We start from the raw sequence: 56539 nt of genomic DNA, 5'->3' as shown, positions 1-56539 counted from the left end.
GCCATTTGAGCGGCAAATGGTGTTGATTTACGACTTCCACGAAAACCTAAAGCACCTGCTGATGACCAGGCAATTGCATTACCTTGAGTATCGGTAATCATAACTAAGGTATTGTTAAATGTCGAATGAATATGTGCAACACCTGAAGCAATATTCTTTTTAGTCCGACGTTTACGACTTGACTTCTTGTTTACCATAAAAACAGATGACCTCCTTTATCTTTATTTTCTTCTGCCTACTCCAGCAGTTGCCTTTCCCTTACGAGTACGGGCATTATTCTTTGTGTTTTGACCACGAACAGGCAAACCACGGCGATGACGCATACCACGATATGAGCCAATTTCTTGGAGTCGCTTAATATTCATGCTAACTTCACGTCGTAAGTCACCTTCAATCTTAAGGTCACTAACAATCGCACGAATTTTATCCTCTTGATCGGGAGTTAAATCGCGGACACGAACATCTTCAGAAACACCTGCTTGTGCAAGAATCTTTTCTGAAGTGCTTGTACCAATACCAAAAATATAAGTTAATCCGATAACAATTCGCTTGTCACGGGGTAAATCGATTCCGGCAATACGAGCCATTTAGTACACACCTCCTGTTTTAAGTTCTACTTTCCTTGGCGTTGTTTGTGCTTAGGGTTTGCTGAGCAAATCACCATCACACGGCCTTTTCTTTTGATTACTTTACAATGTTCACACATTGGTTTTACTGATGGTCTTACTTTCATTTTTAAACCTCCTCAAAAAATGATGAAGACAATAACTACTTAAATCGATAAGTAATTCTTCCCTTTGTTAAGTCATAGGGCGACATTTCAACAGTAACCTTATCTCCAGGAAGAATCCGAATATAATGCATTCGGATTTTACCGGAAACATGAGCTAAAATCTCATGTCCATTTTCAAGTTCAACTCGAAACATTGCATTTGGCAAAGTTTCGACAACTTTTCCTTCTACTTCAATAACATTATCCTTAGCCACTAATTAACACCTCCAAAATTAAATTAGATTGAATTAAAATATAAACGAGCTTGACAAACCTTTGATAGTTTAACACATCCATTATATTTCATCAATCCAATAGACTCAACACTTAATCTATGGAGAGTTTACAGTGTGCTCAAGATTTTATCAACATCCTGCCAAACTTTATCAATATCTTGATCACCATTAACATTAAATAGCAAGTCCCGATCTTTGTAATAAGAAATCAGTGGCGTATTCATTTTAACATTAACTTTCAAGCGATTCTTAACAGCCTCGGGCTTATCATCATCCCGTTGATAGAATTCGTGGTGACCGCAAATATCACAAGTTCCATTAACTTTAGGCATATGGTACAACTTATTATAAGTCGCACCACAGTTCTTACAAATAAAACGTGCAGTTAGTCGATTAGTTAAAATTTCTGGGTCAACATCGATGTTGATAACAGCAGACAAAGGTTTCCCCAACTCGTCTGCCATATCTGCCAATGCATCCGCCTGTTCTAGAGTTCGAGGATATCCATCTAGTAAAAAGCCCGGCTGAGTATCATTATGAGAAAGTCGTTCTTTAACAATCCCATTAGTAACTTCATCAGGAACTAAATTACCTTTGTCAGTAAACGACTTAGCCTTTAAGCCCAGTGGCGTTCCATTTGAAATTGCTTCGCGAAACATATCCCCAGTTGAAATATGTGGGATCTGGTACTTGTCAACAATAAATTGAGCCTGAGTGCCCTTACCAGCACCAGGCAATCCCATTAAAATTAAATTTAATGCCATCAATTTTCCCTCCTTGTTCGATGTTTAATCGTCTTATTCACCATTAGTTGGACGAGAACCCTTAATGAAACCGACATACTCACGTTTCATCATTAATCCCCGAATCTGGCGAATAGTTTCGATTGCAACACCAACAACGATTAGAAGACTTGTACCACCTAATCCAATGGATTCATCTAAGTTCCAAATATTTTGAGCAACCAGTGGGATTAAAGCAACGACACCTAAGAAAATGGCACCCACAGTACTTAATCTCATTAGTAAGTTTGAAACGTAGCTTTGCGTTTCATGCCCCGGCCAAACGCCAGGAATATAACTCCCTTGCTTTTGCAAGTTCTCTGATAACTTTTCAGGGTTAACTTGAACAAATGCATAAAAGAAAGTAAACATGACAATCAAAATTGTGTAAAAAGCAGCTCCAGTGGTTGTCTGCATGTTAAACACGTTGTTTAACACTTGATACCACGTTGTTGTGGAATAATTATTCGTAAAAGCCATTAAAATTGTTTGAGGAGTCGCAATAAATGAACTCGCAAAGATAACTGGGATAACACCAGCAACATTAACCTTTAAAGGCAAATAACTACTGTCCGGTGAACCAGCAACTCTTCGCGTGTATTGAATTGGAATCCGACGTTCAGCTTGTTGCACCCAAGTAACGAACGTAATAATGGCAAGAACGATAATCACAAGTGCAATCGAGAAGAGAATTGGTTGCCATAGATCAGAACCAGTTACGCCAACAAAGTATTGTTGCCATAGTGATTGTAATCCAGTAGGGATTCGAGCAATGATACCCGCAAAGATAATCATTGAAATTCCATTACCAATTCCTCTTTCAGTGATCATGTCACCCATCCAAGTTGTTAACATCGTACCACCAGTCAGGATAATACCAATGACAATAAAGGTTTTAACACTTGGGTTGGTAACCAAATTCAGACTACTTAATTGGTTGAATCCGGCTGTAATTCCAACTGACTGGAAGAAGGCAAGAACAACTGTTAAATAACGAGTATGTTGATTCAACTTCCGCCGGCCAACTTCCCCTTGTTTTCCCCACTCAACATATTTAGGAACAATATCCATCTGAAGCAATTGGATAATAATTTGAGCAGTGATGTATGGAGATACTCCCATAGCAAAAATCGAATAGTTAGTCAGACCACCACCACTAAAGGTATTCAGGATGCTGACCAATCCTGATGATGCAACGGACGTTAACGCCTTTGCATTTACACCAGGAACGGTTATGAATGATCCCAACCGGAAGATAATCAAAACAAATAATGTAAATAAAATCTTGTTTCGAATTTCCTTAACCTTAAATGCACCAGTTAGAGTCGAGAGCATTAAACCACCTCGATTTTACCGCCAGCATTTTCAATTACAGATTGTGCAGTTTTTGAAAACTTATTAGCCTTTACGGTTAATTTCTTAGTAAGTCCACCGTCTCCAAGAACCTTAATACCAGATTTAGCGTTTTTAACAATTCCGCGATCCTGAAGTAACTCCGGAGTTACTTCAGTGCCTTCGTCGAAAACATCAAGTTTAGCAACGTTAACAACCGCATATTCTTTACGGTTAATATTGTTAAATCCACGTTTTGGAGTACGACGATACAATGGCATTTGGCCACCTTCAAAACCTACGCGTGTCTTACCACGAGCCTTTTGACCCTTTTGACCACGGCCGGCAGTCTTTCCTTTTCCAGCAGAACGACCACGACCTTTACGTGTACGTAATGAACGAGAACCTTCTGCAGCTTTCAATTCATTCAATTTCATGAAATTGGCACCTCCTTACGAATTATTAGTCTTTAACTTGTTCAACTTCAATTAAATGAGCGATTTTGAACAGAGCTCCGCGAATTGATTCGTTGTCCGGTTTAACAACCGTACTATTAATCCGACCCAAGCCGAGTGCCTTCACAATTTTTCGTTGATTTGGGAGGCGATGAGCTACGCTACGTTTTAAAGTAATTTTTAATTGAGCCAATTAAAACACCCTCCTTATTCAGCTAAATGTTGGGTTGATACACCACGTAAAGCTGAAATTTCTTCAGCACTCTTCAATGCGACCAAGCCTTCAAATGTTGCTCGGATAACGTTGACAGGAGTATTTGAACCCAATCGCTTACTTGTAACATCGTCGATACCGGCAAGTTCCATCACGGAACGAACGGCACCACCAGCTGCTACTCCAGAACCTTCTTCAGCAGGCTTTAACATGATACGCCCACCACCATAAGTTCCAACAACTTCATGAGGAATTGTTGTACCAACAATCGGAACCTCAATCAAATTCTTACGAGCTGCTTCAACAGCCTTACGAATTGCTTCAGGAACTTCTTGTGCTTTACCAGTTCCAAAGCCAACATGGCCGTGTTTGTCTCCAACAACGACTAAAGCAGCAAAACGAAGACGACGTCCACCTTTAACAACTTTAGTGATCCGGTTGATAGAAACGACATTGTCTTCAAGCTCTAATTTATCAGGATCAATAAACTTCTTCATGTGCGGTTATTCCTCCTTTTATTAAAATTCTAATCCGTTTTCGCGAGCAGCATCAGCAAGAGCTTGAACACGACCGTGGTATAAATATCCACCACGATCAAAAACAACTTTTTTGATGTTCTTTTTGCTTGCACGTTCAGCTACTAATTTGCCAACACCAGCTGCTTTTTCAGTTTTGTTACCATCACTGATTGCAGAATCAAGTGTTGAGGCACTAACAAGCGTTACACCCTCTACGTCATCAATAACTTGAGCATAGATGTTTTTGTTAGAACGAAAAACGTTCAAGCGTGGGCACTCGGCAGTACCAGAAATTTTATTACGGACACGGTTATGACGACGTTTCCGACTCTTATTTTTATCTGGTTTAGAAATCACAATAGTCACCTCAATAATTTTTTAAGCTGGTATTTTACTTACCAGTCTTACCTTCCTTACGGATAATATGTTCATTTTCGTAACGAATACCTTTACCTTTATATGGTTCAGGTGAACGAACGGCACGAACAGATGCAGCAAAGTCACCAACATGTTGTTTGCTGATACCACTAATATGAATAGTCGTATTGTCAGGTACTTCAACAGTTAGATCTTCAGGAACTGTCATGTCAACAGGGTTAGAATAACCAACACTAAGTGTCAAAGTTTTCCCTTTGAGTGCAGCACGATATCCAACACCAACAAGTTTCAAGGTTTTCTTGAAACCATCAGTGACACCCTCAACCATGTTGTTAAAGTTTGCTCGCATAGTACCATGCAAAGCACGAACTTTGTTGTTATAATCAACAACTGGTTCAAAGTTCACTTCGTTATCTTTAACGTTCATTTTAATTTCGGATACAAATTCGCGGGTTAATGAACCCTTTGAACCTTTAACAGTTACTTTATTACCATCAGTTGATACTTCAACGCCCTTAGGCAAAACAACCGTTTTATAACCAATTCGACTCACGGATCACACCTCCAATTTTTTGAAATATTACCAAACGTAAGCTAATACTTCGCCGCCAATTTTTTGGGCGCGAGCTTGTTTGTCAGTAATTACACCGTTTGATGTAGAAATAATAGCAATTCCAAGTCCATTAAGAACCTTTGGAACGGCATCGGCTTTAACGTAAGAACGCAAGCCTGGTTTTGAAATTCGTTTCAAACCAGTAATGACACGTTGCTTATCCTTGCCATACTTCAGGAATACACGGATAACGCCTTGTTTGTCATCTTCGATGTATTCAACATCACGGACAAAGCCTTCACGCTTAAGAATCTCAGCAATGTCACGTTTGATTTTTGATGCAGGAACTTCAACTGTTTCATGGTAAACCATGTTAGCATTGCGAATGCGAGTTAAAAAGTCTGCAATGGGATCAGTCATAGACATCAGCGAACAACCTCCTTCTTAATAATTTTTACCAACTAGCTTTCTTCATACCAGGAATTTGACCCTTGTGGGCAAGTTCACGGATGCAAAGACGGCACAAGTGGAATTTCTTGTAAACTGAACGAGGTCGCCCACAACGCTCACAACGTGTATAGTTTTGTGTTGAGAACTTTGCAGGGCGTTCACTTTTTACGATCAATGATTTTTTAGCCAATGTGAAACCTCCTCAATTATTTAGCAAATGGCATACCGAATTGAGCCAACAATTCATGTGATTCTTCATCGGTATTAGCAGTAGTTACGATTACAATATCAAGACCTCTAACACGGTTGACATTATCATAATCAATTTCAGGGAAAATCAATTGTTCGCGGACACCTAAAGTGTAGTTGCCTCGGCCATCAAAAGCTCTAGAACTAACACCATGGAAATCACGAACACGTGGTAATGAAACATTAATTAACTTATCCAAAAAATCATACATTCTATCGCCACGAAGAGTTACCTTGGCACCAATTGACATACCTTCACGTAGTCTAAAACCGGCAATTGATTTCTTAGCTTTAGTTACTAAAGGTTTTTGACCAGAAATCAAGGCTAATTCTGAAACTGCTTCATCAAGGTTTTTAGCGTTAGTAACTGCATCACCAACACCCATGTTTAAAACAATTTTATCGATTTTTGGAGCTTGCATAACTGACTTATAACTGAATTTTTCCACCATGTGTGGCACAATTTCGCTGTCAAATTGTTCATGTAAACGACTTGTCATTTAAAAGTTATCCTCCCTTCCTATATTTGAATTAATCAATCGCTTTTTGCGATTTCTTTGAGTAACGAATTTTCTTGCCATCTTGAACCTTAATTCCAACACGAGTTGGCTCGTTGGTAGATGGATCAATAAGCATGACATTTGAAACGTGGATTGGTGCTTCAGCATCAATAATTCCACCATTTGGATTTGTTGATGAAGCCTTGGTATGTTTCTTTACTTTGTTCACACCTTCAACAATCACACGATCTTTAGAAGCGATAGTCTTAGTAACTGTCCCTTCTTTTCCCTTGTCCTTACCACTAATAACACGAACTTTGTCACCAGTTTTAATGAACATGTTGGCACCTCCTTATATCCTGGTTGTTTTAAAGTACTTCTGGGGCTAATGAAACAATCTTCATGAAGTTGTTATCACGTAATTCTCGAGCAACCGGACCAAAGATACGAGTGCCTTGAGGACTCTTATCATCACGAACTAAAACTGCTGCATTCTCGTCAAAACGAATATAAGAACCGTCTGTACGACGAGTAACAGATTTGGTACGCACGATAACAGCCTTAACGACATCACCTTTTTTGACAACGCCACCTGGTGTTGCTTGTTTGACCGTAGCAACAATAGTGTCACCAATTCCAGCATATCTTCTAGTTGAGCCACCCAAAACCTTAATAGTTAACAATTCCCGTGCACCTGAGTTGTCGGCAACTTTTAATCGACTTTCTTGTTGAATCACAGGTATATCCTCCCTTCATCGTCAAATAAAATACGATAATTATGATAATTAAGTAAGTTAAATAATAACCGCTTTTTCAACAATATCAATCAGACGGAAACGTTTTGTCTTTGATAGTGGACGTGTTTCCATAATCCGTACGATATCGCCAACTTTTGCTTCGTTGTTTTCATCCTGAGTAGTGAATTTCTTTGAATAACGAACACGCTTACCGTATGTTGCATGTTTCTTGTGAGTTGAAACTAAAACAGTAATTGTTTTGTTATTCTTGTCAGAAACAACACGTCCCTGATAAACCTTACGCTGGTTACGTTCTTCAGCCATTAATTATACCTCCCTTATCGTGTTTTACTTGTTTAACTCTTGTTGACGAAGAGCAGTCTTAATCCGTGCAATATTTTTACGAACTTGCTTTAATCGCGCGGTGTTTTCCAATTGGCCAGTGGCTAGTTGGAAACGAAGATTGAACAATTCATCTTTATAATCTTTTTCTTTATCAATCATTTGAGCAGTGGTTAATTCATTAATTTCTTTAGCCTTCATTTGATTCGCCACCTACTTCCTCACGTTTTACGATCTTTGTACGAACGGGAAGTTTATTAGAGGCAAGACGCAATGCTTCAGTAGCTACTTCTTCAGAAACGCCACCAATTTCAAATAAAATCTTGCCACGTTTAACTGGTGATACCCAGCCAGCTGGTGTACCTTTACCATTACCCATTCGAACTCCGACACCTTTTTCAGTATATGATTTGTGTGGGAAGATTTTAATCCAAACTCTTCCGCCACGCTTCATATAACGAGTCATCGCTACACGACATGCTTCGATTTGACGGTTTGTGATCCAATGTGAATCGAGTGATTGCAAACCGTAATCACCGAAGGTTACAGTTGTACCACCCTTGGCACTCCCACGAAGTTTGCCACGATGCTCACGACGGTGCTTTACACGCTTAGGTACTAACATGCTTATTTGCCTCCTTTGTCAGCTTCACTGTTCTTTGGCTTTTCAGGAAGAATTTCACCACGGTAGATCCAAGTCTTTACACCAATTGAACCATAAGTGGTAAAGGCTTCAACCCATGAGTAGTCAATATCAGCTCTCAAAGTATGCAAAGGAACAGTTCCGTCTGAATATGATTCAACTCGAGCCATATCAGCACCGTTCAACCGACCAGCAACTTGAGTTTTAATACCCTTTGCACCAGCACGCATTGTACGTTGCATAGCTTGACGCATTGCACGACGGAAAGCCACACGGCCTTCTAGTTGACGAGCAATGTTTTCGCCAACAAGTTTTGCATCAAGATCAGGCTTCTTAATTTCAATAATGTTAATATGAACCCGTTTGCCTGTAAGATTATTTAATTCCTTACGAAGGCTTTCAACTTCAGATCCACCTTTACCAATAACCATACCAGGCTTGGCAGTATGAATCGAAATATTAACGCGGTTTGCGGCACGTTCAATTTCTACAGTTGAAACGGATGCATTAGCAAGACGCTTTTCAATGTACTTACGAATTTGTAAATCTTCACGTAAATATGCAGCGTAATCTTTGCCAGCATACCATTTAGCTTCCCAGTCGCGAATGATTCCAACTCGTAAACCGTTAGGATTTATTTTATTACCCACGCGTTATCCCTCCTCTTTTTCCGACACAACAATTGTGATGTGACTAGTTCGTTTGTTAATTGGTGAAGCTGAGCCCTTAGCTCTTGGACGAAAACGTTTTAAAGTTGCGCCTTCGTTAACATAAGCTTCGCTAACAACTAAATTCTCTGAATCTAAGTCAAAATTATTTTCTGCATTTGCAACAGCAGATTTAAGCACCTTAGAAACTACCGGAGAAGCACCGCGGGGTGTGAAATCCAGGATGGCGGCAGCTTCGGCAACACTCTTACCTCTGATAAGATCGATTACAAGACGGACCTTACGAGCGGCAATACGAACAGTTTTGGCAGTTGCTTTTGCTGATGTAACTTGTTCAGCCATTTGTTATCCTCCTTGTTTAAACAGTCTTCTTATCGTCAGTACCATGACCATGGAAAGTACGAGTTGGAACAAATTCCCCGAGCTTGTGGCCTACCATATCTTCTTGAATAAAGACTGGTACGTGTTTACGTCCATCATAAACAGCAAAAGTATATCCAATAAAACTTGGGAAAATAGTTGATCGTCGTGACCATGTCTTAATTACAGACTTTTTTTCTTGGTCTTTTTGGGCATCAACCTTTTTAAGTAAATATTCATCGGCAAATGGTCCCTTTTTCAAACTACGACTCATTTTGAAACCTCCTCTTCATATGCAAAAATAATTGCATATGTTTTTTACATCTTCGATCCTTTACGACGACGAACAATAAATTTATTTGAACGTGCTTTCTTAGAACGAGTCTTCTTACCAACTGTCTTCTTACCCCATGGTGATAATGGTGATGGGAGACCAACTGGTGCTTTACCTTCACCACCACCATGAGGGTGATCGTTAGGGTTCATTACAGATCCACGAACGTGTGGACGTTGTCCCTTGTATCGAGTACGACCAGCTTTACCAACGTTAACCAATTCGTGCTCTTCGTTTCCAACAGCACCGATTGTGGCACGGTTTGTTGCCAAAATCATTCGAACTTCACCTGATGACAGACGAACTAATGCATATTTACCATCACGTCCTAATAACTGTGCAGAAGCGCCGGCAGATCTTGCCAACTGACCACCCTTACCAGGTTTTAATTCGATATTATGGATGATTGAACCAACCGGAATATTCGCAAGTGGTAATGCGTTACCAACTTTAATATCAGCTTCAGTACCTGATTCAACCTTGTCCCCAACTTTTAATCCCTTTGGAGCAATAATGTATGATTTGATACCATCTACATAAACTAATAAAGCGATATTAGCAGTTCGGTTTGGATCATATTCGATTGCTTTAACAATTGCTGGAACATTATCTTTATTACGTTTAAAATCAATAACACGGTATTGGTTCTTGTTACCACCACCACGGTGACGAACAGTCATATGACCGTAATTATTACGACCGGCCGTTTTGCTCTTTGACTCAAGCAATGACTTTTCAGGCTTACTCTTGGTAATTGCACTGTAGTCTAAGCTAGTCATATTACGTCGACCATTGCTGGTTGGCTTATATGTTTTTATAGCCACAACGTTTACCTCCTATTATTAAGGTTATTCTTCGCTAAATAACTGAATTTCCTTTGAATCCTGCGTTAAGGTAACGATTGCCTTGCGACGCTTCTTTGTGTATCCGGCATAACGTCCTTGACGCTTTAATTTTCCACGTACGTTCATGATGTTAACACGCACAACCTTAACATCGAAGATATCTTCGACAGCCTTTTTAACTTGTGTTTTAGTAGCTCGTAAATCAACATCGAAAGTGTATGTTTTATTATCCATCTTACTTGTTGACTCTTCAGTAATTACTGGACGTAAAATGACATCACGTGATTCCATTATGCGAGCACCTCCTCTACTTGAGAAAGAGCAGCCTTTGTAATGACAACTTTATCATGATCCGCTACATCTAATGTATTAATTCCATCAGCTGATACAACCTTCACATTTTCAAGGTTATGTGCAGAAAGTGATGCTTTCTCGTTACCATCTTCTAAAACGATTAAAGTTTTAGTTGAAACATTCAATTTTTCTAGTAATGCTGCGAATTCTTTAGTCTTTGGTGTTTCAAATACTAATGAATCTACAACTACTAATTTTTCATCTGCAACTTTTTCAGAAAGAACAGACTTAAGAGCTAAGCGAGATACTTTCTTTGGCAAATGATAAGCATAAGAACGGGGTGTTGGTCCAAAAACAATTCCACCGCCACGCCATTGTGGTGAACGAATAGAGCCTTGACGAGCTCTACCAGTACCCTTTTGACGCCATGGCTTCTTTCCGCCACCGCGAACTGCAGAACGATTCTTAACTGAATGAGTTCCTTGTCGTCTTGAAGCACGTTGCATAACAACTGCATCAAAAACAACATTATTATTAGGCTCAATACCAAAAATGTCATCATTTAATGAAACAGTGCCGTTTTGGCTGCCATCTTGTTTATATAATGCTACGTCAGTCATCTATAGTTGCCTCCCTTCTATTTGTTTGCACCGCGAACAGCTGTGCGAATCGTAATAAATGATTTGTTTGCACCTGGAACGTTACCTTTAATCAAGATAACATTGTTATCATTATCAGTACTTACAACTTCAAGGTTCTGAATTGTAACAGTTTTGTTACCCATGCGCCCTGGTAGTTTCATACCTGGAACAACACGGTTAATGATTACACCAAGTGAACCTGGACGACGGTGATAGCGAGAACCATGAGTTTCTGGTCCGCGTGATTGACCATCTTTATGAATGTTTCCTTGGTATCCATGACCCTTTGTAGTTCCAGTAACATCAACGATGTCTCCTGGTTTAAAGATATCTGCTTTAACTTCTTCAGCTACCTTATAATCTCCCAGCTCAACATCTTTGATTTCCTTAATGAAGCGCTTAGGAGTAGTATTTGCTTTTTTTGCATGACCTTGTTCTGGCTTGTTTGTAAGCACAGCACGCTTGTCTGCATAGCCTAATTGAACAGCGTCGTAACCGTCATTTTCAGCGGTCTTGATTTGCATAATAACATTAGGTGTCACCTCAACGACTGTTACAGGCACCAACTCGCCGTTTTCAGTGAAGACTTGCGTCATTCCAACCTTTTTTCCTAAGATTCCTTTTCTGGTCATGAGTACACCTCCAATATTCTGTATTTAATTAAAGTTTGATTTCAATGTCAACACCACTAGGCAAATCGAGTTTCATTAATGAATCGACTGTCTTTGGGGTTGGATTTAAAATATCGATTAATCGTTTATGAGTCAAAATTTCAAATTGCTCACGCGCATCTTTAAATTTATGCGGTGAAGCAAGCACAGTATAAATTGTGCGTTCAGTTGGCAATGGAATTGGGCCAGAAATAGTAGCCCCAGTTCTTTGTGCCGTTGCAACAATCTTATCTGCAGATTGATCTAGGATACGATGCTCGTATGCCTTTAAACGAATACGAATTTTTTGTTTTGCCATTGTATTCCCTCCTTCGTCTATTTTAAAAATAAGACTAACTCCGTGAAAATTACCGCCAAACCCATGGCAAAGCATCCGGGTGTGTCGCAACCTTTCACATCAAAGCTCACCTATACTGATTTTTTGGACACATTTATCCCTAAAAACAGTACTCAACTAGTGTACTAAAAAAAGCGTCTCAAAACAAGCCCTAAGGACAAGAAATTAATTTTGTAATATTTTTGTTACGAACAACTTAATTGTGACTGAAGCTAAATGCTTAGTTTACACACACCATTTGCATTGTCATCAATTATTAAATCTTAAACATCCTCTCACCTCCAATGTAATCGAGTCTTATTCAGTAAAATAGAACAAAAAAGAGATTGGCGAAATGCCAATCTCCTAAGAAATAAATTAATTATTTATTATCGGCAGTATTGCCGCCGTTCTTTTTGATAATCTCTTCTTGAATACTCTTTGGTACAGCAGAATAATGATCGAATGTCATTGTAAAGGTACCACGGCCTTGAGAAGCTGAACGAAGTGTTGTAGCGTAACCAAACATTTCTGCTAATGGTACAAATGAATGAATAACTTCAGCACCACTTCTGCTTTCCATGCCATCAACACGTCCTCGACGAGCTGTAACTTGTCCCATAATGTCACCCATGTACTCTTCAGGAACGTTGATATCAACCTTCATGATTGGTTCAAGAATGACAGGAGCGGCAGTCTTGGCAGCATTTCTCAATGCCAACGATGCAGCAACCTTAAATGCGGCTTCACTAGAATCGACTTCATGATAACTACCATCATATAGCTTAGCTTTCAAATCAACTAATGGGTATCCTGCAAGAACACCATTAGCTAATGATTCTTTCAAGCCTTGTTCAACGGCTGGAATGAATTCACGAGGAACAACACCACCAACAATGGCATCCTCAAATTCAAATCCCTTACCTTCTTCATTTGGTGTGAATTCAATCCAAACATCACCATATTGTCCTTTACCACCAGACTGACGGATAAATTTACCCTGTGCAGAGGTTTGTTTAGTAAAGGCTTCACGGTAAGAAACTTGTGGAGCACCAACGGTTGCATCAACGTTAAATTCACGTCTCATACGGTCAATGATGATATCCAAATGTAACTCACCCATACCAGCAATCAAAGTTTCACCTGTTTCAGGGTTTGTTTCAGCCTTAAAAGTAGGATCTTCTTCTGAAAGCTTTTGTAAAGCCATATTCATTTTATCTTGATCAGCCTTTGTTTTAGGCTCAACAGCAACTTGAATAACTGGATCAGGAAATTCCATAGATTCAAGATGAAGTGGATGATCAACATCAGTTAGAGAATCACCAGTAGTCGTGTTCTTTAAACCAATAGCAGCAGCAATGTCACCTGAGAACACTTCTGGAATTTCCTGACGGTGATTTGAATGCATTTGAAGCAAACGACCAACACGTTCACGCTTGTCCTTAGTGGCATTTAAAATATAAGAACCTGATTCTAGAGTTCCTGAATATACTCGAATATAAGTTAAACGACCAACAAACGGATCGGTAGCAACCTTAAATGCTAAAGCAGCAAAACTTGCATCATCATTTGCTTTTAACTCAACCTTATCACCAGTATCAGGATCGATTGCATTATATGGCTTAACATCAAGTGGTGATGGCAAGTAGTCAATGGTTGCATCCATTAACATTTGAACACCCTTATTCTTAAATGCTGAACCTGCCAATACAGGGAAGAGTTCAAGATTCAATGTTGCTTTACGGATTGCAGCCTTAAGCTCAGGAATAGAAATCTCTTCGCCTTCGAGATACTTATCCATAATATCGTCATCAACATCAGCTACAGTTTCAACTAATTGTTCTCGACGTTTGTTAGCTTCTTCTTTATACTCATCCGGAACATCAACAGTATCCCATTCAGTACCTAGCTTATCTTCATCGTAAAGATCAGCTTTCATTTCGATAAGGTCAATAACCCCTTCGAATTGATCTTCAGCACCAATTGGCATTTGAATAGCGAGTGGTTTTGCATTCAAACGATCAGCAATAGATTGTACTGAGAAGTCAAAGTTGGCACCGATTTTATCCATCTTGTTAACAAAAACAATCCGTGGAACATCGTAATCGGATGCTTGACGCCAAACAGTTTCAGTTTGAGGTTCAACACCAGCTTGAGCATCAAGAACAGCGATTGCACCATCAAGAACACGCAAGGAACGTTCAACTTCAACAGTGAAGTCAACGTGTCCTGGGGTATCAATAATGTTGATTCGGTGATCTTTCCACTGAGCAGTAGTTGCAGCAGAAGTAATGGTAATACCACGTTCTTGTTCTTGTGGCATCCAGTCCATTTGTGAAGCACCATCATGGGTTTCACCAATCTTGTGAATCTTACCGGTATAATACAAGATACGTTCAGTAGTCGTTGTCTTACCAGCATCGATATGGGCCATAATTCCGATATTACGAGTTTTTTCTAGCGGAAATTCTCGTTTGTTAGCCATTGTGTTACTCCTTCCAATTCGCATAAAAAGTGGCCATAAGCCACTTTTTAATTGAAGCTTAAAACAAATGTTATATTACCAACGATAATGTGCAAAAGCACGGTTGGCTTCGGCCATTCTGTGTGTATCTTCACGCTTTTTAACGGCTGCACCAGTATTATTGGCAGCATCCATAATTTCACGTGCGAGACGCTCAGTCATTGTGTGTTCACCACGCAAACGTGCGTAATTAACCAACCAACGCAAGCCCAACGTTGTTCGACGATCAGGACGAACTTCGATTGGAACTTGATAGTTTGAGCCACCAACACGGCGAGCCTTAACTTCAAGAACAGGCATAACGTTCTTCATTGCTTCTTCAAACACATCAACTGGTTCATTTCCAGTCTCTTCTTTAATAACATCAAATGCACCATATAAGATTTCTGATGCAGTCCCTCGCTTACCGTCTAACATTAAGCGGTTAATTAAACGAGTTACCAATTTTGAGTTATACATAGGATCAGGAAGTACTTCCCGTTTTTGGACATTTCCTTTTCTAGGCATTTCGTTATCCTCCTCATTTTTCTAAAAACGAAAATTAAGATTTTATAGTTTTAATTATTCTTTAGGTTTCTTGGTACCGTATTTAGAGCGACCTTGACGACGATCGGTAACACCAGCTGTATCAAGAGCACCACGAATAACGTGATAACGAACACCAGGCAAATCCTTAACACGACCACCACGAATTAAAACAACACTATGCTCTTGCAAGTTGTGACCGATACCAGGAATATATGCAGTAACTTCGATTAAGTTTGATAAACGAACACGGGCATATTTACGTAAAGCTGAATTAGGCTTCTTTGGTGTCATGGTACCAACACGGGTTGCAACACCTCTCTTTTGAGGAGCAGGTACGACAACTTGCTTCTTCTTGTAACTATTGTACGCGTAATTTAAAGCTGGTGACTTTGATTTTGAACTTCTAGAATGACGTCCTTTACGGACCAATTGATTAATTGTAGGCATCTAAAAGGTCTCCTTTCATAATTTGTTTTAAGTCCACACATCCAGGCGGTTCTTTTTTATGTAAAAAGAAATGTGTTCCGCCAAACACTTTTTGTCTTAAACAGTCAGCATGTCTGAGATTTCAGGAATCTGTCACAAAAAGCACCTTGTCTAATTTATCATGCCTTGCAATTTGTGTCAATCATTCAAGATAAAAATATTATTTTTTCGTATATATTCTTTAGAGGTAAAAAACTATGATAATATTTTTTCAATTTTTCTTAGGAACAAGTTTGGCATCGTTTATTCATTTAGCTGTTACTCGTCAACTTCGATGTGAATCAATTACATTTCCCCGTTCCCACTGTGATAACTGTAATCAAGTACTTGCACCTTATGATTTGATCCCAATCATTAGTTACATCTGCTTGATGGGAAAATGTCGTTATTGTCAAAAGTCAATTCCATTCTTCTCTGTACTTTTTGAATTGTTATTAGGATCCTGTTTAGCTGTTACGCCAGTTACGTTCACAACTATTCCTTACATTTTGTTATTATTGATGTTAATTTATCTTAGCCTTTTTGACTATAAAAGCAAGCAAATACCAATTCCCGGAATTTTAATTTTAGCAGGCATCTGCTTATTAAATTGCCAACATTCCTTTTTTCAAGTGGTAATTGCAGCCTTATTATACGGACTATGCTTATGGTTAAATTACTATCAAACACTTATCGGCAATGGTGACATTGATATTTTATTCTGTTTATGGTTATGTCTTTCAATCGGTCATCTTTTATGGATTTTGTGCATTTCTTGTATTACAGCTTTAATTTACTTAATTATTGCACCTTGGCCAAAGGATAATAAGATTCCATTTATTCCCTTTATCACATTTGGTTATTTCATTACATTGCATTACGCGAATGCCCTTCTATCTTTAATTGCATCTCCCTAAATATCAGCAAATGTGAAGCCCATTAAACCTATGTATAAAAAAGGTATCACCCCATGATAGGATGATACCCTTTTAACTTACCGAAACTTATTTAGATGTTTTTGTCGGATTACTTTTCTTAGTATCTTCAGCTTTCATTTTTTCTTCAAGCTCACTGATTGAGTAAACTCCATCAGTTGAAGAACCGCCAATTTCTTCCGGCTTAATTCCACGGTAGTCTGGCATACCAGTACCGGCCGGAATCAACTTACCAATAATAACGTTCTCTTTCAAACCAACTAATGGATCGTTCTTACCACGAATAGCTGCATCCGTTAGAACACGAGTTGTTTCCTGGAATGAAGCAGCTGACAAGAAACTGTTTGTTTCAAGAGCAGCTTTAGTAATTCCAAGGAGAACAGGACGAGCAGTCGCTGGAATACCGCCTGAAATAACAGTACCCGCATTACTACTTCCAAAGTCGTTAATATCCATTAAAGTACCTGGAAGAACGTCTGTATCACCCGGATCCATGATTCGAACCTTACGAAGCATTTGACGAATCATAATCTCCACGTGCTTATCAGCAACCTCCACACCCTGCATACGGTAAACTTTTTGTACTTCATGCAAGAGGTAGTTTTCTGTTGAAAGAACATCCCGAACCTTTAAAAGTTCCTTAGGATCAACAGAGCCTTCGTTCAATGCAGATCCACGGTGGATAAAGTCACCTTCAGCAACTTTCATCCTAGCTGTAATTGGAACCGTGTAAGTTCTGGTATCGGCTTCACCTTTAACAGTAACTTCCTTAGTTCTTTCAGCAGGATTTTCTTCAATAGATTCAATCGTACCAGTAACTTCACTGATCTCAGCTTTACCTTTTGGATTCCGGGCTTCAAAAATTTCTTGAACTCGGGGAAGTCCTTGAGTAATATCGGCGTTACCAGCAACACCACCAGTATGGAAGTTCCGCATTGTTAACTGGGTACCTGGTTCACCAATTGATTGAGCGGCAACAGTACCAACAGCTTCACCAACTTCAACTTCATCACCAGTGGCCATGTTACGACCATAGCACTTTTCACAAACACCATGAACGGTATTACAAGTAAATGCGGAACGGATCGTAATTTCTTTGATTCCTAATTGATCAATCTTTTGAGCTTGATCTTCAGTAATCATTGTTTCAGCTGGAACAATAACGTCACCGGTTTTAGGATTCTTAACTGTCTTTAATGCATAACGACCAACAATTCGATCATAAAGTGGTTCGATCATTTCGTTACCCTCGGTAATTGCACTGATAGTTAGGCCGCGGTCAGTCCCACAGTCTTTTTCACGAACAATAACATCTTGGGCAACATCAACAAGTCGACGGGTTAAATAACCTGAGTTGGCAGTCTTAAGAGCAGTATCAGTCATACCTTTACGAGCACCATGGGTAGAAATGAACATTTCCAAAACGGAAAGTCCCTCACGGAAGTTTGAGGTAATTGGTAATTCCATGATTTCACCGTTAGGAGCGGCCATCAGGCCACGCATTCCGGCAAGCTGGGTAAAGTTTGAAATGTTACCACGAGCACCGGAATCACTCATCATATAAATAGGGTTTTGAGGATCCTGAGCTTCCATCAAGCGTTTTTGAATGTCGTCTTTAGCATCATTCCAAATGCCAATTACTCGTTCATAACGCTCATGGTCAGTAATTAAACCACGACGGAATTGCTTAGTAACCATCTCCACTTTTTTATGAGCTTCATCGATGATTTCTTGCTTATCAGGAAGTTCGGTAATATCAGAAATACCAACTGTCAATCCTGATTTAGTTGATTCATCATAACCAAGGTCTTTCATCCGATCCAGGAAGAAAGATGTCTCGGTTACCTTATAAATTTTATAGACTTGGGCAATAATATCACTCAAGAAGCCTTTTTTAAATGGTGGAACAAGTTCTGCGTTTTGAAGATGTTCATGAATGTCTTCACCCGGTTCAAGGAAGTACTTATCATCAACAAATCCATTAATGTTTGTGTCTGTAGGTTCGTTAATATAAGGGAAATCCTTTGGTAAAATTCGATTAAAAATAACTTTTCCAACAGATGTGACAAGGATCTTGCCTAATTGTTCTTTGGTGAATGACTTTTCAGGATATGCAGAAGCCTTGATCCCAATTCGTGTATGCCAATGAACAATCCCATTTCGGAAAGCCAAGCCGACTTCATCAGGTGAATTAAAAATCATCCCTTCGCCTTCACGACCCTGCTCTTCCATCGTCAAATAATAGTTTCCAATAACCATATCCTGTGATGGCGTTACAACTGGTTTTCCATCCTTAGGTGCAAGAATATGACCAGCAGCAAGCATTAAAAGACGCGATTCAGCCTGAGCCTCGTCTGATAAAGGAACGTGAATAGCCATTTGGTCACCGTCAAAATCGGCGTTATATGCTTCACATACCAGTGGATGAAGTCGCATTGACTTACCACTAACCAAAACCGGCTCGAAAGCTTGAATTCCCAAACGGTGAAGTGTAGGAGCACGGTTCAACAGAACTGGATGCTCTTTAATAACATCTTCAAGAACACTGAAAACATCATCGTCTTGTCGTTCGATTTTACGTTTGGCATTCTTAATGTTGGACGCCAACTTTCGACCAACCAATTCTTTCATGATAAATGGCTTGAATAATTCCATAGCCATTGGAACTGGAAGACCCATTTGGTTCATTTTTAAACTTGGACCAACATCAATAACTGAACGGCCAGAATAATCAACACGTTTGCCAAGTAAGTTTTGACGGAAACGACCTTGCTTACCTTTAAGCATATGTGACAATGACTTAAGTGGACGGTTACCAGGACCGGCAACCGGACGACCGCGACGACCATTATCAATCAACGCATCAACAGCTTCTTGAAGCATCCGTTTTTCATTTTGAACAATAATGCCGGGTGCATTCAAGTCAAGCAATCTCTTTAAACGATTGTTACGATTAATAACACGACGATATAAATCATTCAAATCGGAAGTTGCAAAACGGCCACCTTCAAGTTGAACCATCGGTCGTAAATCAGGTGGAATGACCGGAATAGTATCAAGTACCATCCATGATAACTTATTACCGGATTGAACAAATGCTTCCAAAATATCCAAACGGCGAACGGCTCGTGTCCGCTTTTGACCGGTAGCATTCTTTAATTCATCTTTTAATTCTGTAACTTCCTTTGCAACATCAACATCATTTAACAATGTTTTAATTGCTTCGGCACCAATTTGAGCCTCGAACCGAGGACCGTATTCAGTCTTCTTATCACGGTACTCACGTTCTGAGAGTAATTGTTTCTTCTCCAACGGTGTGTTGCCGGAATCGGTAACAACGTATGAAGCGAAGTAAATAATTTCTTCCAACGCGCGGGGACTCATATCAAGAACAAGGCCCATACGACTTGGGATTCCCTTAAAATACCAAATATGGGTAACCGGAGCTGCCAGTTCGATGTGCCCCATTCGCTCACGACGAACTTTGGAACGAGTAACTTCAACGCCACATCGATCACAAACAATTCCCTTGTAGCGAATTCGCTTGTACTTACCGCAAGCACATTCCCAGTCTTTTGTTGGACCGAAAATTCGTTCATCGAACAAACCGTCTTTTTCCGGTTTCAACGTTCGGTAGTTGATGGTTTCAGGTTTTTTTACTTCACCATATGACCAACTACGAATTTTATCGGGAGAGGCTAGCCCAATTTGCATACTTTCGAATTTATTAACATCGACCACTAGTTTGACCTCCCATGATTAGTCATTACTATTATTTACATTGGTTGGTTTGGTTGGCTGATCAGTAACTTCCCTTTTTTCAGAAGCGGATTCAGCTTTTTGTTGATCTTTTTTATCGGACATCTTGCTCAAAGCATCAACATTGACAACATCATCGTCATCATCAAGATCTCGAAGTTCAATTTCCTTATGGCTACTGTCAAGAACCTTCATATCAAGGCCAAGTGATTGTAATTCCTTAACAAGAACTCGGAATGACTCAGGAACACCCGGCTTTGGAATTGGTTCACCTTTGACAATTGCTTCATAAGTTTTAACACGACCAACAACATCATCAGACTTGTAAGTCAAAATTTCTTGCAAGGTATATGCGGCACCATAGGCTTCAAGTGCCCAAACTTCCATTTCACCAAAACGCTGACCACCAAATTGTGCTTTACCACCAAGTGGTTGTTGCGTTACGAGTGAGTAAGGTCCAATTGAACGTGCATGGATCTTATCATCAACCATGTGGGCAAGCTTCAGGTAGTGCATAACACCAACTGCAATTGGCTTATCAAACGGTTCACCTGTACGACCATCATAAAGAATGTATTTTCCATCCTTAGGCATACCGGCTTCTTTAACAGCATTCCAGATATCTTTATCAGAAGCACCATCAAAAACAGGAGTTGCAACGTGAATACCAAGCTTTCGAGCTGCCATGCCCAAATGAAGTTCCAAAACTTGACCAATGTTCATACGTGATGGCACACCCATTGGACTCAACATAATATCAACTGGGGTTCCATCTGGTAAGAATGGCATATCTTCTTCAGGGATAACAACAGAAACGGTACCTTTGTTACCATGACGGCCGGACATCTTATCACCCACTTGAATTTTACGTTTCTGGGCGATATAGACACGAACCATGCGATTGACACCTGGTGACAATTCATCCCCGTTTTCACGAGTAAAGACCTTAACATCTTGAACAATACCGCCGCCACCATGAGGTACTCTCAATGAAGTATCACGAACTTCACGCGATTTTTCACCGAAAATGGCATGAAGCAAACGTTCTTCGGCTGATAATTCAGTAACCCCCTTAGGTGTCACTTTACCAACTAAGATATCGCCATCGTGAACTTCGGCACCGATTCGAATTGTGCCACCTTCATCAAGGTCCTTCAAAGCATCTTCACCAACATTAGGAATTTCGCGAGTCATTTCCTCGGGTCCTAATTTGGTATCACGGGTTTCTGATTCATATTCTTCAATATGAATAGACGTATAGACATCGTCTTTAACCAAACGTTCACTAATTGCGATTGCATCTTCAAAGTTATAACCTTGCCAAGTCATAAAGGCAACGATTGGGTTTTGACCAAGTGCTAATTCTCCGCCCTCCATTGATGGTCCATCAGCTAGTACTTCATCAGGATCCACATGGTCGCCAACTCTGACAATTGGTCGTTGGTTGTAATTTTTACCACCGTTTGAACGACGAAATTTCATTAATTTATACTTATCAAGCGTGCCATCATCGCGACGAATACGAACTTCACGCGCATCTACATACTCAACTGTTCCGGCAAACTTGCAAATAAGTGCAACGCCAGAGTCATGGGCAGCCTTATATTCGATACCGGTACCAACAAGTGGTGCGTGTGGATCAACTAATGGAACAGCCTGACGCTGCATGTTTGCGCCCATCAATGCACGATTAGAATCATCGTTTTCCAAGAAGGGAATACATGCCGTTGCAACGGCAACAACTTGTTTAGGTGAAACGTCCATGTAGTCAACTTTGTCGATGCTGATTTCGATATTATTTGACTTATGGCGAGCCATAACCACATTATTAACAAAGGACCCGTCGTCATTCAACGGTGAGTTGGCCTGTGCAATAACAAAATTATCTTCTTCGTCAGCCGTCAAATAATCAATTCGATCAGTAACTTTATGGCTTGTCCAATCCACACGCCGATACGGTGTTTCAATAAAACCATATTTATTAATCCGAGCATAACTGGATAAGCTGTTGATCAATCCAATGTTAGGACCTTCAGGAGTTTCAATCGGACACATACGGCCGTAATGGGTATAGTGGACGTCTCGAACTTCATACCCGGCACGATCACGAGTCAAGCCACCAGGTCCAAGAGCAGATAAACGACGCTTATGGGTTAACTCACCAAGCGGGTTAGTTTGGTCCATGAATTGCGACAATTGTGATGATCCAAAGAATTCTTTGATTGAAGCAACTACTGGACGAATATTAATCAATTGTTGTGGTGTCACAGTTGACGTATCCTGAATCGACATTCTTTCACGAACAACACGTTCCATTCGTGACAAGCCAATTCGGAATTGGTTTTGCAGTAACTCACCAACTGAACGAATTCGTCGATTACCCAAGTGATCAATATCATCAATTGAACCAATGCCCTCTTGAAGATTAAAGAAGTAGTTCATCGAAGCGATAATGTCGGCTGGTGTAATGTGCTTGAATGCCAGTGGAATATTGTCATTGCCAATTAACGGCACAACCTTTTCAGGATCGTTTGCTGAGTACACCTTAATGATTTGAACCGTCATTGGTTCAGTCACAACAGCTTCGTCAGAAGGATTAAAGGTATAGGCTTTAAATTCTTTTTGATCCAAATATGGTGACAATTTTTTCATAACGTCTTTGGTAACAACAGTGTCCTTTTGGACAATAACTTCACCAGTTTCCGGATCAGCAAGTGTTTCAGCCAATGTCAATCCCAAAAGACGATTCTTCAAACTAAGTTTCTTGTTGGTTTTATAACGACCAACAGGCGCCATATCATAACGCTTTGGATCAAAGAAGCGTGCTGTCAGTAAACTTCTTGATGATTCAGCAGTTTTAGGCTCACCTGGCCGCAAACGTTCGTAAATATCTTTCAGTGACTCTTCAACACGTGAATCGTCAGTATCCTTATGGACATCTTTTTCAAGCGTTAATTCAAGACTATCGTTGTCCCCCAAAATGTCAGTGATTTCACCATCACTACCAAATCCGAAAGCTCTTATCAATTCAGTAAGCGGAATCTTTCTAGTTCGGTCAATTCGAACATATGAAATGTTCTTTGAGTCAGTTTCAAATTCAAGCCAGGCACCTCTATTAGGGATAACCGTGGTTCCATATGAAATACGACCATTTTTATCAGTGTCTTCATGATAATAAACACTGGGTGAACGAACCAATTGTGAAACAATAACTCGTTCAGCGCCGTTAATGATAAAAGTACCTTGATCAGTCATTAATGGGAAATCGCCAAAGAATACATCTTGTGTCTTGATTTCATCAGTCTCGTGATTGGTTAATTTCAATGTGATATGAAGTGGTGCTGAATAATTTGCTTCATGTTCACGTGCTTCGTCAACAGTGTACTTTGGTTCTAATAGCTGATAATCCACAAACTCTAATGAAAGCTTTCCTTGAAAATCATCGATTGGCATAATACCGTCGAAGGTCTCACGAAGGCCGTCTTTTAAAAACCAGTTGTAAGAATTAGTCTGGATTTCAATAAGGTTTGGGAGATCAAGCACTTCTTTAATCCGTGCGTAACTTCGTCGGGTACGGTGTTTTCCATATTTAACTAAGTGTCCTGCCAAGTTTTTCACCTCTCCAAAAATTCCGGAACCGAAATGTTACATTTTGATTACAATTGCCCTTTTTAGCTGATTTTTGGCAAAAAAAATCCAAAAACAAGCTCGACTTGCTTTTGGTTTTTTATGCAGGCCAATCCGGACAATAGATCGCATCGACCATTTCGATTCACAACAAATACAATTAAGACTATACCAACTAAATTGATAATTGTCAAATAAAAGTCTCGAGAATCATATTCTATTTTTTATTATTAACCAGTGCCTGTCGATCAGGCTTCTTCACAGAAATTGTAATCTGATTGTTTCGACCACCAACAGTAACCGAATCACCTGGAACAATTTCTTTCGACAATAATTTTGCACTTAAATTATCCTCAAGCTCAGTTTGAATAGCTCGACGAATTGGACGTGCACCATATTGAGGATCAAACCCAACTTTTGAAATAATCCCAATCGCAGTTTTGGTAACTTTAATATCAATTCCCTGATCATGGATTCGTTTAATAACCGGTTTAGTCATTAACTTAACGATCTGGTCAAGTTCTGCCTTGGTCAATGAGTGGAAGACAACAACTTCATCAATTCGGTTCAAGAATTCTGGACGGAATCGTTGCTTAAGAGCAGCATTAATCGTGTTCTTCATTGCACTGTAATCTTCCTTGGTATCTTCTTGGCCAAAACCAACGGTCTTCTTATCACGAAGTGTCGTAGCACCCAAGTTGGAAGTCATGATAATAACCGTATTTCTAAAATCAATCTTTCGACCTTTGGAATCCGTCAAATAGCCATCATCAAGCACTTGCAAAAGCAAGTTGAAAACATCCGGATGTGCCTTTTCAACTTCATCAAACAGAACAACCGAATAAGGTTTTTGTCGAACTTTTTCAGTTAATTGGCCGCCTTCATCGTAGCCAACGTATCCCGGTGCAGATCCAATCAAACGACTGGTTGAGTACTTTTCCATATACTCACTCATGTCAACCCGAATCATATCGTCCTCAGAGCCGAAGACCGCCTCAGCAACCGCCTTTGCAAGCTCTGTTTTACCTACACCTGTAGGCCCCAAGAACATAAATGAACCAATTGGGCGATTTGGATCTTTCAGTCCGCTTCGTGCTCGACGAATCGAACGTGAAACGGCTGAAATAGCTTCTTCTTGGCCAACAACTCGTTGATGAAGAACAGCTTCCAAATTAACTAACCGATCTGCTTCGGTTTTACTCAAACGAGTAACTGGAATGCCAGTCCATTCGGCAACAATTTGAGCCACATCCTGACTGGTTTCTTTAACCGGATAATGAGCCTCAGATGATTCTTCCGGCTCCTCATCTTGCTTAGTTAGCTCATCTTGTAATTTATTAGCCTGTTTTCGAATCTTCGAAGCTTTCTCGTAGTCTTGGGCAACAAGTGACTCATTCAGTTGAGCAAGGAGATCTGAAAGTTTCTTATGATCGTCGACAACATCTGAATTTTGCAGATGGTCAATTCGTACCTTGGCAGCAGCTTCATCCATTAAATCAATGGCTTTGTCTGGAAGGAAGCGATCACTGATATAACGATTGGAAAGATTAACAGCTGTTTCAATAGCATCGTCAGTAATTTCAACATGATGATGTTGTTCGTATTTAGGACGCAGGCCCTTTAAAATCTGAACGGTCTCATCTGCCGTTGGTTCATCAACCGTAACTTTGGCAAATCGACGTTCCAATGCTGCATCCGATTCAATATATTTTTGATATTCATCAAGAGTAGTGGCACCGATTAATTGAAGCTCGCCACGTGCTAACGCTGGTTTCAAAATATTGGAAGCGTCAATAGCGCCTTCTGCACCACCGGCACCAATCAACGTATGCAATTCATCAATAAACAGAATGATATTTCCGTCTTGATAAATCTCCTCGATGACTTTCTTAAGCCGATCTTCAAACTCACCACGATATTTGGTCCCGGCAACCAGTGAACCCATGTCAAGCATCATTAAACGCTTATTAACCATGTCCCCCGGCACATCACCGTTTACAATTCGCTCTGCAAGTCCTTCTGCAATTGCAGTTTTACCAACCCCAGGCTCACCAATTAGAACCGGATTATTTTTAGTTCGTCGCGCAAGGATTTGAACAACCCGCTTAACTTCCAAATCACGGCCAATGGTTGGGTCCAAACGATTCTCACGTGCCATTTCAGTTAAATCACGAGCTAGTGAATCAATAGTTGGTGTTTTACTGTCTTTTTGTTTGGATGGACGGGCGCCCCGTTGCTTTGATGACATATTAGATGCCATTGAGCCGCCACTAATCCCCATCTTTCTTAAAGTTACCTTACGAATTTGTGATAAATCAAGGCCTAAGTTAATCAAAATTCTTGAAGAAAGAATCGTTTCATCTGTTAATAATGAAAGTAAAATGTGCTCTGTTCCAACTTTGGGAACGCCATTTTTCTTCGCAAATTCTCCGGCTTGTGCCAATACTTCCTTAGCCTTAGGAGAGTATGGTAAATAATCGTTACGGCTAAGATCCTTCAGATTACCATACCCGGCAAAGCGTTCTACTTCTTCTGTAATGTCTTCCGCAGTCACTGAGAACTGTTGAAGAGCCTTATATGCGATCCCATTAGTTTCAATCAATAGACCTAGTAACAGGTGCTCAGTACCGATAGCTTGATGCTTAAATTTTTTTGCCTGTTCCTGAGCAATGGTTAAAACGTTCTTAGCGCTTGGAGTGAATAAATTATTCATAGATACCCTCGCTTTCTATCGTTCGTAACGCAAACGATTCAATATTGATACCATAATGTTTGCTCTCATGATATCAGTTAAATCACTATTGTTAAGGTCAATTGCATCTTTGTCAATCGCCGCTAAAATAATGCTCACTTCACGACGACTAATTAAGTCATTATTATATAACGTTTGGACGATGGTTTCACTATCTCTTTTCGACAATTTGTTACCAATTGCGTCAATCAAAGAGTTCAACACGTCAATATCATCTAATAAATGAACCTTCTCTATTCTAATGTAGCCGCCACCACCCCTTTTACTTTCAACAATATACCCATTTTGAATTGTAAAACGCGTGTTAATAACATAATTAATTTGCGACGGAACAACGTCAAATAATCCAGCAATTTCCGATCGGCGAATTTTCACTTGTTCGTTGTCGGCAAGTATTTCCTTCAAGTAACGTTCAATTAAATCAGAAATGTTTTCGTCGGCCATGCTCTCACCCAATTCTTTGACTAATATTGACTTTAATTATACGAAGAAAGTGAGAAAATGCAAAGAAAAGGATTCAACACCCTTTAATTCATATTGTTGACCCTTAATCATTGTGAAAAAAACGGTTATCTTTTGTATCCTGCAACAGCAAGAATCTCAATTCCAAGTCTTCCGGCATGCTTCAAAACTCGGAACATATTTATATAATATCATAGAAGAAAAATCAATCATAAAGCCCTCAACGGCAAAATATCAAAAAATAGAGACAAAAAAATCGGGAAAACAAGATTTGAACTTGCGACCCCTACGTCCCGAACGTAGTGCTCTACCAAGCTGAGCTATTTCCCGATAATCAAGTATATTTAATTAACAATAACAATATATCACATATAACTGCTATGAGACAAAAAATCGGGAAGACAGGATTCGAACCTGCGACCCCCTGGTCCCAAACCAGGTGCTCTACCAAGCTGAGCTACTTCCCGAGACTGCCAGTTGTTAAATTCATGGCAATAAAAAATGCACCCAGTAGGAGTCGAACCTACAACCTTCTGATTCGTAGTCAGACACTCTATCCAGTTGCGCTATGGGTGCAAAATAACTATTAAGTTTAAGTATCTCGATACTTCCCGATATTAGGACTACCGAGGAAGCGGAAGACGGGATTCGAACCCGCGACCCCCACCATGGCAAGGTGATGTTCTACCACTGAACTACTTCCGCAAAATGCCGACTAGACGATTCGAACGCCCGACCTCTTCATTACTAGTGAAGCGCTCTAACCAACTGAGCTAAGTCGGCATATATAATGGTTCTATGCGGGCGAAGGGATTCGAACCCCCACGTCATAAGACACTAGAACCTAAATCTAGCGCGTCTGCCAGTTCCGCCACGCCCGCATTGTAAAAAACTGGCAATGAGCCGTGGCAGTCTCGAACTGCCGACCCTCTGATTAAAAGTCAGATGCTCTACCAACTGAGCTAACGGCTCAATGGAGGATACAGGGATCGAACCTGTGACCTCCTGCTTGTAAGGCAGATGCTCTCCCAGCTGAGCTAATCCTCCATGAAATCATTCATGAATCCATATGTTGTTGGTAGTTACAACATCAAAACAACTATTAAATTTTACCATTATTACTAACTCGAAGTCAAGAAGTAATTTTAATTTAGTTAGTTGTCTGAGCCGGTATCGAAAGTGTTTAACGAATTTCCGACAAGAGATATTATAGCGTATTCTGTCCGTCTTTACCAGAACATTTTTTAATTTTCTTGAATTTTTTATGAATCCTGCATTTTTTCAAAGATAACAAATCCAGATCCCTTTTACCGCATAGGCTTAAAGATATAGGTACTGATTACCAAATTGCTTAAAGTACGTCCTCGTTTCTGTCTTTTCTTTGGATAAAAAAAGAGATTGGAACAAGTCAAAGTTCCAATCTCAACTTATCTCTCCGACGAATCCGATTAAATCGTTTTCGTGTTTCAAGAATTAGGGGGATAACGATTAAACTAACTGCAGTGAGAGGGGGATCTCGAAGCAATTAATTTGTAGCCCAAGTCATTAACCAGTCGGTTCCTAATTTGGGTTACATAATTATATACGTTAGAAAAATTCAGCTATCTTTTTTAATTTTAACTTTTTTGCATTTTTTTAACGTTGTTTTTCAATTTTAGTTTTGCCATGCATGTATGGTCGCAAAACTTCTGGAATCGTAACTGATCCATCTTCATTTTGATAATTTTCCAAGATAGCTGCAACGGTCCGCCCAACAGCCAATCCCGAACCATTTAACGTATGAACATAATGAAGCTTTCCATCTTCGTCACGATATTGAATATGAGCTCTGCGGGCCTGGAAATCGGTTGTATTAGAGCAACTCGAAATCTCACGATACTTATCCTGAGCAGGGAACCAGACTTCTAAATCATGAGTCATCGCCGCCGTGAAGCTCATATCGCTGGTTGTCAATGTGATGACATGGTAGGCAAGCCCAAGCTTCTTCAAATTATCTTCAGCCTGATGAGTAATTTGCTCCAACGCATCCCAAGAATCTTCCGGTTTAGTAAATTTCACCATTTCAACCTTATTAAATTGATGTAATCGGATCAATCCTTTTGTATCCCGACCAGCGCTACCGGCCTCTGAACGAAAAGCTGGTGACAAGGCAGTAAATGATACCGGCAATTTTTCTTCAGGAATAATTTCATTTCTATAATAGTTAACAAGCGGTACTTCAGCAGTTGGAATCATCGTCAGATCAGTACCGGTGATTTCGTAACCGGCTTTACTTTCCAGGAACTTTGGAAATTGTCCGGTTCCATACATCGAGGCACCGTTTACCATATACGGGGGAATCACCTCTTGGTAACTGGCTTCGGTATTTTGATCCAAATAAAAGTTATAAACGGCGCGCTCAAGCAATGCACCATCACCCATATAATAAACAAACCGACTACCGGAAACTTTTGCTGCCCGCTCGAAATCTAAGATCCCCAAATTCTCTCCAATATCCCAATGATGTTTTGGCTTAAATCCGAAGGAAGGCGTCTCACCAACTCTTCGTAATTCCACTGACCCATCTTCTGTTAAGGACACAGGCACATCATCCGCGGGAATATTAGGTAAGTGGGCTGCCAAATCATTTTCATCAATCTCAATTTGGTGCAGCTGCTCATCCAAATCCTTAATTGTTTGACCAGTTTTTTTCATTTCGGCAATGGCTTCAGAAGCATCTTCCTTGTTTCGTTTTAATTGAGAAATTTTATCTGAAACATCATTTCGAGTCGCTTTCAATGATTCGGATTTTACAATCAAATCACGTCTTTTGGCGTCAAATCCCAGTAGTTCATCAATTGTTTCAGCCTTGATTCCTCTGGTTGCAAGTTTTTCCTTAGTGTAATCGGGATCTTTTCGAATCTTTTTAATATCAAGCATAGGTAAATTGTTCCTCCTCATAGGTTTTCAGTATCATCAAGTTGTTTTGAAATCAACAGCCAACACAATTAGTTTCAATGCCGACAAAAAAAAGAATCCTTCGTCACTGGGACGAAGGATTCTTTTCGCGGTACCACCCAAGTTCTCGACATTTTTGTCAAGCTCTCAAAGTATGGTAACGGCATACAACCGTGCGGCATTACCCGCCCATTAACTTGTGCTGGAATATTCGATAACAATTCACACCAACCATTGTCTCTCTGTAATCTACTTAATAGGCACAAAACGTTTTAATCTGTCTCGATTATAACGAATTTTTTTCCAAATCACAAGCAGTCAAATTGCTAATTGGTTTATTTTCTGATCGATCAAATCAAAGACAGCATGTCTATCAGTGTCCTTTTCAACAAAGTCAAATCGATCACCATTAATTTGAATTTTAGCTGATTTGTCATAATTTTCATACCATTGCTGATAGCGTTGATTAAGATCCTTGTAATACTGATATAAACTAGGATCGTTATCAATTTGTTCAAACGGTCGACCACGTTTCTTAATACGCGCCAACATCGTCTCAAACGATATGTTGATGTGAATCAGCAGATCGGGATTCTTACTATGGGAAGTATGTGGCAACTCCTGCATCATATTTTGCAGCAAAGAATCGTAAATATTAACTTCTGTTTCAGTTGCCCGACCAAGATCAGCATTTAAATGAAATAGCAATGAATCTTCAAAAATAGAGCGGTCCAAAACGCTTTCTTCATTTTTCCACGCCTTTTTGATATCGGCCATTCGGCGATTCAAAAAATCAATTTGCAATAGGAACGCATATTTTTTCGGGTCTTTATAAAAAAGCGGCAAAATCTGATTATGATCAACTGATTCATAATAGGCCGGCGTTCCGAGATGTTTTGACAGCATATGAGTCAGTGACGTTTTCCCAGCACCGATCGTTCCAGCTAAAACAAGCATGTTTAAATCCCCTTATTCATTTTTATAGCAGCACAATATATTGTACTAGTTCTGAATAGTGGGTGCAACATCTAGTACCGATTATTTTAAATCAGAAATATCAATTACCTGAATGTTATCTTTACCGCCATATGCTTCAAACCATGGCGTTGCATTTTCCGAAAGAATCTTGGTTAGATCGGTAACATTCCGAGTTCCTTTACGTTTCAGCCACTCAACCAAACCATCTTCTCCATCGCGGACAAACAGATCGACGCCCTCAATCCAAGTTGCGCGCCCACTCAATACACCATTAAATTGGGCACTTGCACTCCCTGCAAGTCTAAGTTCACGCTGGAAGATATCTGTTGGAACACCGGCACTCAGGAAAATAAACGGTCGGGTTGCTTCATCACTTAATTGTTTGAGGTATCCCTTTGCTTGATCCTCAGTATAAGCCGACTTACCGGCACTCGCATCCCAACCCTCGATGTACGTTGGGTTGAATGGTACTTCCATTTTTAAAACATCGATATGATATTTATCCTGGGTAAATTCTTTCATAGCCCGAAGAACAAAATCCGGCTTTTCTTTGGCAAATTCCAATGATTTACTATCGTATCGATCATCATAAGTCACAATCTCAAAAAATGTCGGCGTTTCGGCAGCCAGTCCTTCAGTACCATACCGTTCTGCGAAGGCTTTCTTTTGGTCGTTAATTTCATCAGGATCATCCGGATTAAAATAAAGTAATACTTTTAACGCGTCCGCACCTTTGGAAACCATAATCTGGGCCGATTGATCAGGAATCAAGCTTGGTAGTCGGCCGGGCTCGTTGGCATCATAGCCGGTCTTTTCATAAGACATAATCAAGCCAGTGTCTGGATCTTTCGCTTCAATACCCTTGAAGCCCATTTGCTCATCCAGTAAAACGGCAGAACTCAACGGACTTAAAATGCGGGAAACGACTTTTTTAAAATCATAAACCATCTTCATACTGAAAAGCTTTCCGTATTTTTCCGAAGCTGTTTTCATCATTTTGACTAACGATCCACGTTGATCTAACGCCAATGCATCAATTTTCCCTTCATCATTAGTTAATTTCAACATTCTTTGATATTTGCCCTTTGAAAGGAGCTTTTTTGCCATAAATATCACCTCATATTTTTAATATACCAATTGTTAAATTCTATTTAGTTATTATACTCTACCGCAATTGTTCTGTACAATAAAAATAATTGGACTACCCCAATATGGGATAGTCCAATTATTGAAAATGAGATTAATTATCATTTAGTTTTGAAAGATCTTCCTCTTCGTGAGATGGGGAAATATCAACCTTTTCAAGTGGGATGATTTTCGTATGCTTTTTCAGCTTATAGCCAAAATATAAAACCAGTACCAGTGGCACACTAATATACGTCACTAAAATTTGTGTCCAATCAAAATGCATAAACGCACTTGGATTTTGTCCCACTATAACCAAAATACATAAAATCAAACAAAGAATTGGGCCGAACGGGAACAATTTGGCATGGTACTTCAATTCCTTCAAATCGTGCCCCTGCTTAACAAAAGCCCTTCTAAATCGATAATGCGAAATAGCGATTCCAAACCAGGCAATAAATCCGGTCAATCCGGACGCGGCTACCAGCCACATGTAAATCTTCGGTCCGGCAATACTTGAAATAAATGTCAGAAGCGATACAACCGTTGTTGCGATCAAAGCATAGTAAGGGATGCCGTTTGCAGCAGTCTTACCAAATCGCTTAGGCGCATAGCCACTATTTGAAAGGGAGTACAACATTCGTGTTGATGCATACATTCCCGAATTGGCTGAAGAAATAACCGAGGTTAAAATAACAGCATTCATAATACTGGCTGCCGCGGCTAAACCGGCTCGTTGAAAGACTAACGTAAACGGACTAATGGCGATATCTGTCGTACTGGATCCCAACAGTGAGTGACTCGTATACGGAATAATTGCCGCAATCACGAAAATAGTCAATATATAGAATAAAATAATTCGCCAAAAGACTTCATTAATCGCCTTTGGGACACTGTGTTGCGGATCTTGAGATTCACCGGCTGTAATACCAACCAGCTCCGTTCCTTGAAATGAAAATCCAGCGACAACAAAGACACTCAAAATAGCAGGAAACCCACCAACAAAGGGAGCTTGTTTGATAGAAAAATTTCTTAACCCAATAAAATGGCCACCCATAATGCCAAAAATTGTTAAACAACCAACACCCAAGAAAATAATGATGGTCACAACTTTAATCAGGGACATCCAAAATTCCGTTTCGCCAAACGCCCTAACCGACATTGCATTAATCGATAAAATAATGACTAACGCAATTGCACTCCAAATCCATTGAGGAATATTAGGAAGCCAAAATGCCATTACCAGTGCAGCCGTGCTGATATCAACGGCAACGGTAATCGCCCAGTTAAACCAATAATTCCACCCCATCGCAAACCCCAAAGCAGGATCTACATACTTAGCTGAATAGGCAGCAAACGATCCGGAAATCGGCATGTTGGTTGCCATTTCACCTAAGCTGGTCATTAAGAAATAAACCATCATCCCCATAAAGAAGTACGCTGTTAACGCCCCCAAAGGACCCGCTTGAGAAATGGCAGACCCACTGGCAACAAATAATCCGGTACCAATACAGCCACCAAGGGCAATCATTGACACATGACGCGCCTTAAGGCCCCTTTTAACCTGGCCATTGCCGTCGTTTCCATTTTCATCCATTATCTAAAACCTCATCTCTAAATTTTTGATCCGAATCAGACTACAAAAAAAGTCCCTTTCAAAAATATATTGAAAGAGACGGTAAGTGTTTTTCAACATCTTGATAGCTCCCCGTGGCGGTCAAACCACGACAGTCCTTAATTTGTTAAATTAAGTCCCAACAGACAGTCAGAAAAGTAACTGTCCATTTCGGCACTCATCCCTTTTTACTTCAGTCCCAACTTCTTTTCAAGTTCCTGAAATATACTCTTAATGAATGCGCCTCTACTCGAATACATTGATTTGTCTGATTATTTACTTTTTAACACTAAGAATTGTAACTCAATTCATGACATATGACAACAAACGTGGTTTTATCATGTCAGCTTCAACTCATAAATCACCTTTTGACGGCCAACAATCGGATCACGTATCTCCGTTACAAATGCGAACTTTAGACGCTTTAAAAGGGCCATTGAGCGCTTGTTATCAACAAATACCTCGGCAACAATCGACTTAATCAAAGGGTGTCCCCGAAGATTAGCTATGAGGCCGGCAATTGCTTCGCTCATATAACCCTGTCCCCAACAGGTCGGCGTCAGGAAATAACTCATTTCCAAATGATGATCATCCGGACGGCCGCCTTTCCCGATTCGTTTAAATAATAAAATTGCGCCAATTAATTGAGATCCCTTAAAAATGCCGTACGATCCAGGTGCTCGCAGCTGCCGCTTTAAGGCACTTTGAATCATCTGGGGGTTATTGATCAAGTTAAAGCCCGCACCGCTTTCAACTTCCGGCTGGGACGTTAAATCAGCATATTGGGGATAATCATCCAGGCCAAGATGCCGAATAACCAGCCGCTGTGTATAAATCGTCAATTTTAAAACCTCTCAAAACTGTTCTCCGTTAAGTATCAGCAACGGCCCTAATGAAAAACAAATCACATAGAATCAACTTAAACCTTTGTATTCACGACAAAGCGGAATCGGGCAACCTGTGGGGCAAATTTAACATAAAACATTTCTGAAATTAACAACCAGCTATACGCAACTAACGCGGCTCCCAGTGTATCCGTGGGATAATGCGCATTCAGATAAACCCTGGAAAACATCACTAGAATAAGTACAATACACATCAGAATTCGTAAAATGCAACGTATCGATGCATACTTAATCAACGGGATCACAGAAATCCACAAAACAGCCATAATCAGGAAAAAGCCAAGTACATGGCCGCTGGGATAACTGTACCCATTGTCTACGCCAAGATGAAGCGGCGGCCGATGGCGCTTAACAAGGTGCTTCACCACAAAACCAATGATATCCCCACCGCCAAGCGTAAAGATTGCCCATAACGCTGGGATTTTGTATTTAAATCCCCACAAGAAAAAAGCGATGACAAACACCCACAATATATCCATCTTTGGACTTGCCAAAAACGATATCAGCAAATATATTTTCTCTAAAAGCTCACTTGGCGCTTTTCCTTGGATTGCAGTAGTAAAAATTGAATCCAAAAATTGCAAATAGTCGAAATTAAATGCCACCGAAATTGATAATAACAGGGTAATAATGATACTAACCAGCAGCTTAAAAGCCCGGTTCACATCCCTATCGATCATCATGTAACCTTCGTTCCCAAACATCTTCAACAATCCTCTCTACGAAATAAATCTCAGTTTTGAGTATATCACATTCATTAACGCGTTTTTTTATTCAAATTAAATTTTCCAATCTCTTAAAGTCTGATAAAATAATCAAAAAATAGACTGATCAGTTTCTTTAATAAACGATACAAGAAAGTAATCAGTCTACTCTTTATTCAATCGTAACGTCCCCACCTTCGGAAGACAGATGATATGAAACAGCTTTCTTCTTATCCATATTCCACGAATGATTGGATTGACCAAACAATTCAACGTCTCCGCCTTCAGCACTCACAGCGACTCGCGATTGTTGCCGGTTAAGAACCTGACCGTCTATATCACCACCCGCCGACTTTGCAGATAACCGCTTCAAAATTCGATTATTTCTGAATGAAAAATCACCGCCCTGAACATTTATAGAAACGTCCTTGAACTGATTATTTGAAATCGAAATATCGCCACCGGCTGAGGATAGATAGCTGTGGTTGTCAACAAAGCGACAGTTCTGATAATCGACATCACCGCCCAATGTGTCCTGAGAGACAGACGGTGCACTTACTCTGGTAAGCGTTGAATCACCACCTGATCCTTTCAAGTTCAAGTCTGACGCAATTTTGACATCCTGCATGTCAAGATCGGCCTGCCCTGACAATTGAAAATCTTTAAGTGATAAATCCCTTACGAAAAGCTCATCATTATTTCGACCACTAATACGTGTTAGTTTTACTTTTCGCGGAAGTGTAATTATTGTACGCCCCTGATCATCATCTTCGGAATCAATATTAAACCCAACTCGCCAAATATGATGCCGGTTAGGCGAATCAACCGTTAAAATATCGCCATTTTTTTGAACCTTCGTTCCAGTTGTATACGACACTTGCGTTTTGGAAACATCACCACTTCTGATTTCAATGGCATTATCAGCTGTAAATTCAATTTGTTTAACATTAGCGCCAAAGGTCTTTTGATAAGTCTTCGAGTTGTTTCTTTGACTCTCAACTTTAAAACCGCTGTCCCAATATACCGTTTGAAGGCCTGAGTGGCCCAAAGCAACCACGGCGAGAATCAATCCAACAATCATCGTAACCAACCCAATAATGACCGGTTTTTTCATTTTTGTTGTCCCCTTCCGTGTTTTTCTGCTCGATTTTTCTTGACAATCTTGCTATACATCCACTTCGAGAAGACCGTGATGCCATGAATAACACCGTCTACCAGCCCTCGAAAAGCCGGTATCAGCATAATAATCGCGCCTGCAGCAATTAATCCAACGCCAAGGTAGAAAATACCAACCCAAAAGTTGTTACTGACAACACCTAATCCGGTTACCAGAGAAACCAGGCCGCCAAAAATAACGCCAAAGCCAACACCGAAGATAGCCGCTAATATACCAACGGCAACCGCAATTGCGGCAATAAATAAACCAACCGCCCCAAACGCTAGCGGGATGGTAATCGGTGTCGACAAAACTGCCAGCACAATCAGCCAAATTGTTTTAACATCATCTTTGGGTTTATTAGCACGACTTCCTGATTGAGAAGCTGTATTCAAATTTTTAATGGAATAATCCGCCAATACCTTACGTGCCAACTGCCGTGGAGTGCCTAGTTCTCTGACACAGTCAGTATATGTAACAAACTGGCCATCTTGTAAGTACTCTGTATAGAAATCCAACACATCGCTTTGTTCTTGAGCTCCCAGCTGCGTTAGCATTGCTTTTAGTTCTTCAATATAATCATTCATGACCCGCTTCATCTCCTAACATTTTATCAATCCCGATTTTAAAGTCCCGCCATTCAGACTGGATCACACTAAATTGTCGTTTACCTTCCGCAGTAATTTGGTAATAACGCCGATTACGTCCCTGGTAGGGTTCATCATAAGTAGTCAACAGTTGGTTCTTTTTTAATCTTCGAAGAACCGGATACATCGTTGATTCTGAAACGGAAACTGACTCTTGAACTTTCTGTGTTAAGGCATAACCATAGTAATCATCATGCATCAACAGTCCAAGCACACATCCATCTAAAAGTTCCGAACTTAATTGGATTGCCATATCGTCACCTCCACAATACTATATGTCATATAATATGATTTCATAAATATAGTAATTGATATGAACTGCTTTGTCAATCAGCCAGTTTAAAAAAAGCGACTAATAGAAATTTTCCCATACCGTTTATCGTCATTTTCGTCAATTAACAAAAAACGAGGTTGGACAAGTTTCGCTTGTCTCAACCTCGCTTTAATTAAATTTTTGATTTTCGTGACCGTTTCAACTTCTTTAAATCACGTTCAACTTTTATCCTGATCTTGTTAACCAGCTCCGCAACAATAAATCCAAGCGCAATTGACCCAGCAATCCAAATCACTTCTGATAGATAGCTGAACGCCGCTTGATAATTCCCCATTGCAAAACTTTTAATTGTATTATAAGCCTGACCGCCGGGTACTAATGGTACCAATCCGGGAACATCAAATAAAATACTTGGCATTTTCTTCCAACGGGCAATGATGACCGATGTCACACCGATGCAGAGACCGCCAAAAAAGTTGGACGATCCCAGGCCGCCCCATGTATTGATGATCACGTAATAAACCAACCAGCCCAGCAGCGCATTGAAGCCTGCGATATTTAGTGCTTTATGTGGGAGATTCACGATCAGACCAAAACCGATTCCTGACAGGTAAACGCAAATACATTTTATGATAAAAAACTCAATTGGATTCATTTCATCAACCTCATCACATAAAATGCAGTGCAATCGCCACGCCAAAGCCCAAAGCACAGGCGCTGATCAATGCTTCAATGCCACGGGCAGGACCACTAATCAGATTACCGGACAAAGCATCTCTCACAGCATTAGTCAGTGGAATCCCCGGTACCAGGGGCATCATCGCACCAACGATAATATCATCCGCCTGATGTCCAAAGCCGAGCTGTACAGACATAATCGCCAAGGCTGCAACAACCGCAGCCGCCAAAAACTCACTTAAAAACCGAATCTGAACATAAATATTCAAAAAGTAAAGAACAGCCCAGCCGGCCATTCCGACCAAACAAGTAATCCAGAAATCAGCAATATTATTTCGAAAAACGACGGTTAACGCACCACTGACAATCCCGGCACCGATTTCCTGAACCCACAAGGGAAAAGTCCCGACCACATCATCAATGTGAATGAGTTGATCGTAAAAGTCGGAAATATCAATTTGCTTGGCTTCAAAAAGCCGGGACAATTCATTAACCTTGGCAACTTTTTCCAAATCAAAGGATCGCTTGTCAATCGAGCCAACCTGCGCACCAACGTCTGATACGCCACCGGACATAATAATTCCTGTGACGGTCACATACACTCGAGCCTTTGCCAAACCGGCATTTCGGGCAATTCTTAAAATCGTATTATTCACCCTGGTCATTTCTGATCCGGATTCAATCATAATGGTTCCGGCAAGAATACAAGTATCCAATACCAGCTGATCATGTTGCCTTTTTTGTTCATATTTACGTTGTTCTTCGTCCATTAGCTTACACACCCCAGAAATCACCGGATTTAAAACTGACAATCTTACGCCACTAATTTGATTTATCAGGTGCGCTGCCATAACTGTCAGAAACGCATAAACCAATCACATCATCATTTCACAAATACGTAATGCGCCGTCTTGTACCCAATTGTCAATTGTTTCTTATCCGTCAAATTTTGTGCAACAACGGATCCCTCAAACGGGTCGTGCGAAATAATTTTTAAACGATCGCCAAGATCCAATTTAATATCTCCCAGTAACGTCAGCAAATCGTGATTATCAATAAAACGATTGACAACCACTTCTTCACCATCTTTGGCATCCATTAGCAGTTTATCATGATCCTTCTCATAATGACCATCTTTATCGGGAATAATACCGCCGTGAGGACATCTCTTTGGATGTCCCAAAAAGTCATCCAAATGATCAATCATTTTATCGCTGGTAACATGTTCCAGTTGTTCAGCCTCACGATGCACATCGGGAAGGTCAAAATGCAACACATTAATTAAAAAGATCTCCCAAATTCGGTGCTTTCGAACCAACTCTTCAGCATAGCGCGTACCCGTCTTGGTTAACTGAACCCCGGAATATGGCTTATGGGTGACCAACTTTTCGTCGACCATTTTGTTGACCATTTCCGTAACCGAGCCTGCCGCAATATCCAAACTGATCGCAATTTGCTTGTTGCTGACAAGTTTGTTTGCACCACCAAGTTCAAAAATAATTTTTAAATAGTCTTCTTTCATCGGTGTCATTAAATCAAAATCTCCTATATATTCTATTCTTTAGATGACAGAATTACGGGATGTCGTTTCCTCGATCGTAAATCATATCTTCATTTTCACCACGGGTGGTTTCAGCTTGGATCGTCACGTGACACATATGATATTTTTTCTCCATCAGATCATCGATTTCAGTATAAATCTGTTGTGCTTCACTGATTTTCATATCATGCATGTTAACATGGGCCGAAAAAATAATATTATGCTCATCAATCGACCATGCGTGGACGTGATGGACGCCAAAAACACCATTAGTCTTCAACAAATCATTCTTGATTGCTTGATAATCAATATCCGGGGCACCCTGCATTAAAATTCGACACGTCTGCCGGATAATCGGGATTGACTCGTAAAAGATATATACCGCAACCAATATTGTCACAATCGGGTCAATCATGACCCAGCCAAATATGTCGATCAAGACACCACCAATAATGATGGCAACTGAAGACAAAGCATCACTTAAAATATGAAGATACGTAGCCCGCATATTCAAATTATGCTTTGCACCGGCATTTAGCAAAAAAGCAGAAACAAAATTGGCAATTAACCCTATTATAGCAACAATTAACATTAAATTACCGTTAATTGACTGAGGATGTGAAAATCGCTTCACCGCCTCAATCACCAAAAAAACGCAAATCAAGCATAAGGCAATCGAATTTAAAAATGCTGCAATGATTTCAGTACGTTTATAGCCAAAGGTGTTTCGCTCATTTTGGCGTTTTTTACTAATTCGATGGGCTGCATAACTAAATGCAATTGAAAAAGAATCCCCCAAATTGTGAAAAGCGTCAGAAATCAACGAAAGGCTTCCGGATAACGCACCACCAACAAATTCAGCAATTGTAATTAGGACATTTAAAACAGTAACAAAAAAGAAGCGGCTACCGCTCAAGACGTCGTGATTATGACCATTTCCTTCCATTAGTTAATCACTCCAATCTATGTGTACTATTATTATTGCATTTGTGAGCCAAAATTTCCATCTTTGGGCAAATAATTGTTAGGTGTACAGAAAAAAGCTATCACCAAGCATTGCTTGACAACAGCCTTTCAGAGAGAACCGACATCCCTGTTGGTTTTAACTAAATTTTACTTCGTCCATACCCGAAGACTGATCCAATTTTATCACTGGATACTCAAAGTGCTTAATCGCACGATGGAACTCTTTGTTGTCATCTTACCTGCGTAATCTAACATCAATACAAACGAGAATCTAATTAACGACAAAAAAGGGTACGATCCTCTCTAAGTCTAGAATATCATCGTCTCTACCAATAAACAATTGTTTTGTCTAGATATCGCAACGTTCTATCAATTTCTTAACTTCCTGAATTGAAGAACCATTTTGAATAAAACAATGAACCATATCAACCCAATACATATCACGATCATTTAAAGCCGATCCATCAGCCAAACTTGTCTTGCTGGGGACCAATCCTTCTGTAATATAGTCAGCGATCACTTCCGGTGTCACGTTAAATTGCTTTGCTGACTCTGCTAGTGAAAGTTCCATAATTTTACCTCGAAAAGTTCAAAATTTAAGATTAGTTTAACAGCTTTTTTTATAATTGCAATCGTTTTCGCTTAATTAGTTTTCGACCATTCGCCAATTGCCCTCGGCCGCTTTTGATATTTGATTAATAAAATGCAAAATCGAAGCTGCCCGGTCCTTATCGTGGGCTGTTAACAGATTTAATCCCTTACCGGTTAAAATCGGATTGCTTAAAGAAAAATCACTGCCCTTTTTTTCACCGGTTGAGAATGCAAGTACAGTTTGCCCATTGTCAATTTCGGTAATGATAAAGAACAAACTAAAATCGTCATCTTTCTTCATATAAGCCGGCATTGCCCAAACGCCCTCACTGATTTGAAGTAGTTCTTCATTTTCAAATCGATAATCCTTGTGATTTTTCTCGGTAACCGGCCGATCGAGTACAAATAACATGTTGTCAAAAACCGGATTGCCTAATTTAATGTTGTCTTCCATTTAAATCCTCTTTCTACTTAATGATGCTTATGATGACGATGCTTTGAATCATCATTTTTCGGTGTTGATAGTAAGGATGCTGTAACAATTGCAATCGTTGCATTCGCCGCAATTGCAACCACACTCATAATAGCCGTCGCCGTATTTTTCTTCATCATTTAAAGTCTCCAAATACAATTTAAAAATCAATTATAACAAATTCAATTCTGTTTGCAATGACATCAAGAGTGATTCTTTCATTTGTTTTCATAATCATTGTAAATCACGGTTGAAATATCTAACGAGGTTTCAATGCCCGCGCCAAAGATGCAGCTGTATAGGATTTGGTGACGTTCAAAATACCTGATGGAACACCCTCATACAAAATTTGACCACCAAAACTCCCTGCATCCGGACCAACGTCTACCAACCAATCAGCCTGAGTCATAACGGTCAGATTATGTTCAATCAAAATAAGTGTATTACCTTGATCGATCAATTCATCGAATAGGCCTAACAATTTATCGATATCCTGCATGTGCAGTCCAGCTGTCGGCTCATCCAAGAAAATCATATTTCCTTGACCATTTAATTGAGTGGCCAAAGATAATCGCTGCAATTCACCGCCAGACAACGTCGTTAATGATTGGTTCAGTTTAAGGTATCCGAGACCAACCCGCTGCAGATCATGGATTCTCGGCCCGATGACCTCGTCATCAGCAAAATTTTGGCTAGCTTTATCTACACTCATTTCAAGGACATCCGCAATTGTGTGTCCCTGATACTGGTAGGATAAGGCTTCCGGACTGTATCTTCGACCGTGACATGCTTCGCACACCTGAACGACGGGATCCATAAACGCCATGTTCGTGATTGTCACGCCTTTCCCCTTGCAAGTTGGACAAGCACCTTTCCCGTTATAACTAAAGAGGCTGCTTGAAACATGGTTTGCTTTGGCAAAACGTTGCCGAATTTTATCAAAAATCCCCAAGTAAGTTAGCGGCGTCGAGCGAAGATTAACACTGGCAGCACGTTGATTCAAATTGATAACAGGCGTTTTAATCCCATCCATTAACGCTTGAGCCAACGAACTTTTACCGGATCCGGCAACTCCGGTCAAAACAGTCATAACACCCATCGGAATATTAACGGAGACGTCTTTCAAATTATGTGTCCGAATGTGCGTCCGTTTAAGCCATCCACTAGATGCTTTTCGTGGTGTTTTTAACTGGTATGGTCGGCGAAGATAACGCCCCGTCAAGGTATCGGATGAAAGCAGCTTCTGAAAGGATCCGGTAAACGTCACCTGACCACCACCGTTACCGGCCACCGGACCAATTTCAACCGCATAATCCGCATCCGTCATCATCAATGGATTATGTTCAACAATTAAAATAGTGTTGCCCCGGGATTGCAATTGACGCAGCGCCTGCTTTACCAGCCGAATGTCGTGGGGATGAAGCCCAACACTTGGTTCATCCAGAATGTAAACCAGATCCGAAAGTGAACTGTTTAAATATTTTGCAATTTTAATTCGCTGTGCTTCTCCGCCAGATAAACTGTTGGTTCCTCTATTTAAAGACAGATAACCCAGCCCGATATTAATCAACGAATTCAGCATCGTTGTTAATTCACGAATAATTGAAGCAGCCAACGGCACTTTGATGTTTTCTAAAAAAGTCACAACTTCCGAAAGGGTCATAGCACAAACATCCGCAATATTTTGACCATCAATGTGATTGGACCTGACCAACTCATTCAACCGAGTACCGTGACAATCGGGACATGCCTTGTGCGTAACAACCTTGGCAATTTCCATTCGATGATGCTTAGCTTCGGCCTTATGTAAAATTGATCGTCGAATCCTCGGCACGATCCCTTCATATAAAGCTGTTTTATGCCACGCTGCCGGCGCTCCGTGTAATTGTTGCTGTGGTGCGTGCATGAGCAATTCCCACTCTTTTGTCGAGTAATCTTTTAGAGGCTTATCGTTATCAAAAAGGCCACTATCCGCATACCGGCGCCAGCGCCAAGTATCAACACCGAAACTGACGAAGGTAATTGCGCCTTCATTCAGTGATTTGTTTTTATCGACCAGAGCCGACTCATCAATATCATCAACGTAACCAAGCCCCTGACAGGTTGGACACATCCCTTGAGGCATATTAAATGAAAAAGTGTCCGAATAGCCAATAAATGGTTGACCAATTCTTGAAAACAGCAATCTCAGTAATGAGTAAATACCGGTATAGGTTGCTACCGTTGACCGGGCATTTTGCCCAATCTTTTTTTGCTCGATCACAATTGCCACGGGTAAATGATCAATTGATTGAACATCCGGCTGACCATACTTAGGCAGATATTGTTGCGTAAAACTCGGGAATGTTTCATTTAATTCCCGTCGTGACTGAGCGGCAATCGTATCAAATACCAATGACGATTTTCCGGCTCCGGATAGACCGACAAAAACGGTCGTCCTTTTTTTAGGAATTCGAATGTCGACTCCCTTAAGGTTGTTTTGGCGGGCACCATGAACCGTAATTTCACCATTAGCGAATAACTCTTTTTCAGACATGACAGGACTTCCTTTCAAAAAAATGAGTTTATCAAGTATAGAACAGAAGCAGGACACAATCAAGGTGGCAATCCACTAGGAATAAATAGAAATGTCTACATATGTAAAAGAGGGAAATAATAAGCCGAAACAGATCGATTATCTGCTCGGCTTTAATGAAAAGTTCAATAAAATTAATTTATCCCGTGAAAATACTGACTGATAATGTTGCCTGCAACCCAAATGACAGTTCCAAACGTTAAAAAGAAACTTGTTTTTCCGGTCAACTGACTTCTTCTATAATCATTAAATCCCAGAAGACAGAAGAACAGGATACCAATTATCATTAATAAAGCAGTCATTTTATCCCCCTCTTACTCTCGAAATTTCTTAATCCGGAACAAATCATAGATGAACATTAATAATCCAAAAAGTAGACCAGCTAATATCCATTTAACGATTTCGTGGATGGATGTCAACGTTCGAATCGGCTGGGTTCCATCAATAAACCAGTTGGTGATTGACGTAAATAAAAACATGGTGATGCCAAAATAAACTGCCATACCTATCCCACGCTTAACACTCTTCTTAACAGCATCAGCATAATTCTGTGCCCTGACCTCTTTATCAGCAAGATGTAATCTGTTAGTCGCAACTAACACATACCCATTTATGCCGTAAATTGGGGCAATTAAATTTGAAAACACCAGAATCCAAAAAGCGTTCTCAAGATGCCTGATTGAAATAAGCAAAATGATCAATGTAGATATCAGAAGATAACTGACAAGCATTAAATAAGCATTGCTCCCAATTTGGCTAACCTCCTGTCTAGCGTGTTCATCCAGTACACCCGGAATGCCATAAAAATGTTTCAATATTTTAGTACCAAATGTTTCCTTAACTTTCATTATCCTCAACCTCCCAAAACAATGTATTTAAATCTGTTCCCAACACTTTGGCGATACTGATACATAAATTCAAAGATGGATTGTATTTATCATTTTCAATCAAATTAATCGTTTGTCTCGCAACACCCACTTTTTCTGCCAAACTAAATTGGGATAACTTCTGCTTCTTCCGATATTCCCTGACTCGATTCAAAGCATCCCCCCTTACTTTGGCTTATGACCATTAATGATTATTATTCTAGTGTGTCATATATATATGTCTTTTTTATATTGACAATATAATCTATTCTGCTAAAAGTGTCAATTATATATGACAAAAAGTAAAAAAAGAAACCACAGCAATTTCAAGCTGTGGTTTTCTTTGAACAACTTACATTCAATTTTTAAACATATAACAAGCTCGGATCCTTTGCCGGTTTCTGCATATGATGATATAAATGGTCACCAATCATCTGCGAACCCACCGTCTTGAATCCCTTGCGTGCATATAATTTTTCTGCATCGGGATTTTCTAAATCAACGTTCAACCCTACCACTGATTTACCATCATTTAACGCCATTCTTGGAACGGCAGCCAATAGCTTACTTCCAATACCGTGACCTTGATAATTTGGGTTAACTGCAATTGAATCCAAATACCATTCATCGGTGTTCGTTTCTGAATCAGGGATATAAGGTTGTTTAAAATCGGCACTTTGCTTTGATAAATTAATCAGCACCTTGTTGATATCGTCCTCATTTTCGCTGGGGTAACCAAACACTACCCCAACAACTTGGCCATCGGCCTCGGCCACCACTGTGGATGCTTTGTCAGAAAGATAAGTCTTTGTCTGATAAGCCCTGGTGATGACCTTGGCGAGTCCAGGTTCGGGAACGTCTTCTAATTCATCAAGTTGCATTTCATCAAAAATAATATCAATTAGCGGCGCTATCTGGCCCGCATCATCCTGCTGTGCTTCTCTTACGGTTATCAAAAAAATCCTCCTAGATATAATCGTGTTTTCACTTTGTTACATTATATCTTACAGAATTTTCCCATTTTTGTCAAAACGAAGAAAGCCAACAAACAGGTTAATGACGGCCAGCCAACCGATTCATCAAGGCTTCGTCTTATTGATCCGACGTCTCTTTCTCATCTTTTTCACCATCTTGTTGATCATTTGAAAATTGACCGGCCTTTTCTCGATGAAGTTCATCTAATTCATTTCGAATTTGTCCCAGAATTTCAATTTCCAACTTTTGAATTTCAAGTGTGTGTGGTAATTGATTTTGAGTTAAGTTATCTAATTTTGCATGTAAGATTCTCAATTCGTGTTCGGACTTCAAGTTAACATGATAGTCATTTTCGGAATTCATTCGGTCACGATCGGCAGCCCTATTTTGACTCATCATAATGATAGGCGCCTGAATTGCCGCAATACAGCTTAGTCCCAAATTAAGCAGAATAAATGGAAACGGATCAAAGTGAATGCCGAATAGACTGGCCCCATTGACAAACATCCAAGCAATTAACACAGACGTGAAAATACCGATGAATCCCCAACTACCACCAAAGCGGGCAACAGCATCCGAAATACGCTGGCCCATTGTTAGCGTCCTCTCCAAATTCTCGTTCACATCAACAATTTCATAATCATCACTTTGCATCGCCCGAGTGAGTCGCCGATTGATTTTTCGAGTTTGCTTCACATCCGATTTAACCATTCCGTCAACACGCATCAACTGATATTTCAATAAATCGTGATCACAAATAAAATCCGTTACCTTTGCGGACGGGTACTCACTTTTAATTAAATTCCGGGTCGCCGGTTCTAAATCCCTTAAATACCGTCCATCAATCACCATATGTTTTTGATGGTCAATAAAACAAATTGCCGTTTGTTCCTCTGCCATGTGGAGATCCCCCTTGATTCACAAGTTAATCGCTAATTTTTAGTATAAAAAAACGCCTTACCAACATTATATCAGTAAGACGTTCTTAATTTAATTTCCAGTCGTAAAAGGAGCTGCCTAACCAAACACAGAACTCAATATTAAGACTGCTTATCCAACCTTAACAATCATCACAATATCATAAACCCAAGAACATAGAAATATCAGACATTATTCCGGTCAAACTCGCTAACAACACAACATTATGCCTTAATTAAATCAGTCTTCGCTTTGGATAACGCGTCTTTAATCGCCTTAATATGCTTCTGGGCTTCCTCGTCGTTCTTGTTATCCTTTAACCATGCAAGCACGGAAACGTTGTTTTCTAATTCTGCAATAATTTTTTTGACCGTCAAATCGGTCTCTTCGGTAGACATATCTAGTCTCCTCCTTAATTTGATACCGCTATCATAACGTGAAGCCGGGGAAACTTCAACCGGAATGCCTCCGATTTTAGTAAATTCTCATTATCGATTCAGCGCATCATTTTAAGCCTTGTTCTAACAACGTTACGCAGTGAGCAAGATGAGTATTATTTTAATCTAAAATTGAGCTCATATCTTTTGGTAACGGGCTTTTAAGCTTAATCTCCGATTGAGAGAACGGATCATTAAAACCTAACATCACCGCGTGAAGTGCTTGTCGATCAATTCCCATATTCATCGGGCCATGATACAGTTGATCGCCCAGTAACGGATGACCTATAGACGCAAAATGAACTCTGATTTGATGGGTACGCCCCGTGTGTAAGGCAACCTCCACCAGCATATCATCATTTAAGCGCTGCCTCACCCAATATTCGGTATCCGAAAAGCGGCCATCATCTGAAATGATCTGACCATACCCATTTGGATCCTTTGCAATCGGTTTTTGAATTCGACCATGATCCGGCAAACCAACACCACTCACAACCGCTAAGTAACGTTTATGGAGCTGTTTGGCTGCCAACAGTTCGTTTGCCAGGCTATTTGCCAACCGATGCTTTGCAATTAAGACCAAGCCACTGGTAAAACGGTCCAATCTGGTGATAATATGTGGCACCATGTCTGTTGCGCCGGCTCGCACCAAATATCCTTTCACCCGATTTACCAAAGTATCGTCACGATTAGCAGGTCCCGGTACTACCGTTAAGCCTGCCGGTTTATCGACAACCAGCCAGTTATCATCTTCATAAACCACTTTGATTGGTTGTTCACTAACAGCAACGTTTGGGTCACCGGCTTCATCAGGTAAAATAACCGTCACTTGATCACCATCCGCAAGTTTAGTCTGACTATCACTTGATCGACTGTTTATCAAAACTTGCCCACTGGTCTTGATATTCTTATACATTCGATGACTGATTCCGTGAGTATTTAAAAACTTTTTTAGCGTCTTTGGTTCATTTGATTGTTTTTGCCAAGTAAATTTCAATCTAATCCTCTTTCTTTTTATCATCAAACCGATACACCAAATAAAGCATATCCAGTGCCTGAATGCCATTTTCATAAATCGATTGATCATAATTCAAGAAAAAATCGGGTACAATATGATCAAATCGGAAGCCATTTTTTTGATAAAATTTGAAGTTTTCGATACTGGAGTTGGCTGTTCCGACATATATCCGCTTATAATGATTGCCTCGACAAAGTTCAATAAGGCTTTGAAGTGCTGTTGAACCAATATGCCGCCCTCGGTATTCGGGTAAAATCGCTATATTCTTGATTTCAAGTGTCTCATCATCAATCTCAACTAAATGAAGAACGCCAACCACTTTATCCCCCACCACAATTTTAAACAATTCTCCCGAATCAAGATAGCTTTTAACCACTGTTTCATCGGGATCCGCAAGTTTCAAAAAACTAAGGTAATTTTGACGATCACAATTAACGGTTTCCAAATACACTTTCATTTCTAACAGCCCTCCAATCAGCTTTGATATTAGTTAGCGGTTCCTCCTAATTGATCATTAGACGCCTGGTCATTCTCATTCAACCATAACTCGACAAAAGAAGCTTAATCAAGCATTGCTGAACAATCATAATCACCTTAACTTTTTCATGTGAAAACGTTACCCATTATTCAGTAAGAAAGTTTAATCCGTTTTCACATAAGCCTTTGTCAAACCTGACGATGTACGTTATAATATTTACTGCATAGTGATGACGATCTTCTAAACCACATTAGGCGTCTCACAAGTGCACTTGCCGCTTCTCAGAAATGAGAAGCGGTTTATTTTTTCACTACTTATTTTCAAACAATGTAAAATCTCCGTATACGTCCGGTAAAAGTTCTGTCAATTCCAATTTTCGACTACAATTTCACGGTATCATCATATCGTACTCACTAATGTATAGAAATCGTTTGGAGGTTTATATTTTGAATAAGTTTAAGTGGAAAAGTCCGATTGTGCTTGGCTTAGCAGCTTTTAGCCTATTTTCAACCGGCACTTTGTTAATCGCTTCTCAAGCCAGTGCTGCTCACGTACCTGAACAAATTACCAACAATCAAAAGTTAACAACAGACGCACAAAACCGTAACGTCACATTCACAGGAACCACTGCCCTCTACACAAAGCCATCCGTCAAAAAGGGAGCCTAGGAGGTTATCAGCAAGGTTGCGCTCAAAGAACTGGCAAAATCGGATTCATCGGCCGATAATTTTGTTGCCTACCGGCAGGCAACCACAAAAAATGGTCAGGTTTATTATAAAATTGTTTCTTTTGACGGACAGTATCGGGGTTGGATTTACGGTGGCAAACACGTCGGAAAATTTGCCGGTGATTTGGAAAAATTCACAGCTTTCAAGGAAATCCCGCTACCAACTAATTTAGCCAAGTACACATTTAACATTGCGGCACCCGGAATGAACAACGATGGTAAAAGTGTTACATATACAGAACCAATGAACACGGTTTATGGGGCCGGCAGGACAGTTGGAGATGCCGTTGCCTATAAAAATGCCGCGTTTAAAATTGATAAAATGGGCACCAGGACTCGAGAAGGAGACACTTGGGTTCATGTGACAAGCGTTGACCAAACAGCGGCTAAACTTAACGGCTGGATTCTTTACAAAGGATTGTCCCAAGCTGAGGATCCCCTTTCCGGTACTGCAGTTCGTATCGATTTGGTTAACAGCAGCGGACAACTGATAAAATATATCGATTATCAAAAGCCAAACGCCCAATCCGGGAAAACACTCGGTCTTTCTTATTCGGATGACGGCACCGAAGTTTGGCTGTTAGGGGCCTTGGATCAGCAGAAACTCCAGGACAATATCAGAGATGCACTGAAAGGAACAGGTTATTCATTAGAAACGCTTTCGGCCAGCCAAACTGGTTATCTCGCCGAAGCAACCGTTGGTGGCAAAACATCACTAACAGCTGCACAAGCGGATTCAATACCGAATGATGCTGTTCAAATCAACATTATTAATCAAACGGATGGCGTCATTGGTTCTTTTAATTATACCAAACCGGGTGCTTCTGCCGGCCAATCACTCGCAGCAACCGATAATGGAACCACCGGACTCTCAAGTGATGATCAAAACGCCATCCAGGCTGATATTAAGACGGCACTTAAATCTACGGGTTATTCATTAAATGCTTTATCGTCCTCGCAGCTTGAACAACTGGCTAACGCCCAATTCGGAAATTCAGTGTACCTGAAGACAACGACCAAGACAACAGACATTTCGGATAACGCTGTCAGAATTAATTTTGTCGATCCTTCAACCAAAAAAATCGTCACTTCCATCGATTACACAAACACTGATGCAGACGATCCGGCACCTAAAGGATCCGACTTGGGCGTTCAATCCGGTAATAACTGGACATTAAGATCCGAGGACAATACCGCGATTACGAACGAAGCAATCACGGCTTTGGATGGAACCGGTTATTCATTAACTGATAATAAATTGTCGGATGCCGATCTTGCCACAATTGGTGCAGCCAAATTCGGCAGCTCGGTTAGTATCAATGTCAGTGCCGATAATGCCCAAGCTACGACAAATTAGTCATCAACTCATTAATTATTGAAGGGACGAAATCAAATGAAGACTCGTTTAAAGCCAGTCGCACTGCTTTTATTTTCTTTTATTAGTATGCTTTGTCTAACACAAGTTGTCTCGGCAGACGTTCTCGACGCGCCCGATCCTGCCAACAATATTTCCCAGGTTAACGCCGGTAACGTGTTGAAAGATTACACCCAGAAGAACCTTAACGTCATTGACAACACGACACCCAAAGGAAACATGGATCGAAAATATATTGAAAGAACGATCGATGAAAACGATCCGGGAACTGTTGAATCTTATTCGACAACGCCGGATAGCACCCAACAAACCACTTTACAAACCAAATTATACCTGCCGGATGGCTTCAATGTCACCAATTATCAGCATGGTAACTTTCAAAGTGTGACCCTTGACGACTCTGGAAATATGTATTTTATTGAATCAAACGGAAGTGACACAAATTTAGGCGTCATTGTTAAATATAATTTAGCAGATTTAAATAAATTAGGTGCCGGTTCCGATCCGATGATTGTCTGGAATGCTTTTAACTACTTTAACCCCTACACAGACGAAGGCGTTCAACATAATCAACAATATGAGGATGCTTATGAACAGTTAAAGGCACCAAATGTCGACCTCAAAAAGGTCAAATCCGAGGTCCAAAACCTTCAGTCAACAACAAGCAAAAAAGATGCTACCAAGGCTAATCGACAGAAACTGTCTGCATTGGAAAACCAACTTGAAACGGATCAAAAACAAATCAAGCGCATTAAGCAACAGAATCCTGATCTGTTTAAATACGCGGCAGTTGCCCAGGCAGCTCAATTAAGTCCGCAAGTCGACATCGGTCACGGTCAAACGCTCTCTTTTAATCCACAAAATAAACACCTTTACATTGTAGAAGATAATACACTCACGGATTTAAAGACACGCGATCAAAACAATACCGTTTTGGAAATGACAACAGACTCCTTAAAACCACTTCGTCAGTATAATTTTAAAATGTACCATGGTGATTCCGGAAATTTACAATTACACACCCTGACATTTGATAAACAGGGTAATGCCTACTGGGGTCGAAAAAATGGTTTAGGGTATATGTTCTTCTATGGTCGTTTGGACCAACACGACGTCCAGTTCCAGGCTGCCCCAACCTACTTTAAGAACCGTGGTGGATCCCCAAACCAGGGTGTCAGCTATAATCCGGCAAACGACCGGCTTTACTATGTTACAGATGATATTTTAACGTCCATTCCAACCCAGTCAGTCCGTGACGGCAGTTTTACTGCCAATGATATCCATTACACCGCGTTTACTTCCAAACGTGAATGCGAAAGTCTAACCTTTGATCAACAAGGATATGGCTATCAACTTATGTTATGGCCGGCCGAGATACTCAAATCAAGTACGCCGTTGGACTAAAAGGCGGTTTAATCTGCGACGTTATCCAAGCCGTAACGTTATCCATTACCATATTTTCTCAGACAATCATCCCCCAGCCTCTTGCCGAAACTAGTATAATAACCATTGAGACAGCAATGCTGATTTTGGGTATAGGTCTCAAATAAGTAGTTGGGAGTGGATCCTATGAGTGACAAGAAATTTATTATTTCAACGACTGAACATATTCCAGGTAAGGAATATGAAGTGATCGGAGAAGTTTTCGGCTTAACAACTCAATCCAAAAACGTTGTTAGAAATATCGGCGCCAGCTTAAAGAACATCGTTGGTGGCGAAATTAAAGACTACACGAAGATGCTTGACGAAGCCAGGGAAGTTTCTGTTCAACGCCTACAGGCCAATGCAGAAAAAATGGGTGCCGATGCCGTGGTGATGATGCGTTTTGACTCCGGGTCGATTGGTGCCGATATGCAGTCGGTTGCTGCGTATGGCACAGCCGTTAAGTATACAAACTAATTTAAATTTTCTCTAACAAAAAGAAGAAATTCACCAGTTCAAAATATGGTGAATTTCTTCTTTTTTATAGCCCTTTTAAAGCTGATCAATCGGCGATTTCTCTAAAACAGCCTGCTTTTGCAACTCATTTTGAATCAGATTAACCCCTGCCAATAAATCATGTTCACTCATTACCAGTGGCGGCAATAATCGTAACGTATTATGTTCGGCTGATAGCGTCAATATGCCCTGTTGTTGCAAATCGGCAATGACATCGCCTACTTTAACGTTGCCGGTTAAATGAATGCCGATCATTAATCCCAAACCGCTAATATCTTTAACAATCGATAGCGGCCTCAATGCTTTTTCCAATGCGTCAAATACAACCTGACTTTTCACCTGAACAATCTTTAAAAAGTCTGGAGTCAATTGTTGCAGAACACCCTTTGCCGAAGACAATGCGATTTTATTGCCACCAAAGGTTGTCCCGTGTGAACCGGGGGCAAACGCACTGGCCAGTTTCTTTTTACCGAGCATCGCACCAATTGGCAGCCCATTTCCCAACGCCTTGGCACATGTCACGATATCCGGATCAACGTCAAACTGTTCATAGGCAAATTTCGTACCTGTTCGGCCAATTCCCGTTTGGACTTCATCGACAATCATTAAGATACCCAGTTCATGACATTTTTGTGAGACGGCTTTTAGCCAATGACTATCTCCCGGCACAACACCGCCTTCTCCTTGAACAATTTCAAGAATGACTGCTGCATAGTCCGACGTCATTTGATCAATCGAGGAAAAGTCATTGTAAGAAGCAAAATCAATTCCCGGAACCAGGGGTGCAAAACCGGCTTGAATATCCGGATTGCCAGTCAAAGACATTGATCCATAAGTCCGGCCATGAAAGCCGTTCTTAAATGCCAGAATCTTTGCCTTACCCGTATACTTTCGAGCCAACTTAAAAGCGGCTTCATTGGCTTCAGTCCCCGAATTACAGAAGAATGCCAGCATCCTTTCAGGTGTCACCATTTCAGCTACATCATCCTGCAGCTGGCTTGGATAAAGATTTGATGTATGCCAGACCTTGCCAAGCTGCTCAACAACATTCTGTTGAATCAATTCATTGCTGTAACCAAAGCTGCAAACCCCGATACCACTGGTGAAATCCAAATAGTCTTTGCCATCATTATCTACCAAATGCCAGTCGTGACCGGAAACCAGTTCCATTGGAAATTGTTGATATGTTGGAAAAATATGCTTCATAATTAACTTCCTTCCTAATCCTAACCGACTAATTGATTATTCAATAAGGTTGTGCCGGCGCTTTGTAGTTTATTTGTGATCGTCACTTTTTTAACACCATTTTGCAATGCATCAAAAGCCGCCTGAATCTTTGGTTGCATCCCGGCCGTAATCAGTTTACTTTTAAACATCTTATTTGCTTTTTGTCTCGACAAACTTGACAGAACGTGGTTTTCAACCATCACTCCTGGAACATCGGTCAATAAAATAAACGCTTCTGCACCCAACATTCTGGCAATTCCCGCAGCTGCCACGTCACCATTGACATTCAGTAACTGACCTGCCTGGCCGACTGCCAACGGTGCCGCGATCCCAATATGATCTTTTAAAGCCGTAGCTATGTAATCCTGATTGATATCAGTTAGCTGACCGACTTCACCAAACAACTTCTGATTTAAATAGTTTCCAAAGATGATCGGATGACCGGTGGCATTTAGTCCCAGTGCCGGTAACCCTGCTGCCGTTACCTTCTGACAGAGCGTTGGTTGAACCAGTCCCAGTAGAACCGCCTGGGTGACCTTGAGTACATCCGGGTCTGTTACCCGAATCCCGTCGATCTTTTTAACCGTTAATCCCAGCTTCTTGCTCCAAGAAGAAATTTGAGGCCCACCGCCATGAACAATCAAAATTTGTTTTCCCTCATCGTGCCAATGATGAAGCTGTTTAAAGAATTCCGAAGACAGGTTTTCGGCAGCATGTCCGCCGATTTTAATGACAATTGTTTGGCCCATTTACAATTCCCCCTAGCTTCGGTATGAGGCATTGATCTGAACGTATTTATACGTTAAATCGCATCCCCAAGCGGTACCGGTATCAGTACCGGCATTCAAATCAACATCAATCGTAACCATTTTTTCTGTCAATGTTTTGGCAACCTCGTTCTCACTATAATCAGCTGCCAGACTATTTTTAACCATTTGAATGCCGTTGATTGAGACACTCACACCATTCAGATCAACGTGTGCCGTTGTCTGCCCGATCGCCTGCATCACACGGCCCCAATTTGCATCGCCTCCAAAGATCATTGCCTTAACAAGATTGGATCCGACAATGGTCTTGGCTACCTGTTGACCTTCAAGTGCGTTATAGGCGCCGGCTACATTGACTTCTACCAATTTGGAAGCCCCTTCACCATCCCCGGCAATCTCCTTGGCTAAGTGTGACAAGACCAGCTTAAAAGCTTTCACAAACGTCGGATAATCTTCATGGGACGGTGTCAATGAGTCATTTCCGGCCTGCCCATTTGCCATCACAACAACCATATCATTTGTAGAAGTATCGCCATCAACGGTAATTTGATTAAATGTCTGATTCACGGTTTCACTTAATAGGCCCTGAAGTTGATTTCCCTCAATTGCCGCATCGGTCGTCACAAATCCCAACATGGTGGCCATATTAGGATGAATCATACCTGAGCCTTTGCAAAATCCGGTTAAAGTCACCTTTTTGTTATCAATTAGACAGGTGACGGTAATGGTTTTTGCATGCGTATCCGTTGTTAAAACCGCTTTGGTAACATCATCGGATTTTGTTAAGCCCAAACCGTCGATGCCTTTTTTTATCTTATCAAGTGGTAATTGCTCCCCGATAACTCCGGTTGAAGCAACCCCAACCAAGTTTGAATCAATTTTTAATTTATCGGCGGCAGCCTTTTGCATAGCCGCTGCATCATGTGTCCCCTGCACGCCTGTACAGGAATTGGCATTACCGCTATTCATCACAATTGCCTGCAATTTATGGGCCAGGTTAATGGTTTGCTTGGTTAAAGCTGTTGGCGCAGCTTGAAATTGATTGGTGGTATAAACACCTGCAGCGTCTGCCGGCACCTTGGAAACAAGCCAGCCAAGATCATCCGCTCCCTTTTTTAAACCAGCGTGACCGGCATCTGTATAAAATCCTGCCGGCCACTCAAATGTGCTTACTTCAATGGAACTTTCACTCGTTATTTGCATAAATCGTCTTCCTCTCAATATCTTTTAAAATCGTTAAGTTTAGTTTCAGCTTTTTATCATTCTCTAATTGACAACCTACAGACTGGTTTGCCTAAGAATAGCTCC

General features: G+C 40.4%; 67 protein-coding genes, 8 tRNA genes and 1 riboswitch (1 of these 76 running past the window's edge). Of the genes, 5 read left to right on the top strand and 70 right to left on the bottom strand.

Translation table 11 applies throughout. The annotated features are described in order from the left end of the window. From rpsK to rpsL, 30 genes are all read right to left on the bottom strand, one after another. On the bottom strand, positions 1–197 hold the 5' portion of the coding sequence (gene rpsK, locus HMPREF0519_RS09275; protein WP_003559545.1) for a 30S ribosomal protein S11. The gene continues 193 nt to the left of window position 1, outside the view; 197 of the gene's 390 nt are visible here — the first part of the coding sequence; the start codon lies at positions 195–197; the stop codon falls past the left edge of the window. A gap of 24 nt (positions 198–221) precedes the next feature. Continuing rightward, positions 222–587, bottom strand: a complete 366-nt coding sequence (gene rpsM / locus HMPREF0519_RS09270; RefSeq protein ID WP_003559543.1) for a 30S ribosomal protein S13 — start codon at positions 585–587, stop codon at positions 222–224. Positions 588–613: 26 nt separating this feature from the next. Next, the gene (rpmJ, locus tag HMPREF0519_RS09265) at positions 614–733 is read right to left on the bottom strand and encodes a 50S ribosomal protein L36 (protein WP_011668476.1); all 120 of its coding nucleotides are present in this window, start codon (positions 731–733) and stop codon (positions 614–616) included. Positions 734–768: 35 nt separating this feature from the next. Then, positions 769–987, bottom strand: coding sequence for a translation initiation factor IF-1 (infA, locus tag HMPREF0519_RS09260; RefSeq protein ID WP_003559541.1), 219 nt, complete (start codon positions 985–987; stop codon positions 769–771). Between the two features lie 128 nt (positions 988–1115). Beyond that, on the bottom strand, positions 1116–1772 hold the full coding sequence (locus tag HMPREF0519_RS09255) for an adenylate kinase (RefSeq protein ID WP_003559536.1): 657 nt from the start codon (positions 1770–1772) through the stop codon (positions 1116–1118). 33 nt (positions 1773–1805) lie between these two features. Beyond that, positions 1806–3125 carry a preprotein translocase subunit SecY gene (gene secY, locus HMPREF0519_RS09250; protein ID WP_003635672.1) on the bottom strand — a complete coding sequence of 440 codons (1320 nt, stop codon included), beginning with the start codon at positions 3123–3125 and terminating at the stop codon, positions 1806–1808. Beyond that, positions 3125–3559 carry a 50S ribosomal protein L15 gene (gene rplO / locus HMPREF0519_RS09245; protein ID WP_003559532.1) on the bottom strand — a complete coding sequence of 145 codons (435 nt, stop codon included), beginning with the start codon at positions 3557–3559 and terminating at the stop codon, positions 3125–3127. Before rplO ends, secY begins: the two co-directional genes overlap by 1 nt. 25 nt (positions 3560–3584) lie before the next feature. Beyond that, positions 3585–3770, bottom strand: a complete 186-nt coding sequence (gene rpmD, locus HMPREF0519_RS09240; RefSeq protein WP_003559531.1) for a 50S ribosomal protein L30 — start codon at positions 3768–3770, stop codon at positions 3585–3587. A 14-nt stretch (positions 3771–3784) separates the two neighbouring features. Further along, positions 3785–4288, bottom strand: a complete 504-nt coding sequence (rpsE, locus tag HMPREF0519_RS09235; RefSeq protein WP_003559529.1) for a 30S ribosomal protein S5 — start codon at positions 4286–4288, stop codon at positions 3785–3787. 21 nt (positions 4289–4309) lie between these two features. Further along, positions 4310–4666, bottom strand: a complete 357-nt coding sequence (gene rplR, locus HMPREF0519_RS09230) for a 50S ribosomal protein L18 (RefSeq protein ID WP_003559527.1) — start codon at positions 4664–4666, stop codon at positions 4310–4312. A 34-nt stretch (positions 4667–4700) separates the two neighbouring features. Further along, positions 4701–5240, bottom strand: coding sequence for a 50S ribosomal protein L6 (gene rplF / locus HMPREF0519_RS09225; protein WP_003635670.1), 540 nt, complete (start codon positions 5238–5240; stop codon positions 4701–4703). Positions 5241–5267: 27 nt separating this feature from the next. Next, positions 5268–5666, bottom strand: a complete 399-nt coding sequence (rpsH, locus tag HMPREF0519_RS09220) for a 30S ribosomal protein S8 (protein WP_008855790.1) — start codon at positions 5664–5666, stop codon at positions 5268–5270. Between the two features lie 28 nt (positions 5667–5694). Further along, entirely contained in the window at positions 5695–5880 is a 186-nt protein-coding gene (locus HMPREF0519_RS13390) for a type Z 30S ribosomal protein S14 (RefSeq protein WP_003635667.1), read from the bottom strand. Between the two features lie 16 nt (positions 5881–5896). Beyond that, positions 5897–6439: a 50S ribosomal protein L5 gene (gene rplE, locus HMPREF0519_RS09215; protein ID WP_003559520.1), complete on the bottom strand. Its 543-nt coding sequence runs from the start codon at positions 6437–6439 to the stop codon at positions 5897–5899. A gap of 31 nt (positions 6440–6470) precedes the next feature. Further along, complete coding sequence (gene rplX / locus HMPREF0519_RS09210) at positions 6471–6779, bottom strand: 50S ribosomal protein L24 (RefSeq protein ID WP_003559518.1); 309 nt, start codon at positions 6777–6779, stop codon at positions 6471–6473. 28 nt (positions 6780–6807) lie between these two features. Beyond that, a complete protein-coding gene (rplN, locus tag HMPREF0519_RS09205) occupies positions 6808–7176 on the bottom strand; it encodes a 50S ribosomal protein L14 (RefSeq protein WP_003635661.1) in 369 nt (122 codons plus the stop codon). 57 nt (positions 7177–7233) lie between these two features. Beyond that, positions 7234–7500, bottom strand: a complete 267-nt coding sequence (rpsQ, locus tag HMPREF0519_RS09200) for a 30S ribosomal protein S17 (RefSeq protein ID WP_003635660.1) — start codon at positions 7498–7500, stop codon at positions 7234–7236. A gap of 24 nt (positions 7501–7524) precedes the next feature. After that, positions 7525–7719: a 50S ribosomal protein L29 gene (rpmC, locus tag HMPREF0519_RS09195; RefSeq protein WP_003559513.1), complete on the bottom strand. Its 195-nt coding sequence runs from the start codon at positions 7717–7719 to the stop codon at positions 7525–7527. Further along, a complete protein-coding gene (rplP, locus tag HMPREF0519_RS09190; protein WP_003559511.1) occupies positions 7709–8143 on the bottom strand; it encodes a 50S ribosomal protein L16 in 435 nt (144 codons plus the stop codon). Before rplP ends, rpmC begins: the two co-directional genes overlap by 11 nt. Positions 8144–8145: 2 nt before the next feature. Next, positions 8146–8811 (bottom strand): 30S ribosomal protein S3, encoded by a 666-nt coding sequence (gene rpsC, locus HMPREF0519_RS09185; protein WP_003559509.1) that lies wholly within the window; start codon positions 8809–8811, stop codon positions 8146–8148. Between the two features lie 3 nt (positions 8812–8814). Further along, positions 8815–9171 (bottom strand): 50S ribosomal protein L22, encoded by a 357-nt coding sequence (gene rplV / locus HMPREF0519_RS09180; RefSeq protein WP_003559507.1) that lies wholly within the window; start codon positions 9169–9171, stop codon positions 8815–8817. Positions 9172–9187: 16 nt separating this feature from the next. Then, entirely contained in the window at positions 9188–9463 is a 276-nt protein-coding gene (rpsS, locus tag HMPREF0519_RS09175) for a 30S ribosomal protein S19 (protein ID WP_003559505.1), read from the bottom strand. Between the two features lie 44 nt (positions 9464–9507). Beyond that, positions 9508–10347 carry a 50S ribosomal protein L2 gene (gene rplB, locus HMPREF0519_RS09170; protein ID WP_035462602.1) on the bottom strand — a complete coding sequence of 280 codons (840 nt, stop codon included), beginning with the start codon at positions 10345–10347 and terminating at the stop codon, positions 9508–9510. A gap of 24 nt (positions 10348–10371) precedes the next feature. Beyond that, complete coding sequence (rplW, locus tag HMPREF0519_RS09165; protein ID WP_003559501.1) at positions 10372–10659, bottom strand: 50S ribosomal protein L23; 288 nt, start codon at positions 10657–10659, stop codon at positions 10372–10374. After that, the gene (gene rplD / locus HMPREF0519_RS09160) at positions 10659–11282 is read right to left on the bottom strand and encodes a 50S ribosomal protein L4 (RefSeq protein WP_003559500.1); all 624 of its coding nucleotides are present in this window, start codon (positions 11280–11282) and stop codon (positions 10659–10661) included. Before rplD ends, rplW begins: the two co-directional genes overlap by 1 nt. A 17-nt stretch (positions 11283–11299) precedes the next feature. After that, positions 11300–11935, bottom strand: a complete 636-nt coding sequence (gene rplC / locus HMPREF0519_RS09155; RefSeq protein WP_003559498.1) for a 50S ribosomal protein L3 — start codon at positions 11933–11935, stop codon at positions 11300–11302. A gap of 28 nt (positions 11936–11963) precedes the next feature. Further along, entirely contained in the window at positions 11964–12272 is a 309-nt protein-coding gene (gene rpsJ, locus HMPREF0519_RS09150; RefSeq protein ID WP_035444678.1) for a 30S ribosomal protein S10, read from the bottom strand. A gap of 400 nt (positions 12273–12672) precedes the next feature. After that, the gene (gene fusA, locus HMPREF0519_RS09145) at positions 12673–14775 is read right to left on the bottom strand and encodes an elongation factor G (RefSeq protein WP_003559494.1); all 2103 of its coding nucleotides are present in this window, start codon (positions 14773–14775) and stop codon (positions 12673–12675) included. Positions 14776–14850: 75 nt separating this feature from the next. Next, positions 14851–15321, bottom strand: coding sequence for a 30S ribosomal protein S7 (rpsG, locus tag HMPREF0519_RS09140; protein WP_003559492.1), 471 nt, complete (start codon positions 15319–15321; stop codon positions 14851–14853). Positions 15322–15375: 54 nt separating this feature from the next. Next, positions 15376–15789 carry a 30S ribosomal protein S12 gene (gene rpsL / locus HMPREF0519_RS09135; protein WP_003559489.1) on the bottom strand — a complete coding sequence of 138 codons (414 nt, stop codon included), beginning with the start codon at positions 15787–15789 and terminating at the stop codon, positions 15376–15378. 236 nt (positions 15790–16025) lie between these two features. Between rpsL and HMPREF0519_RS09130 the strand changes: the two genes are divergently transcribed. Beyond that, positions 16026–16724, top strand: a complete 699-nt coding sequence (locus HMPREF0519_RS09130) for a prepilin peptidase (protein ID WP_003635655.1) — start codon at positions 16026–16028, stop codon at positions 16722–16724. Positions 16725–16811: 87 nt separating this feature from the next. Here the strand turns inward: HMPREF0519_RS09130 and rpoC are convergent, their stop codons facing one another. The 37 genes from rpoC to HMPREF0519_RS08960 all read right to left on the bottom strand — a co-directional run bounded on the left by rpoC (position 16812) and on the right by HMPREF0519_RS08960 (position 49176). Beyond that, positions 16812–20483, bottom strand: a complete 3672-nt coding sequence (gene rpoC / locus HMPREF0519_RS09125) for a DNA-directed RNA polymerase subunit beta' (protein WP_003635653.1) — start codon at positions 20481–20483, stop codon at positions 16812–16814. A gap of 18 nt (positions 20484–20501) precedes the next feature. Beyond that, on the bottom strand, positions 20502–24119 hold the full coding sequence (rpoB, locus tag HMPREF0519_RS09120; RefSeq protein ID WP_003635651.1) for a DNA-directed RNA polymerase subunit beta: 3618 nt from the start codon (positions 24117–24119) through the stop codon (positions 20502–20504). 226 nt (positions 24120–24345) lie between these two features. Next, entirely contained in the window at positions 24346–26841 is a 2496-nt protein-coding gene (locus HMPREF0519_RS09115) for an ATP-dependent Clp protease ATP-binding subunit (protein ID WP_003635647.1), read from the bottom strand. 15 nt (positions 26842–26856) lie between these two features. Further along, positions 26857–27324, bottom strand: coding sequence for a CtsR family transcriptional regulator (locus tag HMPREF0519_RS09110; protein ID WP_003559478.1), 468 nt, complete (start codon positions 27322–27324; stop codon positions 26857–26859). 274 nt (positions 27325–27598) lie between these two features. Then, positions 27599–27672 (bottom strand) — tRNA-Pro (locus HMPREF0519_RS09105). Between the two features lie 63 nt (positions 27673–27735). Beyond that, positions 27736–27809: transfer RNA gene (locus HMPREF0519_RS09100), tRNA-Pro, on the bottom strand. Between the two features lie 35 nt (positions 27810–27844). Continuing rightward, positions 27845–27918, bottom strand: a tRNA-Arg gene (locus HMPREF0519_RS09095). 57 nt (positions 27919–27975) lie between these two features. After that, positions 27976–28047: transfer RNA gene (locus HMPREF0519_RS09090), tRNA-Gly, on the bottom strand. A gap of 4 nt (positions 28048–28051) precedes the next feature. After that, positions 28052–28125, bottom strand: a tRNA-Thr gene (locus tag HMPREF0519_RS09085). Positions 28126–28141: 16 nt separating this feature from the next. Further along, positions 28142–28223 (bottom strand) — tRNA-Leu (locus HMPREF0519_RS09080). Between the two features lie 18 nt (positions 28224–28241). Next, positions 28242–28314, bottom strand: a tRNA-Lys gene (locus tag HMPREF0519_RS09075). A 2-nt stretch (positions 28315–28316) separates the two neighbouring features. Continuing rightward, positions 28317–28389: transfer RNA gene (locus tag HMPREF0519_RS09070), tRNA-Val, on the bottom strand. Between the two features lie 588 nt (positions 28390–28977). Further along, positions 28978–30261 (bottom strand): serine--tRNA ligase, encoded by a 1284-nt coding sequence (serS, locus tag HMPREF0519_RS09065; RefSeq protein ID WP_003635645.1) that lies wholly within the window; start codon positions 30259–30261, stop codon positions 28978–28980. A 336-nt stretch (positions 30262–30597) separates the two neighbouring features. After that, positions 30598–31236 (bottom strand): deoxynucleoside kinase, encoded by a 639-nt coding sequence (locus HMPREF0519_RS09060; RefSeq protein ID WP_003559474.1) that lies wholly within the window; start codon positions 31234–31236, stop codon positions 30598–30600. Between the two features lie 81 nt (positions 31237–31317). Then, positions 31318–32364, bottom strand: a complete 1047-nt coding sequence (locus HMPREF0519_RS09055) for a tagatose 1,6-diphosphate aldolase (protein WP_003635643.1) — start codon at positions 32362–32364, stop codon at positions 31318–31320. A gap of 133 nt (positions 32365–32497) precedes the next feature. Beyond that, positions 32498–33979, bottom strand: coding sequence for an amino acid permease (locus HMPREF0519_RS09050; protein WP_003635641.1), 1482 nt, complete (start codon positions 33977–33979; stop codon positions 32498–32500). Positions 33980–34075: 96 nt separating this feature from the next. Then, a riboswitch (Lysine riboswitch) is annotated at positions 34076–34254 on the bottom strand. Positions 34255–34335: 81 nt separating this feature from the next. Next, positions 34336–34839 (bottom strand): GNAT family N-acetyltransferase, encoded by a 504-nt coding sequence (locus tag HMPREF0519_RS09045; protein WP_003635639.1) that lies wholly within the window; start codon positions 34837–34839, stop codon positions 34336–34338. Between the two features lie 77 nt (positions 34840–34916). Next, positions 34917–35606 carry a phosphatase PAP2 family protein gene (locus HMPREF0519_RS09040; RefSeq protein ID WP_003559466.1) on the bottom strand — a complete coding sequence of 230 codons (690 nt, stop codon included), beginning with the start codon at positions 35604–35606 and terminating at the stop codon, positions 34917–34919. A gap of 172 nt (positions 35607–35778) precedes the next feature. After that, entirely contained in the window at positions 35779–36720 is a 942-nt protein-coding gene (locus HMPREF0519_RS09035; protein ID WP_003635637.1) for a DUF4097 family beta strand repeat-containing protein, read from the bottom strand. Next, positions 36717–37349, bottom strand: coding sequence for a DUF1700 domain-containing protein (locus HMPREF0519_RS09030; protein WP_003635635.1), 633 nt, complete (start codon positions 37347–37349; stop codon positions 36717–36719). The genes HMPREF0519_RS09035 and HMPREF0519_RS09030 overlap by 4 nt, the downstream gene beginning before the upstream one ends. Next, positions 37342–37662: a PadR family transcriptional regulator gene (locus HMPREF0519_RS09025; protein ID WP_003559460.1), complete on the bottom strand. Its 321-nt coding sequence runs from the start codon at positions 37660–37662 to the stop codon at positions 37342–37344. The genes HMPREF0519_RS09030 and HMPREF0519_RS09025 overlap by 8 nt, the downstream gene beginning before the upstream one ends. Before the next feature lie 193 nt (positions 37663–37855). After that, a complete protein-coding gene (locus tag HMPREF0519_RS09020) occupies positions 37856–38338 on the bottom strand; it encodes a threonine/serine exporter family protein (protein WP_003559458.1) in 483 nt (160 codons plus the stop codon). 13 nt (positions 38339–38351) lie between these two features. Then, positions 38352–39212 (bottom strand): threonine/serine exporter family protein, encoded by an 861-nt coding sequence (locus HMPREF0519_RS09015; RefSeq protein ID WP_003559457.1) that lies wholly within the window; start codon positions 39210–39212, stop codon positions 38352–38354. A 32-nt stretch (positions 39213–39244) separates the two neighbouring features. Beyond that, the gene (locus HMPREF0519_RS09010) at positions 39245–39892 is read right to left on the bottom strand and encodes a metal-dependent transcriptional regulator (RefSeq protein ID WP_003559455.1); all 648 of its coding nucleotides are present in this window, start codon (positions 39890–39892) and stop codon (positions 39245–39247) included. 43 nt (positions 39893–39935) lie between these two features. Next, positions 39936–40847 (bottom strand): cation diffusion facilitator family transporter, encoded by a 912-nt coding sequence (locus HMPREF0519_RS09005; RefSeq protein ID WP_003635632.1) that lies wholly within the window; start codon positions 40845–40847, stop codon positions 39936–39938. Between the two features lie 369 nt (positions 40848–41216). Then, on the bottom strand, positions 41217–41438 hold the full coding sequence (locus HMPREF0519_RS09000) for a MerR family transcriptional regulator (RefSeq protein ID WP_003635630.1): 222 nt from the start codon (positions 41436–41438) through the stop codon (positions 41217–41219). Between the two features lie 75 nt (positions 41439–41513). Beyond that, positions 41514–41912, bottom strand: a complete 399-nt coding sequence (locus HMPREF0519_RS08995) for a hypothetical protein (RefSeq protein ID WP_003635629.1) — start codon at positions 41910–41912, stop codon at positions 41514–41516. Positions 41913–41929: 17 nt separating this feature from the next. Next, positions 41930–42070, bottom strand: a complete 141-nt coding sequence (locus HMPREF0519_RS13920; RefSeq protein ID WP_003559445.1) for a hypothetical protein — start codon at positions 42068–42070, stop codon at positions 41930–41932. A gap of 119 nt (positions 42071–42189) precedes the next feature. Next, a complete protein-coding gene (locus HMPREF0519_RS08990) occupies positions 42190–44466 on the bottom strand; it encodes an ATP-binding cassette domain-containing protein (RefSeq protein ID WP_003635626.1) in 2277 nt (758 codons plus the stop codon). 173 nt (positions 44467–44639) lie between these two features. Next, entirely contained in the window at positions 44640–44807 is a 168-nt protein-coding gene (locus tag HMPREF0519_RS13915) for a hypothetical protein (RefSeq protein WP_003635624.1), read from the bottom strand. A gap of 12 nt (positions 44808–44819) precedes the next feature. Next, on the bottom strand, positions 44820–45353 hold the full coding sequence (locus tag HMPREF0519_RS08985) for a DUF3278 domain-containing protein (RefSeq protein WP_003559439.1): 534 nt from the start codon (positions 45351–45353) through the stop codon (positions 44820–44822). Next, positions 45343–45546 (bottom strand): helix-turn-helix transcriptional regulator, encoded by a 204-nt coding sequence (locus HMPREF0519_RS08980; protein WP_003635622.1) that lies wholly within the window; start codon positions 45544–45546, stop codon positions 45343–45345. The genes HMPREF0519_RS08985 and HMPREF0519_RS08980 overlap by 11 nt, the downstream gene beginning before the upstream one ends. A gap of 190 nt (positions 45547–45736) precedes the next feature. After that, positions 45737–46327 (bottom strand): GNAT family N-acetyltransferase, encoded by a 591-nt coding sequence (locus tag HMPREF0519_RS08975; protein WP_003559436.1) that lies wholly within the window; start codon positions 46325–46327, stop codon positions 45737–45739. A 136-nt stretch (positions 46328–46463) separates the two neighbouring features. Then, positions 46464–47246 (bottom strand): DUF1003 domain-containing protein, encoded by a 783-nt coding sequence (locus HMPREF0519_RS08970; protein ID WP_003635621.1) that lies wholly within the window; start codon positions 47244–47246, stop codon positions 46464–46466. A 242-nt stretch (positions 47247–47488) separates the two neighbouring features. Then, positions 47489–47662, bottom strand: a complete 174-nt coding sequence (locus HMPREF0519_RS13910; protein ID WP_003559433.1) for a hypothetical protein — start codon at positions 47660–47662, stop codon at positions 47489–47491. 160 nt (positions 47663–47822) lie between these two features. Next, complete coding sequence (locus HMPREF0519_RS08965) at positions 47823–48722, bottom strand: RluA family pseudouridine synthase (RefSeq protein ID WP_003635619.1); 900 nt, start codon at positions 48720–48722, stop codon at positions 47823–47825. Beyond that, positions 48700–49176 (bottom strand): GNAT family N-acetyltransferase, encoded by a 477-nt coding sequence (locus tag HMPREF0519_RS08960; protein WP_003635618.1) that lies wholly within the window; start codon positions 49174–49176, stop codon positions 48700–48702. The genes HMPREF0519_RS08965 and HMPREF0519_RS08960 overlap by 23 nt, the downstream gene beginning before the upstream one ends. Positions 49177–49643: 467 nt before the next feature. On the opposite strand from HMPREF0519_RS08960, the gene HMPREF0519_RS14055 reads away from it, so the two are divergent. The 4 genes from HMPREF0519_RS14055 (at position 49644) to HMPREF0519_RS08940 (ending at position 53198) form a co-directional block, all read left to right on the top strand. Next, complete coding sequence (locus HMPREF0519_RS14055) at positions 49644–49865, top strand: hypothetical protein (protein WP_190870471.1); 222 nt, start codon at positions 49644–49646, stop codon at positions 49863–49865. Between the two features lie 183 nt (positions 49866–50048). Then, positions 50049–51281 carry a hypothetical protein gene (locus HMPREF0519_RS08950; protein WP_003635613.1) on the top strand — a complete coding sequence of 411 codons (1233 nt, stop codon included), beginning with the start codon at positions 50049–50051 and terminating at the stop codon, positions 51279–51281. 36 nt (positions 51282–51317) lie between these two features. Continuing rightward, positions 51318–52703, top strand: a complete 1386-nt coding sequence (locus HMPREF0519_RS08945; RefSeq protein WP_003635611.1) for a cell envelope integrity protein TolA — start codon at positions 51318–51320, stop codon at positions 52701–52703. Between the two features lie 165 nt (positions 52704–52868). Continuing rightward, positions 52869–53198 (top strand): heavy metal-binding domain-containing protein, encoded by a 330-nt coding sequence (locus HMPREF0519_RS08940; RefSeq protein ID WP_003559421.1) that lies wholly within the window; start codon positions 52869–52871, stop codon positions 53196–53198. Between the two features lie 75 nt (positions 53199–53273). Here the strand turns inward: HMPREF0519_RS08940 and argD are convergent, their stop codons facing one another. From argD to argJ, 3 genes are read right to left on the bottom strand one after another with little or no spacing between them, the layout of a single operon-like run. Next, a complete protein-coding gene (argD, locus tag HMPREF0519_RS08935; RefSeq protein WP_003635610.1) occupies positions 53274–54443 on the bottom strand; it encodes an acetylornithine transaminase in 1170 nt (389 codons plus the stop codon). Between the two features lie 20 nt (positions 54444–54463). After that, on the bottom strand, positions 54464–55213 hold the full coding sequence (gene argB, locus HMPREF0519_RS08930) for an acetylglutamate kinase (RefSeq protein ID WP_003635607.1): 750 nt from the start codon (positions 55211–55213) through the stop codon (positions 54464–54466). 12 nt (positions 55214–55225) lie between these two features. Beyond that, positions 55226–56434 carry a bifunctional glutamate N-acetyltransferase/amino-acid acetyltransferase ArgJ gene (gene argJ / locus HMPREF0519_RS08925; protein WP_003635605.1) on the bottom strand — a complete coding sequence of 403 codons (1209 nt, stop codon included), beginning with the start codon at positions 56432–56434 and terminating at the stop codon, positions 55226–55228. Positions 56435–56539: the final 105 nt, after the last annotated feature.

This window comes from Lentilactobacillus hilgardii DSM 20176 = ATCC 8290 (genome assembly GCF_000159315.1).
Classification (GTDB): Bacteria; Bacillota; Bacilli; order Lactobacillales; family Lactobacillaceae; genus Lentilactobacillus; species Lentilactobacillus hilgardii.
The sequence above is the reverse complement of the archived record's forward strand: the minus strand, read 5'-3'. Positions and strand labels throughout refer to the sequence as shown.

What these genes read in the sequence shown, in the direction of transcription:
- rpsM (WP_003559543.1), bottom strand. Translation starts at nt 587, where the DNA reads ATGGCTCGTATTGCCGGAATCGATTTACCCCGTGACAAGCGAATTGTT.
- HMPREF0519_RS08995 (WP_003635629.1), bottom strand. Translation starts at nt 41,912, where the DNA reads ATGGAAGACAACATTAAATTAGGCAATCCGGTTTTTGACAACATGTTA.
- HMPREF0519_RS08990 (WP_003635626.1), bottom strand. Translation starts at nt 44,466, where the DNA reads ATGTCTGAAAAAGAGTTATTCGCTAATGGTGAAATTACGGTTCATGGT.
- HMPREF0519_RS09060 (WP_003559474.1), bottom strand. Translation starts at nt 31,236, where the DNA reads ATGCTTGTTTTAGCTGGAACGATCGGTGCTGGGAAAACGTCACTGACT.
- rplE (WP_003559520.1), bottom strand. Translation starts at nt 6,439, where the DNA reads ATGACAAGTCGTTTACATGAACAATTTGACAGCGAAATTGTGCCACAC.
- HMPREF0519_RS08945 (WP_003635611.1), top strand. Translation starts at nt 51,318, where the DNA reads ATGAAGACTCGTTTAAAGCCAGTCGCACTGCTTTTATTTTCTTTTATT.
- fusA (WP_003559494.1), bottom strand. Translation starts at nt 14,775, where the DNA reads ATGGCTAACAAACGAGAATTTCCGCTAGAAAAAACTCGTAATATCGGA.
- HMPREF0519_RS09040 (WP_003559466.1), bottom strand. Translation starts at nt 35,606, where the DNA reads ATGTTTGGGAACGAAGGTTACATGATGATCGATAGGGATGTGAACCGG.
- rpsE (WP_003559529.1), bottom strand. Translation starts at nt 4,288, where the DNA reads ATGAAGAAGTTTATTGATCCTGATAAATTAGAGCTTGAAGACAATGTC.
- HMPREF0519_RS09255 (WP_003559536.1), bottom strand. Translation starts at nt 1,772, where the DNA reads ATGGCATTAAATTTAATTTTAATGGGATTGCCTGGTGCTGGTAAGGGC.
- rplX (WP_003559518.1), bottom strand. Translation starts at nt 6,779, where the DNA reads ATGTTCATTAAAACTGGTGACAAAGTTCGTGTTATTAGTGGTAAGGAC.
- serS (WP_003635645.1), bottom strand. Translation starts at nt 30,261, where the DNA reads ATGCTTGATATTAAAAAGATTCGAAAAGATCCCGATTACACTAAGGAA.
- HMPREF0519_RS08985 (WP_003559439.1), bottom strand. Translation starts at nt 45,353, where the DNA reads ATGAAAGTTAAGGAAACATTTGGTACTAAAATATTGAAACATTTTTAT.
- HMPREF0519_RS09110 (WP_003559478.1), bottom strand. Translation starts at nt 27,324, where the DNA reads ATGGCCGACGAAAACATTTCTGATTTAATTGAACGTTACTTGAAGGAA.
- HMPREF0519_RS09035 (WP_003635637.1), bottom strand. Translation starts at nt 36,720, where the DNA reads ATGAAAAAACCGGTCATTATTGGGTTGGTTACGATGATTGTTGGATTG.
- HMPREF0519_RS13915 (WP_003635624.1), bottom strand. Translation starts at nt 44,807, where the DNA reads ATGACTGCTTTATTAATGATAATTGGTATCCTGTTCTTCTGTCTTCTG.
- argB (WP_003635607.1), bottom strand. Translation starts at nt 55,213, where the DNA reads ATGGGCCAAACAATTGTCATTAAAATCGGCGGACATGCTGCCGAAAAC.
- HMPREF0519_RS09020 (WP_003559458.1), bottom strand. Translation starts at nt 38,338, where the DNA reads ATGAATCCAATTGAGTTTTTTATCATAAAATGTATTTGCGTTTACCTG.
- HMPREF0519_RS09025 (WP_003559460.1), bottom strand. Translation starts at nt 37,662, where the DNA reads ATGGCAATCCAATTAAGTTCGGAACTTTTAGATGGATGTGTGCTTGGA.
- HMPREF0519_RS09115 (WP_003635647.1), bottom strand. Translation starts at nt 26,841, where the DNA reads ATGAATAATTTATTCACTCCAAGCGCTAAGAACGTTTTAACCATTGCT.
- HMPREF0519_RS09030 (WP_003635635.1), bottom strand. Translation starts at nt 37,349, where the DNA reads ATGAATGATTATATTGAAGAACTAAAAGCAATGCTAACGCAGCTGGGA.
- rpsJ (WP_035444678.1), bottom strand. Translation starts at nt 12,272, where the DNA reads ATGGCAAAACAAAAAATTCGTATTCGTTTAAAGGCATACGAGCATCGT.
- argD (WP_003635610.1), bottom strand. Translation starts at nt 54,443, where the DNA reads ATGAAGCATATTTTTCCAACATATCAACAATTTCCAATGGAACTGGTT.
- rplP (WP_003559511.1), bottom strand. Translation starts at nt 8,143, where the DNA reads ATGTTAGTACCTAAGCGTGTAAAGCACCGTCGTGAGCATCGTGGCAAA.
- rplV (WP_003559507.1), bottom strand. Translation starts at nt 9,171, where the DNA reads ATGGCTGAACAAGTTACATCAGCAAAAGCAACTGCCAAAACTGTTCGT.
- secY (WP_003635672.1), bottom strand. Translation starts at nt 3,125, where the DNA reads ATGCTCTCGACTCTAACTGGTGCATTTAAGGTTAAGGAAATTCGAAAC.
- HMPREF0519_RS08960 (WP_003635618.1), bottom strand. Translation starts at nt 49,176, where the DNA reads ATGAAAGTGTATTTGGAAACCGTTAATTGTGATCGTCAAAATTACCTT.
- HMPREF0519_RS13910 (WP_003559433.1), bottom strand. Translation starts at nt 47,662, where the DNA reads ATGTCTACCGAAGAGACCGATTTGACGGTCAAAAAAATTATTGCAGAA.
- HMPREF0519_RS08940 (WP_003559421.1), top strand. Translation starts at nt 52,869, where the DNA reads ATGAGTGACAAGAAATTTATTATTTCAACGACTGAACATATTCCAGGT.
- rpsH (WP_008855790.1), bottom strand. Translation starts at nt 5,666, where the DNA reads ATGTCTATGACTGATCCCATTGCAGACTTTTTAACTCGCATTCGCAAT.
- rplD (WP_003559500.1), bottom strand. Translation starts at nt 11,282, where the DNA reads ATGACTGACGTAGCATTATATAAACAAGATGGCAGCCAAAACGGCACT.
- HMPREF0519_RS08970 (WP_003635621.1), bottom strand. Translation starts at nt 47,246, where the DNA reads ATGGCAGAGGAACAAACGGCAATTTGTTTTATTGACCATCAAAAACAT.
- HMPREF0519_RS09015 (WP_003559457.1), bottom strand. Translation starts at nt 39,212, where the DNA reads ATGGCAGCGCACCTGATAAATCAAATTAGTGGCGTAAGATTGTCAGTT.
- HMPREF0519_RS09000 (WP_003635630.1), bottom strand. Translation starts at nt 41,438, where the DNA reads ATGGAACTTTCACTAGCAGAGTCAGCAAAGCAATTTAACGTGACACCG.
- HMPREF0519_RS09050 (WP_003635641.1), bottom strand. Translation starts at nt 33,979, where the DNA reads ATGGATGAAAATGGAAACGACGGCAATGGCCAGGTTAAAAGGGGCCTT.
- HMPREF0519_RS09005 (WP_003635632.1), bottom strand. Translation starts at nt 40,847, where the DNA reads ATGGAAGGAAATGGTCATAATCACGACGTCTTGAGCGGTAGCCGCTTC.
- HMPREF0519_RS09055 (WP_003635643.1), bottom strand. Translation starts at nt 32,364, where the DNA reads ATGGCAAAAAAGCTCCTTTCAAAGGGCAAATATCAAAGAATGTTGAAA.
- argJ (WP_003635605.1), bottom strand. Translation starts at nt 56,434, where the DNA reads ATGCAAATAACGAGTGAAAGTTCCATTGAAGTAAGCACATTTGAGTGG.
- HMPREF0519_RS13920 (WP_003559445.1), bottom strand. Translation starts at nt 42,070, where the DNA reads ATGATGAAGAAAAATACGGCGACGGCTATTATGAGTGTGGTTGCAATT.
- rpsL (WP_003559489.1), bottom strand. Translation starts at nt 15,789, where the DNA reads ATGCCTACAATTAATCAATTGGTCCGTAAAGGACGTCATTCTAGAAGT.
- rplO (WP_003559532.1), bottom strand. Translation starts at nt 3,559, where the DNA reads ATGAAATTGAATGAATTGAAAGCTGCAGAAGGTTCTCGTTCATTACGT.
- rpsS (WP_003559505.1), bottom strand. Translation starts at nt 9,463, where the DNA reads ATGAGTCGTAGTTTGAAAAAGGGACCATTTGCCGATGAATATTTACTT.
- HMPREF0519_RS09130 (WP_003635655.1), top strand. Translation starts at nt 16,026, where the DNA reads ATGATAATATTTTTTCAATTTTTCTTAGGAACAAGTTTGGCATCGTTT.
- rpmC (WP_003559513.1), bottom strand. Translation starts at nt 7,719, where the DNA reads ATGAAGGCTAAAGAAATTAATGAATTAACCACTGCTCAAATGATTGAT.
- rplC (WP_003559498.1), bottom strand. Translation starts at nt 11,935, where the DNA reads ATGACCAGAAAAGGAATCTTAGGAAAAAAGGTTGGAATGACGCAAGTC.
- HMPREF0519_RS08965 (WP_003635619.1), bottom strand. Translation starts at nt 48,722, where the DNA reads ATGATAAAAAGAAAGAGGATTAGATTGAAATTTACTTGGCAAAAACAA.
- rpsQ (WP_003635660.1), bottom strand. Translation starts at nt 7,500, where the DNA reads ATGGCTGAAGAACGTAACCAGCGTAAGGTTTATCAGGGACGTGTTGTT.
- rpsG (WP_003559492.1), bottom strand. Translation starts at nt 15,321, where the DNA reads ATGCCTAGAAAAGGAAATGTCCAAAAACGGGAAGTACTTCCTGATCCT.
- rpmJ (WP_011668476.1), bottom strand. Translation starts at nt 733, where the DNA reads ATGAAAGTAAGACCATCAGTAAAACCAATGTGTGAACATTGTAAAGTA.
- rplW (WP_003559501.1), bottom strand. Translation starts at nt 10,659, where the DNA reads ATGGAATCACGTGATGTCATTTTACGTCCAGTAATTACTGAAGAGTCA.
- HMPREF0519_RS09010 (WP_003559455.1), bottom strand. Translation starts at nt 39,892, where the DNA reads ATGACACCGATGAAAGAAGACTATTTAAAAATTATTTTTGAACTTGGT.